The sequence below is a fragment of the Odoribacter laneus YIT 12061 genome (genome assembly GCF_000243215.1).
In the GTDB taxonomy this organism is placed as follows: domain Bacteria; phylum Bacteroidota; class Bacteroidia; order Bacteroidales; family Marinifilaceae; genus Culturomica; species Culturomica lanea.
In genome coordinates this window covers 180,255-237,925 of record NZ_JH594597.1, presented here as the reverse complement: position 1 = coordinate 237,925, position 57,671 = coordinate 180,255, and the positions used below count along the sequence as shown (strand labels likewise).

40 protein-coding genes and 1 pseudogene (1 of these 41 only partly in view) are annotated in these 57,671 nt (G+C 39.6%); 22 read left to right on the top strand and 19 right to left on the bottom strand.

All coding sequences use genetic code 11. The annotated features are described in order from the left end of the window. The 5 genes from HMPREF9449_RS13265 to HMPREF9449_RS13245 form a co-directional block, all read right to left on the bottom strand. Positions 1-1,142, bottom strand: partial view of an ROK family transcriptional regulator gene (locus HMPREF9449_RS13265; RefSeq protein WP_009137775.1) — the 5' portion only. Its footprint begins 94 nt before the window's first position; only the first 1,142 of its 1,236 coding nucleotides appear in the window; it begins with the start codon at positions 1,140-1,142; its stop codon lies beyond the left edge, outside the window. Between the two features lie 224 nt (positions 1,143-1,366). Continuing rightward, positions 1,367-2,302 carry a hypothetical protein gene (locus tag HMPREF9449_RS13260; protein ID WP_009137774.1) on the bottom strand — a complete coding sequence of 312 codons (936 nt, stop codon included), beginning with the start codon at positions 2,300-2,302 and terminating at the stop codon, positions 1,367-1,369. 27 nt (positions 2,303-2,329) lie between these two features. Beyond that, the gene (locus tag HMPREF9449_RS13255) at positions 2,330-4,000 is read right to left on the bottom strand and encodes a SusD/RagB family nutrient-binding outer membrane lipoprotein (protein WP_009137773.1); all 1,671 of its coding nucleotides are present in this window, start codon (positions 3,998-4,000) and stop codon (positions 2,330-2,332) included. A gap of 12 nt (positions 4,001-4,012) precedes the next feature. Next, the gene (locus HMPREF9449_RS13250; RefSeq protein ID WP_040611956.1) at positions 4,013-7,192 is read right to left on the bottom strand and encodes a SusC/RagA family TonB-linked outer membrane protein; all 3,180 of its coding nucleotides are present in this window, start codon (positions 7,190-7,192) and stop codon (positions 4,013-4,015) included. A 987-nt stretch (positions 7,193-8,179) separates the two neighbouring features. Next, a complete protein-coding gene (locus HMPREF9449_RS13245) occupies positions 8,180-8,410 on the bottom strand; it encodes a hypothetical protein (RefSeq protein WP_040611954.1) in 231 nt (76 codons plus the stop codon). 360 nt (positions 8,411-8,770) lie between these two features. Here HMPREF9449_RS13245 and HMPREF9449_RS13235 point away from each other — a divergent pair, with 360 nt between their 5' ends. Together HMPREF9449_RS13235 and HMPREF9449_RS13230 are read left to right on the top strand one after the other, a co-directional pair. After that, the gene (locus HMPREF9449_RS13235) at positions 8,771-11,224 is read left to right on the top strand and encodes a subtilase family N-terminal domain-containing protein (RefSeq protein WP_009137771.1); all 2,454 of its coding nucleotides are present in this window, start codon (positions 8,771-8,773) and stop codon (positions 11,222-11,224) included. Between the two features lie 5 nt (positions 11,225-11,229). Beyond that, complete coding sequence (locus tag HMPREF9449_RS13230; RefSeq protein WP_009137770.1) at positions 11,230-12,216, top strand: PorV/PorQ family protein; 987 nt, start codon at positions 11,230-11,232, stop codon at positions 12,214-12,216. A 294-nt stretch (positions 12,217-12,510) separates the two neighbouring features. On the opposite strand, the gene trxA is transcribed toward HMPREF9449_RS13230, so the two are convergent. From trxA to purN, 3 genes are all read right to left on the bottom strand, one after another. Next, a complete protein-coding gene (gene trxA / locus HMPREF9449_RS13225; protein ID WP_009137769.1) occupies positions 12,511-12,828 on the bottom strand; it encodes a thioredoxin in 318 nt (105 codons plus the stop codon). Between the two features lie 141 nt (positions 12,829-12,969). Next, positions 12,970-16,656 carry a DNA polymerase III subunit alpha gene (gene dnaE, locus HMPREF9449_RS13220; protein ID WP_009137768.1) on the bottom strand — a complete coding sequence of 1,229 codons (3,687 nt, stop codon included), beginning with the start codon at positions 16,654-16,656 and terminating at the stop codon, positions 12,970-12,972. A 65-nt stretch (positions 16,657-16,721) separates the two neighbouring features. Next, the gene (gene purN, locus HMPREF9449_RS13215) at positions 16,722-17,297 is read right to left on the bottom strand and encodes a phosphoribosylglycinamide formyltransferase (RefSeq protein WP_009137767.1); all 576 of its coding nucleotides are present in this window, start codon (positions 17,295-17,297) and stop codon (positions 16,722-16,724) included. A gap of 170 nt (positions 17,298-17,467) precedes the next feature. Between purN and HMPREF9449_RS13210 the strand changes: the two genes are divergently transcribed. Genes HMPREF9449_RS13210 through rnc form a run of 3 tightly spaced genes read left to right on the top strand, consistent with a single transcriptional unit; the run spans position 17,468 to position 19,732 of the window. Beyond that, complete coding sequence (locus HMPREF9449_RS13210; protein ID WP_009137766.1) at positions 17,468-17,704, top strand: acyl carrier protein; 237 nt, start codon at positions 17,468-17,470, stop codon at positions 17,702-17,704. An 18-nt stretch (positions 17,705-17,722) separates the two neighbouring features. After that, the gene (fabF, locus tag HMPREF9449_RS13205; protein ID WP_009137765.1) at positions 17,723-18,967 is read left to right on the top strand and encodes a beta-ketoacyl-ACP synthase II; all 1,245 of its coding nucleotides are present in this window, start codon (positions 17,723-17,725) and stop codon (positions 18,965-18,967) included. 21 nt (positions 18,968-18,988) lie between these two features. Continuing rightward, positions 18,989-19,732, top strand: a complete 744-nt coding sequence (gene rnc, locus HMPREF9449_RS13200; RefSeq protein ID WP_009137764.1) for a ribonuclease III — start codon at positions 18,989-18,991, stop codon at positions 19,730-19,732. 75 nt (positions 19,733-19,807) lie between these two features. On the opposite strand, the gene efp is transcribed toward rnc, so the two are convergent. The 4 genes from efp to HMPREF9449_RS13180 all read right to left on the bottom strand — a co-directional run bounded on the left by efp (position 19,808) and on the right by HMPREF9449_RS13180 (position 23,115). Then, the gene (efp, locus tag HMPREF9449_RS13195; RefSeq protein WP_009137763.1) at positions 19,808-20,374 is read right to left on the bottom strand and encodes an elongation factor P; all 567 of its coding nucleotides are present in this window, start codon (positions 20,372-20,374) and stop codon (positions 19,808-19,810) included. Between the two features lie 334 nt (positions 20,375-20,708). Continuing rightward, entirely contained in the window at positions 20,709-21,395 is a 687-nt protein-coding gene (gene tsaB, locus HMPREF9449_RS13190; protein ID WP_009137762.1) for a tRNA (adenosine(37)-N6)-threonylcarbamoyltransferase complex dimerization subunit type 1 TsaB, read from the bottom strand. 46 nt (positions 21,396-21,441) lie between these two features. Further along, positions 21,442-22,014, bottom strand: a complete 573-nt coding sequence (locus tag HMPREF9449_RS13185; protein WP_009137761.1) for an L-threonylcarbamoyladenylate synthase — start codon at positions 22,012-22,014, stop codon at positions 21,442-21,444. Between the two features lie 204 nt (positions 22,015-22,218). Further along, positions 22,219-23,115: a diaminopimelate dehydrogenase gene (locus HMPREF9449_RS13180; protein ID WP_009137760.1), complete on the bottom strand. Its 897-nt coding sequence runs from the start codon at positions 23,113-23,115 to the stop codon at positions 22,219-22,221. 205 nt (positions 23,116-23,320) lie between these two features. Here HMPREF9449_RS13180 and HMPREF9449_RS13175 point away from each other — a divergent pair, with 205 nt between their 5' ends. From HMPREF9449_RS13175 to HMPREF9449_RS13170, 3 genes are all read left to right on the top strand, one after another. Further along, positions 23,321-24,916: a YfcC family protein gene (locus tag HMPREF9449_RS13175; RefSeq protein ID WP_040612011.1), complete on the top strand. Its 1,596-nt coding sequence runs from the start codon at positions 23,321-23,323 to the stop codon at positions 24,914-24,916. A gap of 178 nt (positions 24,917-25,094) precedes the next feature. Then, on the top strand, positions 25,095-25,247 hold the full coding sequence (locus HMPREF9449_RS17055) for an ATP-binding protein (RefSeq protein ID WP_147640212.1): 153 nt from the start codon (positions 25,095-25,097) through the stop codon (positions 25,245-25,247). A gap of 5 nt (positions 25,248-25,252) precedes the next feature. Beyond that, the gene (locus tag HMPREF9449_RS13170; RefSeq protein WP_009137758.1) at positions 25,253-25,744 is read left to right on the top strand and encodes an exonuclease domain-containing protein; all 492 of its coding nucleotides are present in this window, start codon (positions 25,253-25,255) and stop codon (positions 25,742-25,744) included. 156 nt (positions 25,745-25,900) lie between these two features. Here HMPREF9449_RS13170 and HMPREF9449_RS13165 read toward each other — a convergent pair whose 3' ends face one another. Then, a complete protein-coding gene (locus tag HMPREF9449_RS13165; protein ID WP_009137757.1) occupies positions 25,901-27,016 on the bottom strand; it encodes a hypothetical protein in 1,116 nt (371 codons plus the stop codon). A gap of 267 nt (positions 27,017-27,283) precedes the next feature. Here HMPREF9449_RS13165 and HMPREF9449_RS16870 point away from each other — a divergent pair, with 267 nt between their 5' ends. Continuing rightward, positions 27,284-28,060: an HAD family hydrolase gene (locus HMPREF9449_RS16870; protein ID WP_147640197.1), complete on the top strand. Its 777-nt coding sequence runs from the start codon at positions 27,284-27,286 to the stop codon at positions 28,058-28,060. Between the two features lie 32 nt (positions 28,061-28,092). Here the strand turns inward: HMPREF9449_RS16870 and HMPREF9449_RS16300 are convergent. Then, a pseudogene (locus tag HMPREF9449_RS16300) lies at positions 28,093-29,055 on the bottom strand (DUF3810 domain-containing protein); the annotation flags it as partial. A gap of 215 nt (positions 29,056-29,270) precedes the next feature. On the opposite strand from HMPREF9449_RS16300, the gene HMPREF9449_RS13155 reads away from it, so the two are divergent. Together HMPREF9449_RS13155 and HMPREF9449_RS13150 are read left to right on the top strand one after the other, a co-directional pair. Further along, on the top strand, positions 29,271-30,098 hold the full coding sequence (locus tag HMPREF9449_RS13155; RefSeq protein ID WP_009137754.1) for a PepSY-like domain-containing protein: 828 nt from the start codon (positions 29,271-29,273) through the stop codon (positions 30,096-30,098). A 126-nt stretch (positions 30,099-30,224) separates the two neighbouring features. After that, positions 30,225-31,067, top strand: coding sequence for a BRO family protein (locus HMPREF9449_RS13150; RefSeq protein ID WP_009137753.1), 843 nt, complete (start codon positions 30,225-30,227; stop codon positions 31,065-31,067). A gap of 243 nt (positions 31,068-31,310) precedes the next feature. Here the strand turns inward: HMPREF9449_RS13150 and HMPREF9449_RS13145 are convergent, their stop codons facing one another. Beyond that, positions 31,311-31,943: a cytidylate kinase-like family protein gene (locus HMPREF9449_RS13145; RefSeq protein WP_009137752.1), complete on the bottom strand. Its 633-nt coding sequence runs from the start codon at positions 31,941-31,943 to the stop codon at positions 31,311-31,313. A 216-nt stretch (positions 31,944-32,159) separates the two neighbouring features. Here HMPREF9449_RS13145 and HMPREF9449_RS13140 point away from each other — a divergent pair, with 216 nt between their 5' ends. The 3 genes from HMPREF9449_RS13140 to HMPREF9449_RS13125 all read left to right on the top strand — a co-directional run bounded on the left by HMPREF9449_RS13140 (position 32,160) and on the right by HMPREF9449_RS13125 (position 41,976). Beyond that, positions 32,160-32,906 (top strand): Fic family protein, encoded by a 747-nt coding sequence (locus HMPREF9449_RS13140; protein WP_009137751.1) that lies wholly within the window; start codon positions 32,160-32,162, stop codon positions 32,904-32,906. A 437-nt stretch (positions 32,907-33,343) separates the two neighbouring features. Next, entirely contained in the window at positions 33,344-40,087 is a 6,744-nt protein-coding gene (locus tag HMPREF9449_RS13135; protein WP_009137750.1) for an aminotransferase class I/II-fold pyridoxal phosphate-dependent enzyme, read from the top strand. A gap of 524 nt (positions 40,088-40,611) precedes the next feature. After that, entirely contained in the window at positions 40,612-41,976 is a 1,365-nt protein-coding gene (locus HMPREF9449_RS13125) for a TIGR00341 family protein (RefSeq protein ID WP_009137749.1), read from the top strand. A gap of 850 nt (positions 41,977-42,826) precedes the next feature. Here HMPREF9449_RS13125 and HMPREF9449_RS13120 read toward each other — a convergent pair. Together HMPREF9449_RS13120 and HMPREF9449_RS13115 are read right to left on the bottom strand one after the other, a co-directional pair. Beyond that, a complete protein-coding gene (locus tag HMPREF9449_RS13120; RefSeq protein WP_009137748.1) occupies positions 42,827-43,534 on the bottom strand; it encodes a response regulator transcription factor in 708 nt (235 codons plus the stop codon). Then, positions 43,531-45,000, bottom strand: a complete 1,470-nt coding sequence (locus tag HMPREF9449_RS13115) for a sensor histidine kinase (RefSeq protein WP_232211438.1) — start codon at positions 44,998-45,000, stop codon at positions 43,531-43,533. The genes HMPREF9449_RS13120 and HMPREF9449_RS13115 overlap by 4 nt, the downstream gene beginning before the upstream one ends. 147 nt (positions 45,001-45,147) lie before the next feature. Between HMPREF9449_RS13115 and HMPREF9449_RS13110 the strand changes: the two genes are divergently transcribed. The 7 genes from HMPREF9449_RS13110 to HMPREF9449_RS13080 all read left to right on the top strand — a co-directional run bounded on the left by HMPREF9449_RS13110 (position 45,148) and on the right by HMPREF9449_RS13080 (position 54,651). Continuing rightward, positions 45,148-46,038 carry a GLPGLI family protein gene (locus HMPREF9449_RS13110; RefSeq protein ID WP_009137746.1) on the top strand — a complete coding sequence of 297 codons (891 nt, stop codon included), beginning with the start codon at positions 45,148-45,150 and terminating at the stop codon, positions 46,036-46,038. Positions 46,039-46,051: 13 nt separating this feature from the next. Continuing rightward, positions 46,052-48,640: a peptidase associated domain and porin domain-containing protein gene (locus HMPREF9449_RS13105; protein ID WP_009137745.1), complete on the top strand. Its 2,589-nt coding sequence runs from the start codon at positions 46,052-46,054 to the stop codon at positions 48,638-48,640. A gap of 349 nt (positions 48,641-48,989) precedes the next feature. Further along, positions 48,990-51,194: a peptidase domain-containing ABC transporter gene (locus HMPREF9449_RS13100; protein WP_009137744.1), complete on the top strand. Its 2,205-nt coding sequence runs from the start codon at positions 48,990-48,992 to the stop codon at positions 51,192-51,194. Positions 51,195-51,212: 18 nt separating this feature from the next. Further along, positions 51,213-52,538 carry an HlyD family secretion protein gene (locus tag HMPREF9449_RS13095; protein WP_009137743.1) on the top strand — a complete coding sequence of 442 codons (1,326 nt, stop codon included), beginning with the start codon at positions 51,213-51,215 and terminating at the stop codon, positions 52,536-52,538. Between the two features lie 300 nt (positions 52,539-52,838). Next, on the top strand, positions 52,839-53,429 hold the full coding sequence (locus HMPREF9449_RS13090) for a LemA family protein (protein ID WP_009137742.1): 591 nt from the start codon (positions 52,839-52,841) through the stop codon (positions 53,427-53,429). A gap of 11 nt (positions 53,430-53,440) precedes the next feature. After that, on the top strand, positions 53,441-53,881 hold the full coding sequence (locus HMPREF9449_RS13085; RefSeq protein ID WP_009137741.1) for a TPM domain-containing protein: 441 nt from the start codon (positions 53,441-53,443) through the stop codon (positions 53,879-53,881). Between the two features lie 8 nt (positions 53,882-53,889). Beyond that, a complete protein-coding gene (locus HMPREF9449_RS13080; protein WP_009137740.1) occupies positions 53,890-54,651 on the top strand; it encodes a TPM domain-containing protein in 762 nt (253 codons plus the stop codon). A 7-nt stretch (positions 54,652-54,658) separates the two neighbouring features. On the opposite strand, the gene HMPREF9449_RS13075 is transcribed toward HMPREF9449_RS13080, so the two are convergent. Further along, the gene (locus HMPREF9449_RS13075) at positions 54,659-55,405 is read right to left on the bottom strand and encodes a CDGSH iron-sulfur domain-containing protein (protein WP_009137739.1); all 747 of its coding nucleotides are present in this window, start codon (positions 55,403-55,405) and stop codon (positions 54,659-54,661) included. A gap of 144 nt (positions 55,406-55,549) precedes the next feature. After that, positions 55,550-56,503 carry a calcium/sodium antiporter gene (locus HMPREF9449_RS13070; RefSeq protein WP_009137738.1) on the bottom strand — a complete coding sequence of 318 codons (954 nt, stop codon included), beginning with the start codon at positions 56,501-56,503 and terminating at the stop codon, positions 55,550-55,552. A gap of 195 nt (positions 56,504-56,698) precedes the next feature. On the opposite strand from HMPREF9449_RS13070, the gene HMPREF9449_RS13065 reads away from it, so the two are divergent. Then, complete coding sequence (locus HMPREF9449_RS13065; RefSeq protein WP_009137737.1) at positions 56,699-57,316, top strand: LysE family translocator; 618 nt, start codon at positions 56,699-56,701, stop codon at positions 57,314-57,316. Positions 57,317-57,671: the final 355 nt, after the last annotated feature.

Below are 57,671 nucleotides of genomic sequence, written 5' to 3'. Positions count from 1 at the left end.
CTCAATTTAATTTCACATTGATTTTTTAGACGAGTAAGCGTATATTTGTTCAATATCTGTTGGATCGGTGCGATGATAAGGTCTCCGGAATCGGCCATTTCTCCTCCGATTACCAGTACTTGGGGATTGAATAAATGAATCAGGGTAGAGATTCCTTCTCCGATTTTTTCTCCCGCTTTTTGAAGTAAGTCGATGGCAAAGATATCGTCTTGTTTGGCTGCTTTAATAATCATACCTAAGGTGATTTCTTCGTCTTTGGCAAGCGTCTGAATAGCTGTTTTGGTACCTTTTTGTATAGCTTCCCTGGCGTTTCTGACGATAGCTCTTCCGGAAGCTACTGTTTCCAGGCAACCTACTTTCCCGCAATAACACTGTCCGTTTAATCCGGATATCCGGATATGGCCGAATTCCCCGGCCATTCCTTTATAACCGGTATAAGGCTGTGAATTTAAAATCATCCCTAATCCGATACATTCATTTACGCTAATACATAAGGCATCGGAAATACCCTTTGCTACGCCGAAAGTATGTTCGGCCAAGGCCATCACTTTGGAATCATTGTCAATGAATACGGGGATACCCAGCATCTTTTCCAGTACTTTTTTAATATTGGTATCTTCGTATACAAAATAAGTAAATGAATTACCATCGCTATCAATGAGTCCGGGTATGGCAAATCCTGCCACTTTTATTTTTTTATAGGAGATATTGAGCTCGGAAAGAGTCTGGTTAATTTTATCCTGAATATATTGTAAGTTTTCTTCGTTTGTTTTTTCGTCTTCCAGTACGGAACGGTATATTTTTATTTCGCCGATAATTTCTTTCCGGAGGTTGAAAATAGCAATTTTTAAATGTTCCCGTCCCACATCTACACCCATGATATAGGCAGCATCCGGATTTAATGAAAAAATGTGAGGTCGTTTACCTCCGATAGACATTCCCTGTCCCTGATCAGTTACCCAACCTTCTTCAATTAGTTCGTCGATCATTCTGCTAATTGTCGGAGTCGTCATATTTGTTAGGCGGCATATTTCAGGCTTGGACAATTCTCCCATTTTGTAAAGAAAGCCGATGATATCTTTTTTTTGTTGGTATCTTTTTTCTTTTAAACCGGGTAATGAATTTTTGTTTGTCGATAGCATTTTCTTTTGTTTAGGAAAATAATTGATTACAAAAGTAACAAAACTTACTAAAAAAATTATTAAAGAAATGAATTATTTTAGAAGCATTTAATAATTTTTGCATAAAACGATGGGTGGGTAAAGAGATGGCGGGGAAAGTAGAAAAAGAAGGAAAAGAAAAATGTGAATTAAAAAACTCATAGCAAGGATAAACCCTGCTATGAGTGAGGAAAAGGATTCGTTATTTATTCACCCGTGACAGTAATAAGATAAGATACGTCTCCGAATCCTCCTCCGGCGTCCGGCACATCAGCACTTAGCGTAAATGAAAGTGCATTATCGCAGGTGGAAGCTTGAGCATTCGTGGCAGGGGTATAATAACCCAGCCAGAAATCCAGTCCCTGATACCAACCGGCACATACCATCTGTGCGGGGATAATGAGGGAATAGTCTACTTTGTTGATCCACACTTTTAGCGTTCCTCCTGTATCCCAGATATCGGTAATCAATACTCCGAACAAATCGCTTTCAGATATCCCTTCCGGAAGGGATTCCGGTAAATCGCCGTCCGCTAAAGCCGTTACGTTTACGGGATATTCTGTTCCGTCTTCATTACATATGGCCGGACCAATAAAATTTTCTTCTATAAAAGGACAGAAAGCGGTATAACTTACCCGGTAGGAATATGTGCGGCTGCCGATCTGCCAGCCGGTAAATAATTTATTGTTATACCCCATTTCTGAAGTCCAGCCCGGCACGACAAAGCCATTGTTTAAAACAACATTGGCAGTAAAGCTCATATTATCACCTAATTCCGGACTTGCTATGCCGAGTTGTTGACAGATTTTTTCCATATTCAGGGTAATTTCCACCGGAAAAGTAGTGATCTGATCTTCTACGATGACCGTTTTTATTTCTTTAGCGGCGTTGGTGTATACACACATCAGCTCTGCATTTTTCATATAACTGTAATCTCCCTGTTGAGAAGGAATTTGCAGCTTAATTTTGTAATTCCCTTCAGTTGTACCTGCATTTAGTACGCCATCCGTGCCTTCTACGCGAGTGACATCGATAGCGACTCCTCTTTTAACATCGTCCAGTGGATAAGGAAGATCCCTGTCGCAACTGCTAAAAGCGATGGCAAACAAACCTATTATGAATATTGTTTTTATATGTTTCATATCTCTGGTATTTAATATTATTAAAAGCTATTTATCCCAAAATACATTTGAACTAGAGACATTTCGTCCGGTATTTTTAATATTGGAATTCCGGCTGATTTCACTATTTGGATACCACATAATTCTCTGGAAGGCGTTTAAGCCTTTTAAAGGTACTATTTGTGGACCTACAGTGGGCGTTTTGTCTTTCAAATAAGGAGAAATGGCTTCTCCGTTTTCCGGAGCAAATAATTTGGGATAACCGGTCCGGCGGATGTCATTGTAAGCTTCTACGCTGTTGAAGAAATTAGCAATCCACTTTTGCGTCATTACAATTTCCATTTTGCCTTCTGCTGAGGCAGCGTCGTATTTTTTCATGATGTTTTCCAGAAAGGTCGTTAACGTTTCACCGCCTATTGTCGGTACAGTTGCGTTGCTGGCTACCGAAACACTGTTTACATGGTAAACGGATTTCTCTATTCCTTCCTGTAAATAGGCTTTGGCATCTCCGGCAATTTCTCCGGCAAGAACCAGTTCTGCTAACATAAAAGGCACGGAATAAGCTTGGATCATTTTTTCCGGAGCAATCCCATTCCCTACACTCTGGTCGCATTTTCCGCCTTGCCCGTCGTCATATTTCCCGCCACAGGGATAAATACCGATAAAAGTAGAGGTGGCTCTTTGGTCATTACCTGCCGCAGAGGAGTTAGAGGCCATAAGTATGGAAATAAAAGCTCCGTCACGGTAATCTGTTTCGTTCTGAGCTTCATCTGTCGCCCTTTTCTGATTTACCCAGTAATAAGGAATTCGGGGATCCGTGATACCGGCAAACGGATTTTCTTTCGCATTATAGGTTTTGCCAGACATAATTTCGTAAAACCAGGGGTTGATATAATAGGTGCTTTGTCCGCCTAAATATTCATCCACATACGCTTGATTTCGTTCATCCGGATTATCTTGTGCCGAATGTTTTAATTCGAAATCTTCTCCATTTTGCAGGAAATTGTTTTCGTTCAGTAAAGCCGTCAATTTAGCGGACCAATCGGTAATTTCCCCTTTTGCTTTCCGGGATTGAACTAACAGTCTCAGTTCAAGGGTGTTGGCCATGCGGATCCATTTTTCGACGTCACCTTTATAGATAATATCCGCATCTTTGGGTTTTAATAAATTGGCTGCTTCTGTGTCGTTCAGGTTCGCTTTGGCTTCTTCAATCAGACTGATGAGGTTGTTGTAAATATCCTGACTGGCATCTGCTTTGGGGGCTGTAATTGCTTCTACGTTAAATTCACTATAAGGGATATCTCCCCACAGATCAACCAAACCGGCAAACACATAAGCTTTGATTAATTTACCGATTCCTGCATAAATCATATTCTCTTCCGCTTCGGCTGACATAATTACGGCATCGGCATTTTTTAGCGTGGATACATATGCTTGCAACCAGGTGTTGCCTAGGTTTGCAGCAGTGGCTGAGATTCCGTAATTATCCACTTCCCGGGAAGTCAGGTGGTGAACGTAAGAAGGAAGTATAGAACCCATATAATATCCCGGAGCAAACGTCATGCCGGCGTTGTATTCTACGTTCGTGAGCAATTTCGGCAACTCTGCCGTGGTCGGCAGATTCGGGTCGGTGTTAATATCCAGAAAATCTTTCTGACAACTTGTGGCAAGCAATATTAACGTTCCCGTAAATATTTTGGTAAAATATCTTATTTTCATATCGTCTCGTATTTAGAATGTCAACTTCAGGTTAAACCCATAACGTTTGGCTGAAGGTGCTGAGGTATAATCGATACCCTGTACATTTCCTCCGCCATAACTACCCGCTGTCGGATCGTAATTGGTATGTTTCGGTACATTCGGTGCATAGAACCACAGGTTGCGGGCGACAAAAGAGAGGCTGGCACTTCCTAAAAAGGTTTTTTTCAGCCATCTTTTAGGAAAATCATAACTGAGGGATAATTCTCTCAAACGAAGTACTGTCGCATCGTAGGTAGCAACTTCGTCTACACCGTTGATAGCAAAGGTGGAAACCGAGGAACTGCTTACAAAGTATAAATCACTTTCCGTCATTTGTACATAATTCGGAATCTTTTGGCCCTGGGAATTCAATAAAGGTTTTTTGGTCGTCGGATCTCCTAATACTCCCGGAAGAATACGGGTGCCCAACCGGTCTTCTGTGTCCTTGGTAACCCCTCTTCCCAATAGGTCGGTCACATAAGTACTGTACATACAACCGCCATATTGTAAATCAAACATGATATTAAATGAAAATCCCCTATAAGAAAAAGTGTTGCTTAAACTGGCTTTAAAATCGGGATTCGGATCGCCTATAATGCCTTCTTCATCCGCTATCAAATAAGCTCCTGAATTCGGGTCTACCAGCAAATTTCCTTCTTCATCTCTGGCTAATTTAGTCCCTTTTAAAATTCCGTAAGGCTCTCCTACCTTCAATACCGGTTTGGGAGTGGAAAAAGCTCCGCCGACAGTAATTTCTTCTACTCCGTTGATTAATTCTTTGACTTCACTCCAGTTTTTAGAGAAGGTTCCGTATAAATTCCATTTAAAGCCACCTGCTATGACAGGAGTAGCATCCAATCCGATTTCCAGCCCGTGATTGTTCATCTTACCGAAATTGGTGTAATAACTGGTATAACCTGTAGAATAAGGCAGACTTAAAGGTGCAATCTGGTCGGTACTGTTGCGGTTATAATAAGAAAAATCCAGGTTCAGCCGGCTGTTAAACATTTGCAGATCCAGTCCGACTTCTACTTCCGATGTAAACTCCGGTTTTAATTTCGGGTCGAATCTTACATCGCGTAGTGCCATTTGAGCTTGTCCCAGATAAGGTTGTCCTAACAGATAAGTGCCATTATTGTAATAAGGACTGGCATCATTTCCTACTTTAGCCCAACTTGCCCGAATTTTACCAAAATTCAATGCATTGCTATTGATATGGAAAGCATCCGTAAATACAAAAGAGGCTGTTACGGCAGGATAGAAATAACTTCTGTGGTCTTTGGGCAGGGTAGAGGACCAGTCGTTGCGGGCACTTACTCCCAAGAACAGATAGTTTTTGAAGTCGAATGTTATATCAGCAAAAAGGGCCCATAAACTTCTGCGGGAATAGTATTCCTCGGCTGTTTGAGATTCTGTATTTTCCAGATTATATACCCCCGGGGACATAATATTCAGACCGCTTATTTTTCTTTGGGTTTCGGTTAATTGATTGACATTATTCCCGAGGGTGGCTTTAAAGCCGATATCTTCGGTGATGTCTTTATTAATATTGATCAACAAAGTAGATTCGATTTCCTGTGTAGTATATTCATCTGTCAGGATACGGCCTTTTCCTCCTAATGCCCGGGATCCCAGATTTAAAACTTCTTTACGGTCCATTTTGTAATCGTTGATACCCAAAGTGTAATCTACAGATAGCCAGCTTAAAAAATCATATCCCAGATTTATCTTAGCAACGGTACGGTCCATCGTGGTTTCAATTTTGTTATTTTTCCAGGACCATAAAGGATTATCGGCTTGATCTCCTACGAAAAACAGAGAGCCGCCGGAAGGAGTTTCATAAGGGAGTGACATATCCCAGCTGCGTCCGAGAATGAGGGCGCGGGCGAAAGAGGAAGCTCCGATACCGCTGGACTGGTTATTTCCGTACATCGGACCGTGTTGAATAGTCCGGGAATAAGATAAATTACCGCCTACACGTAATCCGTTTGATAATTCGTAGTTCCCTCCTACGCCGATAGAATATCTTTCGAAATCGGCATGTGGAATATAACTATCTTGTTTCATTCGGGAAATAGTAGTGTTGAAATTGCCCTTTTCTCCTACTTGGGAAATATTCAAAGATCCTTCGTAAATACCTCCGATACGGAATAAATCTTTTACGTTGTTCTTATAGGCTTTATAAGGAACCATTTCCGGTAAATCCGGATAATTGGCTCTGTAAATGCCTCCTCCGTATATATCCAAAGGTACTTCTGTTACCTCTGCAAAATCTGCTCCCCAAGATCCGTTGGCACCTCCTGGAATAAAATTATTACCTGTTCCGTACTTGTTTTGATAATCCGGTAACTTACCTATGGTTTCAATAGTGTAAGAGCCTGTAAGCGTCACTTCAAGACCTTTTTGTGCATTGGTTTTTTTGGAACCGGATTTAGTCGTAATTAATACTACCCCATTCGCAGCACGCGATCCGTACAGAGCAGAAGCTGCCGCTCCTTTTAAAACACTCATGCTTTCAATATCATTCGGGTCCAGCGTAGAAAGTCCGCTTCCGTATGCACCTCCGGCCTCACTGGCCTGATTTGAGGATGTCGTTTCATTATTACTATAGGGAATTCCGTCTACGACATAAAGAGGTTGGTTATTTCCTAAAAAAGAAGAATTTCCTCTTATTGTAATTCGAGTGGCACTCCCTGCCGCTCCCGAAGGAGCATTGATGACAACTCCTGGAATTTTTCCATCCAAAGCCCGTAAAATATCCGGTTCTGCTTTCTGTACTCCTTCGTCGGCATCCACTTTTGCAACGCTATATCCCAACCCCCTTTCTGCTCTTCTCAATCCCATGGCGGTTACCAAGACTTCGTCCATACGCATGCTTTCGTTTTCCAGTTTTACGTCAATCACCTTTTTTGTCCCAATAGCAATCTCCTGAGATTTCATGCCGACGAAAGAAAATACTAACACTACATCTCCCGGAACATTTAAAGCATAATGACCATCGATGTCAGTCGATGTGCCTGTGCTTGTTCCCTTGATAACGATAGTTACTCCAGGGAGCGGCGTACCATCAGAGGCATCTGTAACCGTACCGGTTACCTGCCTCTCCTGGGCCATACTAAGCTGTATTCCCAACATCATCAGGAATACACATAGTCCGATTAATTTTCTCATACATTGTAATTTTAAGTTAGACATCATTTAGGCGGTTTGTTTTTAAGATTAAATCATATTGTGTATATTAAATTTAACAAATGGAAATATTTTTTAATGCATACTTGCTTAGTAAGCAGGTGACAAATTCAAAAGTAGTTGATTATATGCTACTTAGTTGTTAGTATACTATTGTCGTTATGTAAAGAAAGACTTTTTAAGAAAATATTAATTCAATATATATACAACAATACAAATATATGTAAAATATTATCAGTTCCAACATTTTTGCTGAAAATTTTCCATATTTGAATAATTATGTAATTTATTTAGGCTGGATAAGCCTTGTATTTTTTATAAAATAGGTTTTTTTGATAAAATTAAATTGTTTCATTTTTATTGAATAATAAATCTAAATATAGATAAATTATTTTTCTTTTAAGATGTTGTTTTAATAGGAGATTTATTACAAAAAAATAGTTCTATAAATGACTGTAAATAGTATATTTACTGGATTTCATTTGTGATATTGTTTGATAATTTAATTCATTTTAATTATTATATATTACAAATTTATGTAAATAATTAATTAACTATAAATTGTAATTATAATGATTTTATAATTATCATATTAATTCATATTGTACAATTAAATTGAAAATGAATATTTATTTTCAAATTTGAAATAAATAATGATGAATTTCCCCTAACTATTATCTCTTAAAATTCTAAAATTCATATTGTAATAGGATTTTTTTGAATTTGTCACCTGCTTACTAAGCAGCTTATCTTTTTCAGTAAATCCTCAAAATATTGTATTTATTTAATATATTTTATAATAAATATACATATATGTTTTTTGTTTACTGTTCTTTTTTTATTTTCTGCACCCCTGCTTACTGGACAAAAATCGATTAATACTCTTAAACGGATAAAATATGAAAATGAAATTGATATATTTTTATTTTTCCTTGCCTTTCTATTCTCTGCTTGTGAGGATGATTTCGATTATTTATATTCCGGCCCGTATAATGAGAGGGAAGAGTGGGTGCCCTTAGATAGGACAATAGCGCCGTATTTACCATCCGGACCTCTAATACAACCGCCGATATCCCGGGAAAGAGGTTGTTTACCGATGCCGGTACTTTTGGGGATTTTGCCGTTGCAGTGAATAATGATCTCAATACAATGTTTATTTAAGAATATATAGGGTGTTTTGTATCCTTCCGGGTCCGTCATTTTGTTGCGGGTTTGCTTATCAAAAGGTAGAGTCCTAAGGAGTTTATCCGGTGAGCATTTTTTATGGGTGAAAACAGAGTGACCCTGGATTTCTGAGAAAGGGTATAAATACAAAAAGTATTTACACCATTTTTAATAAATGAATAGGTGAATATTCTTTCAAGGCTTTTTTTCTGGAAAAAGTTTGTACTTTATTTTTCGGTTTAGCTTTATAAACGTTTTCGTAAAAAATTGTTTCAGGTCCTTTTATCCGATTTTTCTTTTTTAAAAAATTGGATGGTTTTAGTATATTTTCGATAATAATTGTGTATAATTGCGAATTAAAAAATAACAAACTTAAACCAATATTAATACTAAAGTATGAAATTTAAATTATTTGCCGTATTTATTCTTATTTTCCTGTTTTCGTGTCAGGACGATGAGTTTAGGGAAAACGATCTGCAAAAGGAACCAGGAGAAGTGGTTTTGAATGAAGATGCTTACCTGAAGGGTTGTATAAGAATCCGTTTGAAAACCAGTGCAGAACCGAATATACAATTGTCTTCGGTGGATGGTAAAGCACAAACCGGAATTGGGCGTCTGGATGAAATTGCGGCCCAATTAGGGGCTTCTAGGATTGAACGATTATTTCCTGATGCGGGAAAATTTGAAGCCAGAACTAGGAAAGCGGGTTTACATTTATGGTATAATGTTTATTATGATGAAGAGATACCCACAACGCGTGCAGTATCGGATTTTTCCGATATTCCTGAAATCGATTACGTAGAACCGATTCGCAAGATTGTACAGATAGGAAATACGAATAAAATTGTGCCGGCAGAAACGTATAAGGCGATGGTGGCGAATTCATCTTTGCCGATGAACGATCCGCTTTTACAAGATCAATGGCATTATCAAAACGATGGAACTTTGGCTTATTCCAAGAAAGGAGCGGATATCAATTTATTTAAAGCGTGGGAGATAACGCATGGTTCTCCGGATGTGATTGTGGCGATTGTAGACGGAGGTATTGATATAAATCACGAAGATTTAGCGGCTAACATATGGGTAAACACGGCCGAAAAGAATGGGACGTCCGGGAAAGATGACGATGGCAATGGATATAAAGATGATGTTTATGGATGGAATTTTGTCGATAATAGCGCGACCATTGTCCCTCATTCGCATGGTACCCATGTTGCCGGAACGGTTGCTGCTGTGAATAATAATGGCAAGGGAGTATGTGGGGTTGCAGGTGGAAGTGGCCATGGGGATGGGGTACGTTTGATGAGTTGCCAGATTTTCAAACCAAATCCTTCGAATCCGGAGAAAGATTTGGGTTCAAGTTTGCTACCTGCTGCTATAAAATACGGAGCGGATAACGGTGCCGTTATTTCTCAGAACAGCTGGGGATTTCAATATCCGGATAGAAACCATACCAGCATGGACGGAGCTACCCGGGCAGCTATTGATTATTTCATTAATTATGCGGGTATAGACGAAAACGGAAATCAGGTAGGTCCTATGAAAGGAGGAATTGTTATTTTTGCTGCGGGAAATGAAGATGACGATTATCTGGCTTATCCGGCTTCTTACCAGAAAGTACTTTCTGTAGCTTCTATTGCTCCGGATTATGTAAAAGCTTGGTATTCAAATTATGCCGATTGGGTAGATGTTACAGCTCCTGGAGGGACACAGGGATTAGGATATAAATATACGGATAAATGTATGGTATTGAGTACTCTTCCGGATAATGGTTATGGGTATATGCAAGGAACTTCCATGGCTTGTCCTCATGTTTCCGGGATTGCAGCTCTGGTGGTTTCTAAAAAAGGAGGGCCTGGTTTTACTCCTGATGCTTTGAGGAAGATGTTAGTAGAAGGAGTGAAAGATATTGATTCTTATAATCCTGTTTATCAAGGCAAAATGGGCTCTGGCTATATCGATGCGGCTTTGGTTTTAGGGGGAGGGGCCGGGATTCCTCCTCAGCAAGTGGGAAATTTGCAGGTAGCTTGGCGAGCTACTTCTGCTGATTTAACTTGGACTGTGCCGGAAGATGAAGACGATGGCAAACCATCTGGTTTTGAAATTTATTGGAGTACCACTTCTTTGTCTGGAGTGAATTTAAATACGCTTCCGTCAGAACAGAGAAAAACGGTGGATATCGAAGATCGAAATGTAGGGGATAAGGTAGAAGCTACGGTCACTGATTTGAAGGTGGGAAATACTTATTATATGGCGGTTGTTGCCGTGGATGCTTGGGGAAATGTTTCCGAGGCTGCTTATATAAGTGGAACTACGGTGAATAATCCTCCTCAGCTTATAAAAGAATTCAGTAATTTGTATTTTGGAAAATTAGGTTCCCGTCAAGAAATCACATTGGCTGAATATTTCGAAGATAAAGACGGAGAGAGGTTAAGCTATGAAGTGAGTATGGATAAGAGCGGAGTTGTTAAAGCGGAAGTCAGTGAGGAAGGAATATTGACGATTACTGCTTTAAAATACGGAACCGTAAAAATTACGGTATCGGCTAAAGACTCTCAAACAGCTTGTACTTCAAGTTTTATGTTGACTTCTCGCGATGACTCCAAAGAAATAGAATTTTATCCGAATCCGGTAGCAGATAAATTGAATATCCGGATGGGTAAAAATGTAGAAGGAGCGATAAAGGTTAATATTTATAATGCTGCCGGTGTAGCAGTGGTGAAAGAAAATACCGCTATTAATCCTTATGCCCCGGTAGCTGTTGATATGAGTAAATTGAGTGGCGGTTCCTATTTGGTCGTTGTTAATTATGGAGGAAAAGAGTATAAAAATAATGTAATTAAATTGTAAAAATTATGTGGTGTAAATTTCTATATATTAGTTTATGTATTTTTGTTTTTTCCGTTTTAAAGGTATCTGCCCAGCAAAATGATTCGGGAGCTGTATCTTTTCTGAAAATTACTCCGGATGCACGTTCGGGAGGGATGGGAGAAATAGGGGTTGCTCTGCCGACAAATGCTTTTGCTTTTTATCATAATGCGGCAGCTGTTGTGTTTGCTCGTGAAAAGGCTGCTATTGCCTATTCTTATATTCCTTGGATGAGGGATAAAGTATCGGGTTATGATTTCCATACAGGAGGTGGATTTTTTAAGATTGGAGAAAAACAAGGGATTGTAGCCGGATTTCGTTATCTAACGTATCCTTCGATAGAGACTATAGATGAGGATGGAAATTCGGCAGGTAAGGCAGAGCCCAATGAATGGGCAGTAGATCTGGGATACTCCAGAGTTATCGTTAAAAATTTTGCTCTAGCTCTTACTGCACATTATATTCATTCGGATATGGGTATGGCGGATGCAGCTTCTGCTGTGGCTTTTGATTTGGGTTTGTATTACCATCGTAAAACTTCTTTATTAGAAGGGGCTGTGTGGACAGTTGGTTTGCAGGTAGCCAATATTGGAACGAAAATAAAATATGCCGATACGAAATATGATTTACCAGGGGTAGCCAAATTAGGCGGTTCTCTCTCTCTTCCGTTTTCAAAGAGTCATCAGTTGTTATGTGGAGTCGATCTGAATTATCAGCTTATTCCTTCCGGCAGCGAATTATTTAGTGGGGGAGTAGGAGCTGAGTATACTTTTAAACAATTGGTATCCGTGAGAGGAGGTTATCATTTTGCCGATGAAGATAAAGGTGGAGAAAATTATGCGACTGTAGGTTGCGGATTGAATATTTGCAATATTACGGGAGATTTTTCTTGGTTGTCGGCTGATTCCGACAGTGCACTGAAAAATACTTACCGGTTGACTGTAGGATATCGTTTCGGGGCTAAGCGGAAGTAAATAAATTGGTGGAGAGAAACATCCTTCTACGAAAGGATCTGAAAGAAAAAGTGGATTTAGGAATAAATTTCTAAATCCACTTTTTTATTGAGAAATCGTGAAATGACTCTGGCGTATTTTGAAGATTAGCGTTCTTTGCTGGAGCCGGATCCGTTCGATGCAGATTGGCAAAACAAATAGCCTTAATTTATAGTTGTGTAACAGAGCCGAGTTTGCCCCTCGAAAGACTGAAAAATTTTGCTACTGAGGTTGGAGGAACGCTAACTTATACAAAAAATCCTTTTACACAGGTTCTTATAAGATTGCTTTTATTCTTTCTACCAAGGCTGTTTTAGGAGTAGCACCTACTTGTTTTTCTACTACTTCTCCGTTTTTAAAAAAAAGAATAGTCGGAATATGACGTATGCCGAAGCGTGCTGCTGTACCGGGACTACTGGCTGTGTCGACTTTTGCAACAACAAGTTTACCGGCGTATTCGGTAGCAATTTCTTCTACGATAGGCATCATCATTTTACAAGGGCCGCACCATTCTGCCCAGAAATCTACTAAAACCGGTAGTTCCGATTGCAATACTACTTCTTCAAAGTTAGAATCATTAACAATTATAGCCATAATAATTATTTTAAAAGTTCATATTTGTCTTAATATATAATGGGAAATGAGCTTTGGGGTCATTTCCCAGCTGAATGGTATTTTATGGTTCGTTTTGTCTTGTTATTTATTTACAAGATCTGACGGTTTTGCCCTGCGAAATTAATTAATTTTCATTTTAATAGCATCATTATTTTCAAAATATTCGTATAATTCTCTCGAACGTTCTATTTTGCAACTTCTTGAGAACATTTTTACATTATACCCGTTTTGATCGTAAAGTATAAAATTTAAAGGAACAGCGTCCGTGTTTTTATCGGTAGCATGTTTCCGGATAAATTGATTGTTTATTTCATTCAGCGTTTCTAAATTTAGCTGACTGATATCCACCATTAACGTAATGGATTTAATCAGTTTTTCTCCAATGACATTTAATAAATCGATACTATTGATATTAAAAGTAAGCTCGTTCGGATCATTGCTCCATTTTTTGGCTTGAACCTTTCCTTTGATGTATATAGCGGTTTCCAGAATAAAATAGTTGCGATATTTAATATAATCTTCTCCAAAAAATGGTAATTCGTAGGTTCCACTAAAATCTTCTATTGTCAGAATGCCGAAATCATTTCCTTTTCGGGTTTTGCCTTCCCGCTTATTAATGATGATTCCGGCTATTGTGATCTCTTTTTCCCGATAAACATTTAGATTGCTGCTGAGTTCCTCCAAAGGGGTACACAGTGCTTTTATTTCCAGTTTAAAGGGGTCTAAAGGATGTGATGTTAAATAAATCCCGATTAATTCCTTTTCTTTTTTCGATTTCTCCAGCTCTGTCCAGGGTTCGCAATGCGGAATATTCGGGCGGGCTACTTCATAGCCTTCCATTCCCCCAAAAAGGGATACCTGCAGATTCAGACTGTCTTTCTGGTTTTTCTGTCCGAAATTAATCAGAGTATCCAATACCGTCGTCGTAGCGTCTACTTGCTGGAAATATTGAGCCCGGTGGTAACCAAAACTGTCCAGTCCTCCTGCTACAACTAAATTCTCCAGTGTCTTCCGGTTTACGCTTTTGTAATCAATCCGCTCGAAGAAATCAAATACGTCTTTATAAGGACCGTTTTTAGTCCTCTCTTCGATGATTTTATCTACTGCTCCTTCTCCTACTCCTTTAATGGCTGCCATACCGAAGCGGATATCTCCTTTACTATTCACCATAAAATCGTTAAAGGATTCGTTCACATCCGGTGCCAATACCTTCAAACCCATCCTTTTGCATTCGTCCATGAATACCGTAACTTTTTCAATCTGGGAAAGGTTATTACTCAAGTTGGCCGCCATAAATTCTGCCGGGTAATGTGCTTTTAGGTAACCGGTTTGATAAGCGATATAAGCGTAACATACCGAATGTGATTTATTAAAAGCATAAGAGGCAAAGGCCTCCCAATCCCCCCAGATTTTGTTTACTAAAGTATCTACATCTTTCTCTTTCTCCTGGCAACCTTTGACAAATTCCGGATTATTTCGGCAACCTTGAATAAACTGGTCTTTCAGCTTATTCATCGTATCGATTTGTTTTTTACCCATGGCTTTTCGTAAGGTATCCGACATACCCCTGGTAAAATTACCCAAAGCCCGGGATTGCAGCATGACTTGTTCCTGATAGACCGTGATCCCATAAGTGTCTTTCAGATAAGGTTCCATCATGGGATGGTCGTAAACAATCGGTTCTTCCCCATGTTTCCGCTTTATAAACTGGGGTATATATTCCATCGGCCCCGGACGGTAAAGAGCATTCATGGCGACTAAATCCTCAAAACGGTTGGGTTGTAACGCTTTGAGGTGCTTTTTCATACCCGGCGACTCAAACTGGAACAGTCCGGTCGTTTCTCCCCGGGAGAAAAGTTCGAAGGTGGCTTTATCGTCCAGCGGAATTTGATTTTCGTCTATTTCTAAATGCTTGGAAGCTTTAATATTTTCCAAACAAGTCTTGATAATAGAAAGGGTTCTTAAACCCAGGAAGTCCATCTTGATTAAGCCGATCGGTTCCACAAAATGTCCGTCGTATTGGGTAGTCATTAAACTCTCTCCTTCAGTAGGCATAATCGGAATATGTTCTGTGAGAGGGTCTCTACTGATCAGTATACCGCAAGCATGTACTCCTGTTTGACGTACAGAACCTTCCAGGATTTCTGCCAACTGAATGGTTTTAGCAATAAGGGGATTCGGTGAGTTTTTTTCTTTTTCTAAATCCGGATTTTCCTTATAGGCTTTTTTTAAGGTCATTTTAGGTGCTTCGGGAACCATTTTTGCCAGCCGATTGGCTTCTGAGAGGTCCAGTTTCAATACGCGGGCTACGTCTTTAATAGCCATTTTGGCGGCCATACTGCCGAAGGTAACAATGTGGGCGACTTTGTCTGCTCCGTATTTTTGGGTTACCCATTCCAATACACGCTGGCGACCGTCATCGTCGAAATCTACGTCAATATCCGGTAGTGAAATACGGTCCGGATTCAGAAAGCGTTCAAATAGTAAATCGTATTTTACCGGGTCTATGCTGGTGATCCCCAGACAATAGGCTACAGCACTGCCGGCTGCTGATCCCCGGCCAGGGCCTACGATTACCCCCATATCGCGGGCTGCCTGAATAAAATCTTGAACGATTAAAAAATAGCCTGGAAAGCCCATCGTTTTCATGATGTGAAGTTCAAAAGTCAAACGTTCCCGTAATTCCGGCGACAGCTCTTCCCCATAACGTTTAACGGCTCCTTTCATCGTTAAAGCTTTTAAATAGTCCGCTTCCAGCTTGATTCGATAAAGCTTTTCATAGCCGCCTAATTTTTTTATTTTCTTAGCCGCTTCTTCTTCAGACATCACGACTTCTCCTTTTTCATTCCGGGTAAATTCCTGGAATAAATCTTCCGTCGAGAATTTCTTCCGGTATTCTTCTTCTGTACCGAATTCCAGTGGAATGGGAAAAACCGGCATAATGGGATCAGAATCGAGTTGATACTCTTCAACCTTATCGGCGACCTCCTGAGTGTTTTCAATAACCTCAGGCATATCTTTGAATAATTCTACCATCTCGCTTGTCGTTTTAAACCATTCCTGGCGGGTATAACGCATGCGATTGGGGTCATCGACATCTTTTCGGGTATTCAGGCAGATCAGCATGTCGTGCGCTTCTGCATCCTCTTCGTTGAGAAAATGTACGTCGTTGGTGGCAATGACTTTAATACCCAGTTTTTCACCAATTTGAAGAATATGCTTGATGCAAAGTTCCTGATTTTCGTATACTTCAGTTCTTAATTTGGGATCCGTTGCCGGATGGCGCATCACTTCCAGATAATAATCTTCTCCGAACAGATCTTTGTACCATTTTGCAGCGGCTTCTGCTCCGGCGATATTTCCGGCCATAATCTTTTGGGATATTTCACCTCCCAGACAGGCGGAAGAGACGATCAGTCCTTCGTGATGTTTTTCCAGTAAGGCCTTGTCTATACGGGGACGATAATAAAAACCGTCAATAAAAGCAACGGAACAAAGTTGAACCAGATTGGTATACCCCTGTTGGTTTTTGGCTAGTAAAATAAGGTGTTCTCCAGAGCGGTCGATGGGTTTTTCCTTATGATATAAAGATTCCCGGGCCACATAAGCTTCGCACCCCAATATGGGTTTAATCCCTTTTTTACGGCAAGTATCGTAAAAGAGCTTAATTCCGAACATATTGCCATGATCGGTCAGGGATAAAGCCGTCATACCGTCGGCTGTCGCTTTTTCAATCAAACCGGGTATACTGGCGGCTCCGTCGAGAATGGAATATTGGGAGTGGACGTGAAAATGCGTAAATTTCATACAGATGAATTTAGAAAATAGAAGCCGGTAAATTTAATGACTTCCCTTTGTTTTTAATGCTGTTTTCAGCTTTTTAAATTTTGGAGGATTTCCTCTATTACCCGGGGAAAATGTGCGTATTCCAATGCATGTACTTTTTTCGCCAGGCTTTCGGGGGTTTCTCCGGCTTCAACCGGGCAGCGGGCTTGAAAAATCGGATCCCCTTTGTCGTATTGATTATTAATATAATGAATGGTAATACCGCTTTCTTTTTCTCCGGCAGCAATAACAGCTTCGTGTACTTTCATGCCATACATGCCTTTTCCGCCATGATGGGGGAGTAAAGCCGGATGAATATTAATGATTCTGTTGGGAAAAGCGGATACGATAAAAGAAGGCATCAGCCATAAAAAGCCGGCTAATACGATAAAATCAATTTGGCGTTCCTGTAAAATTTGCAATACTTTTTCTTGATTTTTCAAATCTTCCCGGTTGAATAAGAAAGTAGGTATATTGTATTTTTCAGCTCTTTTCAAAACGTAAGCCTCCGCTACATTACAAAAGACCGAATCCACGGATATTTCAGGCTTAGAAAGGAAATATTGGATGATATTTTCGGCGTTAGAACCTGATCCAGAGGCAAATATTGCTATTTTTTTCATCTTGTAAAACGTTAAAAATCAATTGCATAAAGGTAATAAAACTTATATTCCTGTCAAAAAATTTTTTAGAAAAAAAATAAACTCTAACTTTGCGACGAGTTTTGATAAATATGCGTATGGAAAAATACGTGTGAGAGTAAAAATTAAATGTCTAATTAAAATTTAAAGTTATGTCTGACATTACAAGTAGAGTTAAGGCTATCATCGTTGACAAATTAGGAGTGGATGAAACAGAGGTTACTCCGGAAGCTACATTTACAAATGATTTGGGAGCTGACTCTTTGGATACAGTAGAATTGATTATGGAATTGGAAAAAGAATTCAATATTACGATTCCGGATGATCAAGCTGAAAAAATCACTACTGTAGGTGATGCTATCTCTTATGTAGAAGCTAACGCAAAGTAAAAAACCAATAACAATTCTATGAATTTGAAACGAGTAGTAATTACAGGTCTTGGAACAATCAACCCTCTTGGTCATAACGTACCGGAGTTTTGGGGCAATTTAATAAAAGGTGTCAGTGGCGCCGGTCCTATTACTCGTTTTGATGCATCAAAATTTCGTACACAATTTGCCTGTGAAGTAAAAGATTACGATCCGATTTCTTACTTTGATAAAAAAGAAGTTCGTAAAATGGATCTTTATACGCAATTCGGGTTAATTGCAGCCCGGGAGGCGCTTCAGGATTCAGGTCTGGATAAAGAACAGGAAAATGTTAAGAGAATTGGTGTAATTTGGGGGGCTGGAATTGGCGGTTTACAAACATTTTTTGAGGAATGTCGAGATTTCGCAACAGGAGATGGGACGCCAAGATTCAACCCTTTTTTTATACCTAAGATGATTGCCAATATGGCGGGTGGTATGATTGCTATAGAGCATGGATTTAAAGGTCCTAACTATACAACTGTATCTGCTTGCGCCTCGTCGGCTCATGCCTTGGTTGATGCATTAGACCTTATACGTTTAGGAAAAGCTGATGTTATTGTCGCCGGTGGTTCCGAAGCTGCTATTACAGTTCCGGGCGTGGGTGGTTTTAGTGCTATGAAAGCGATTTCTACGCGTAATGATGATCCGAAGACTGCTTCTCGTCCTTTTGATGCGGACAGAGACGGATTTGTTATCGGAGAAGGTGGTGCTTGCCTTATCATTGAAGAATACGAACATGCCGTAAAGAGAGGAGCTAAAATTTATGCGGAATTAGCCGGAGGCAGTGCAAATTGTGATGCCTATCATATGACAGCTCCCGATCCCACAGGTGAAGGGGCTTGTGACGTAATGCTCAATGCTCTTGAAAATGCCGGTCTCAAGTCTGAGGATGTAGATTATATTAATGTTCATGGTACTTCCACCGGTTTGGGAGATGTAGCCGAACCCAAAGCCATTCAGAAGGCATTTGGAGAACATGCTTACAATTTGAATATTAGTTCTACGAAATCAATGACAGGTCACCTCTTGGGGGCAGCCGGAGCAATAGAAGCTATTGCTTGTGTCTTGGCTGTGAAAAATGATGTGATTCCTCCCACCATTAACTTCCAGAACCTCGATCCTGAGCTGGATCCTAAATTGAATTTCACATTCAATAAAGCTCAACAACGAACAGTTAATGTGGCCATGAGTAATACTTTTGGTTTTGGTGGACACAATGCCTGTGTCGTTATTAAGAAATAATCACTTCTAATTTTTTGGGCAGTGGTTAGGAAAATCATTCAATCCATAAGACTTTATCTTCACAGGAACGATAAGTTTTATGGATTGTCTATTTCTCAAATTGGTTTTGTTCCGGGCAATCGGAATTTGTATAAATTGGCTTTGCTTCACAAGTCCGCTTCCCGGTATACGAAAAACGGTACCGTTTTGAATTACGAGCGGCTTGAGTTTTTGGGAGATGCTGTATTGGGCGCTATTATCGCTGAATTACTTTATAAGTTTTTTCCGATTAAGGACGAAGGTTTCCTGACCCGCGTCCGTTCGAAAGTGGTGAGTCGGGAATCTTTAAACGAACTGGCTATCAATATTGGCTTGGATAAGGCTGTGGTCGCAAAATCCGACATCTCTAAAAATAAACACGTGTACGGAGATGTATTCGAGGCTTTTATCGGTGCTATGTTTTTGGATCAGGGATTTGTCAATACTAAGAAATTTATTGAGAAATTTATTTTTCCGAATTTTTTTAATATCCGGGAATTGGTGACAGTCGACCGGAATTATAAAAGTCGTTTAATCGAATGGGGACAAAAAAACAGAAAGGAACTGTCCTTTGATGTTCGTGAGAACCTGAAAAGTCATAAAAATCGTTTCGAATGTGCCATTTCGATCGGTGGAACGGTCATGGGGAATGGAAATGGAGCTTCTAAAAAAGAAGCAGAACAAAATGCTGCAGAACGAGTAATTGAAAAGCTTACCGAAGAAGCAGAGGGGGAACTGGAAATATAATCCTGAATTTTAAGTAAAGAATAAAATAATTATAGCTGAGAACGACGGGTCGATCTCAACTATAAAAGTTGCTCTTTATCTTACTCTTTCTACATAGGTTCCTTCAGCCGTATTGATGCGGATTTTTTCTCCCATTTCGATAAAAAGAGGTACCATCACTTTCGCTCCTGTCTCTACTTCTGCCGGTTTTAAAGCTGTAGAAGAAGCTGTATCACCTTTTAAGCCCGGTTCGGTATAAGTGACTTCCAATACAACAGAAGGCAATAATTCTACATACAGGGGTGTTTCCGTATCTGCATGAACCACCATTTCTACGGCATCTCCTTCTTTTAAAAACTGGGGTGCATTGATTAATTCTTCCGGAATATTGACCTGATCGTAGGTCTCGGTATGCATCATTACATAATCCTCTCCGTCTTTGTATAAGAATTGATACGGACGGCGTTCGATACGGGCTGTATCCACTTTAATTCCCGAAGTAAATGTGTTTTCCAGCATTCTGCCGGTTTTTACATTTCTGAGTTTTGTTCTTACAAAAGCAGGACCTTTACCGGGTTTTACATGTTGGAACTGGACAATTGTGTATAAATCGTCTTTGAATACGATACATAATCCATTTTTGAAATCAGCTGTTGTTGCCATGTATTTGATTTTATTTTGATTAATTTTTTTCCTGTCGGCAAAAATAATAAAACTTTCTGTATTTTGTTCGTATAAAATCAGTTCAAGTGTATAAAATGGGAATACATTTCTATTTTCTGAATTGTTTAAATATAATTGTATAAATATTCAGCGAATTCAGCAACGAAGAGGATCCCTATTGCATCTTCTTTGATAAATAAATATCCGCTTTGTCTGTCAAAGGCCTGGGAGGCCATCGGGATCAATAGTATCTTTCGGTTTTTTTCGGAGAAATGTTTCTTTCCCTGAAAATATTCGTCAATTCATCTAAAATAAGCCTTTTAGGTTTAGAACACTATACAATTTTATGTTTGGGCGTGGTAGCGATAAAATCTTTTAGATAAAAAGGTTCGAAATAAGCAACGCTTTCAAATTGCTGCGCTGCGAATTTTTGTTCTGCTATTTCCACCAGATGGGCAGCGGAAGCCGCTTTATCGTTTAAGTAACAGGCATGAGGAGAAACCAACGTATTTTTTACTTTTTCGCTTCCGTCACCAAAAAAGTAAACTTTATGGGTGGCTAAAATATCGGAAAAAGAATGTTCGTCGATAATTTCAGCTTTTGTATCCAGCATGGTCCGGTTGTGGGAATCGAAAAAAGCTGTATAGACTTCCATTCTGCGGGCGTCAATCATCGGGCAATACCAGACATCTTCTTTTAATTGTTCGGAGACAGAACGGGCAAGTGCCTGAAGCGTGTTGATAGCGATAAGGGGTTTGGATGCACCAAAACAAAGTCCTTTCGCCATAGAGACCCCTATTCGTAAGCCGGTATAGGATCCAGGCCCCATGCTAACAGCAACGGCATCCAGATCATGTGCCGTTAGAGCACATTCTTCGAACAATGCTTGGATAAATGTACCTAATAAAAGGGAATGATTCAAACCTTCTGTGTTTTCTTTTATTCCCAGTATTTTTCCTTCTTTAGCCAGAGCTACAGAACAAACGGAAGTTGCTGTTTCTATGTTGAGAATGAGTGCCATGTTTATATGAAATGATTCTGTTTATTTTCCTTTCCGGCATCCGGATTTATTTTCGGAGTATTTGTATACTTCCGTCCATTCCTAGTTTAATAATGCTGGAAGGACTGCAAGGTCGGGTTTCTTGCCGGCGGAAATCCACTATATAATCCACAGCATTTTTAATTTCTTCACTAATATCGGCAAAACAAGCGGGAGAAGGCTGCCCACTGATATTGGCAGACGTGGAAACCAAGGGTTTACGGAACCGGAATAAGAGAGCTTTACTGAATGCCTCCTCCGTAATCCGGATCCCGATTGTCTGATCGGCATTGATGAGATTCGCAGCTAGATTTCGGGCATTCGGATAAATGATCGTAGTGGGTTTATTGCTGACTTCGATCAGTTGTAGTGCTATTTCCGGGACATCGGCATAAGAGGCAATCTTTCCGGCATCATCCAGTAAAACTAACATAGATTTATTATCTTCTCTTTGCTTCAGCTCATAAATCCGTTGTACGGCTTTGGCATCTGTTGCGTCGCATCCGATACCCCAGATTGTGTCGGTAGGATACAGAATAATCCCTCCTTTTTTGAGGATTTCAGTGGCTTTAAAAACTTCTTCTTTTAACTTGATTTCCATAGACTGGTTATAAACCATTCCCGGATAAAATCTCCGGATAATATTCGTACTCCTGTTTTGCGAAAGTACTAAAGTTTCTCAGATAATAAAAATGTTCTGAAAAGAATCCGAGCCTATTTCTGAAAAAGTAACCTGGAGGTTTATAGTCCCTAATTCCAGTCAGCCAACACGGCTGGGGAATTAGGGATAAGGGGTGAGTTTTGATTACACCAGGTGCTTTATTAATTCGCTGCGTTCGCCATAAAGCATATCGATGACGGGAATTTCGATGAGCGTATAGCATCCTGGTTGTTGGCGCATGGCCGCCCGGGCTGTCGAAACCAGAATCTGGCCGGTAAGCGCCGGGTTATTGATTTTCATATCGAATTCAAACAATTGATTTTGAGTTTTTCCGGAAACGCCTTTACGCGTCAGATTTACACCGTGTCCCATGTCTAGCAAAGCATCCACACATTCTACCTGCAGTACATGGGTTTCGTCGTTTACAAAATAGGGATCTGTTTTAACTTTTTGGGCAATCTCTTCGAAAGAATGGCCTTTTTCTATTTCTACATATACCATGCGCCTATGTATTCCTGTTCCCGTCGGAATCGTCATAGACAGGGCAGCTTTTACTCCTTCAATGGCTTTTACAGCAACGGTATGCCCCATGCTCATGCCCGGTCCGAAATTGGTGTAAGTAATACCTTTGGGTGCACAGGCTTCCAATAAAGCACGTACGACAGAATCACTACCCGGATCCCAGCCTGCAGAAATAATAGATACGGTATTGTATTTTTGGGCCACTTCATTTAAATAGCGGTGTAAATCCGGGATTTGGGTGTGAATATCAAAACTGTCTACGGTACGAATACCTTGTGCTAATATTTCTGCAGCGTAAGTTTTTATACTGCGGGTAGGGGTACACAGAATAGCGACGTCTACTTTGTTTAATTTCCGGATATCGGAAACGACCTCGAAATCTTTCAATTCTTCCGGTATATCCTGCGCGTTGCGGCGTACAATTCCAGCTACTTCAAAATCCGGCGCTACGAGAAGCGCTTCCAATACATATTTCCCGATATTGCCATATCCTACAATGGCAGCTCTGATTTTTTCCATATTGTCAGTGTTTTATTTAGAATACAAATTTGCGAATATTTCATTATATGACAAAATCCCTCTTCCGGATTGTTAAACTTAAAACCAATTCCGGAAACAATGTTTAAAATTTGGATGAGAAGAAAAAGTACATTTGCAGTCTTTTCCCGTTTTTTGGCTTTTTTTAATATCTTGCAGCCTCATTTAAATGACCTGTGTTATGGCGTTGTTAAAAAAAATTCCGCATACCTATACCATTATTGCTGTCCTTATTCTTGTTTGTGCAGTTCTTTCCTGGATTATTCCGGCCGGCGAATATGAACGGCATGTAATAGAGGTGGAAGGGGTAAAGCGAACCGTTATTGTGGATCATTCTTTTCATCGGGTAGAGCAGTCTCCTCAAACCTGGCAGGTTTTTGGAGCTTTATTGCAAGGTTTTGAAAAGCAAGCCGGCATTATCGCTTTTCTGTTAATTATTGGAGGGGCCTTTCAGATTTTGAATAGCGGAAAAGCGGTGGATGTAGGTATTCTTTCTTTTTTACGTTTTACTCAAGGACTGGAGCGGTATCGTTTTATGAAACGGATAGGGGTGAATAATATCATTCTGTCTTTCATTATTATTTTGTTTAGTCTTTTTGGGTCAGTGTTTGGTATGAGTGAGGAGACGCTGGCTTTTGTAATTATTATTGTTCCGTTGGCTATTCGGATGGGATACGATTCGATAACGGGACTTTGTATGGTATATGTAGCAGCTCATGTCGGTTTTTCCGGAGCAGTGCTCAATCCTTTTACGATCGGAATTGCGCAAGGATTATCGGATTTACCGTTATTTTCGGGTTTTGCTTACCGGTTGTTGTGTTGGGGGATACTTACGGCCGTATTGATTGCAGGGGTTTTGCTATATGCCCGTCGGGTGAAACGAAATCCGGCCTGTTCTCCTATGTATGAGGCGGACAATTATTGGCGGAGCAGAAGCGTGGAAGAAGGAGAAAGGTTCACCTATGTGACTCCTCTTTCTGCCCGGGTGGTATATTTTTTAATTCTGGGAGCTTCGATCTTATTTTCCGTATATTATCCGGTGATGACTTTGCGCATAGGGGGTGCTGGGGTGACGACGTATGCCGTGCCGCTCCTGACGGGTTTATATGCTTTTATAGGATGGTTGGGGTTACGAAAGTCCTTCCATTTTTTTGTATTGACTATTTTGGGATTTACGATTATCTTTTTAGTTGTGGGAGTGATGGGCTATGGTTGGTATTTGACGGAAATTTCGGCTTTATTTCTGGCCATGGGAATTATGTCGGGATTTGCTATGGGAAAAAATGCGAATGAATTAATTCAATCTTTCCTGGAGGGGGCCAAGGATATTTTATCTGCGGCAATTGTCGTCGGATTGGCAGGGGGAATTATTCAAATCCTTCAGGATGGCCGGATTATCGATCCCATTCTGCATGGTTTGGCATCTTTTATGAATGATGCCGGAAAAGTAACCGCTATCGGTGGAATGTATTTGATCCAGACCTTTATAAATATCGTTATCCCTTCGGGTTCGGCTAAAGCGGCCTTGACAATGCCGATAATGGCTCCTTTTTCGGATGTAATCGGTATCTCCCGTCAGGCCACGGTGATGGCTTTTCAGTTCGGAGATGGATTTACCAATATGATTACTCCTACTTCCGCCGTATTGATCGGAGCGTTGGGGATAGCGCGTATCCCTTATGAAATTTGGGTGAAATGGTTTTTCCGTTTTTTGGTTGTTTTCATTCTCTTGGGTTTTATTTTACTTATTCCTACGGTAATTTTTCCGTTGGACGGGTTTTAAGGAAAAGAGATTTCCAGGCTTCGGCAGATTTTGCTACATTTATTGTCCAATGTATTAAAATTTACGAAAAAGGGACGTATGACTTTAGGGGATAAATACAGAGGGGATTTTTATGTGACGGGTACAGGATACGGGATAGAGGAAACGAACAGGCAAATATTTTCGCCGTTTTGTAAAAATAAATAACTTTGCTCAAAGATCCGGATTAGGGCTTCCGCTCTGCGAGAGTATTGTCAAAAATCTGGGAGGGCAAATAGGACTTGTTTCGGCTTTGGGAAAAGGGACCACTTGGGGGTTTACCTTACCGACGGGAAAAAATATATCATCTTGAAAAAAATGGACAAATTTGCAGCGATTGATTTTGAAACGGCTAACTGGCAGAGAACCAGTGTTTGTTCTGTAGGGGTGGTGGTGGTAGAAAAAGGGGAGATTGTAGATAAATTTTATAGTTTGATTCATCCCCGGCCTGATTTTTATTCCCGTCGGAATACTCAGATTCACGGTTTGACGCGTGCCGATACGGAAGAAGCTCCGGAATTTCCTACTGTATGGCGGGAGGTCATTCCGATGATAAAAGGAATGCCTCTGGTAGCTCATAATAGTCTTTTTGACGAAGGGTGTTTAAAAGCCGTGTATGCTCTTCATGAAATGTCTTATCCGGATTATAAATTTCTCTGTACTTACCGGCAGGCCCGGAAAAAAATAAAAGGATTGGCGAACTATCAGCTTCAGACAGTTGCTGCCAGTTGTGGTTACAAGCTGTTGAATCACCACCATGCTTTAGCGGATGCCGAAGCATGCGCCTGGATTGCAAGGGAGATTCTGTAATCCTTCGCCTCGTTTCGAGAGAATATTTAAAGATATACAAAACCGAACTAACTTGTAATAAGCTAGTTCGGTTAAGTTTGGCTTGGGGAAAATATTCCTGTTCATTTACATTTTCCGAACCATAAATGCCGGTGATTATTCCTGGTAAAGGACTTTTTAATTACCTGCAGATTGACTTTTAACTTGCATGCCGGAACCTTCATATACGGGCGTACCGTTATTATATCCGATGATGCGTCTTCGTCCTTTTCCAGAAAGAGCACCTCCCACAGAATCGTCAACTTTCCCAAAAAACATGACAGCAACCATTGCTATGACGGATGGTAGAATAATATAAATTAACCAGCTTGCCAGAATTACCGCCGATACGATCAATACTCCTATTGCTATTTTTGCCGGATAATAAATGATTAACCAAAGTGTTCTGTATTTTATAATCATTTCAAATAACATGGCTATGCCCATGATGATCCATAATCCGCCAATAAACGGTAGCATTTTTACGATTAACGGATATTCGGACCAATGGGCAAAGAAATCCGGGTTAAATCGCAAAGCATAGGTGAGTGGTTTACTAAAATCGATAAAAAAATACATCAAACCGACTAATACAGATGAAAGGTAATAGAAAGGGACGGTCTTTGCTTTGGAATATTGCCAGAAACAAATCTCTTTCCTGATTTTTTTTACGATTATCCAATAAATCAGTTTCCATACAAGATATAAAACGATAATCCCTAAAGCAATGATTATGAAGCTGAGGATATTCTCCATCCGTTCCGTGGAATCGCTTGAAAAAATACTTGTCCAAGTGGTGTAAGGTAATGCCATCTGGCTAATGTGAAACCAATTCCAGCCATCTGCGACAGTCTTTCCATTCCTGATGAGGCGGACCTGTATAAAATCACAGTCTTTCCCATTTTTCAGGATTTCTCTGTGAAATCCGCCCAAAATCTGTAATGTATCCCCCTGTCGAACTCTTGCTCCCCTGTAATCATCAACGGCCATTTCAAAATCCTTGATTCCTTTGTAAGTGATTTTTTCTTTTTTCCCACTGAATTTTGATTTCGCTTGTGTATTGATGTAAAAACTATCGGTAGCTACGACTAGATAACCCGGTTTCAGACCATAGTAATAATAAAGCAAAGCAGAATCTTTAGCAGGTCCGTTTTTCATATCTTGTATGGCTTCTAAATTTATTCCCCGTTGGCAGGAAGAAAGGGAAAATAGAGCACAAACACAGATAAAAGTGGTTTTTAATAATGTTTTCATACTTACTTTTTATGGTGAATAGATTTTATGCTGTTCCATTTTTTGTTATGGATTCTTCTTCTTATCCATGCTGTTCCGTTTAATAACTATAAATGTTGGAATAGAAAACAAATAATTTAGCGTACTAATATATAACTTATTTTGATGATTTGAAACATTTTTACATATTTGTAGAGGGTGGAAAAAGTCTTGCGCTTACAGGCAACCGGGAAAGTAATGCTTTCGTTAAACCGTAAATAAGTGAATAATCTGATGATAAATATAAGGATGGATATAAGAGAAAGTATACGTCAATTTTTAGTTTCCAGTGGTTATGGCAGAATTCGGCTGAAAGCGGTATTATTCGATATGGACGGCGTGTTATTCGATTCCATGAAAAATCATACGTTGGCTTGGCAGAAAGCAATGGCAGCAAGAGGAATTTCTGCAGATAGGAATGAATTTTATCTGTATGAAGGGTGTACGGGAAAGGGGACGATCGATCAATTTTTCCGGCGAATTTATGGAAGGGAGGCGGATGAAAAGGAGGTAGAGCAGATTTATCAGGCAAAAAGTCGTTTTTTCAATGAAATGCCTACGGTTGAAATTATGCCTGGTATCCGGGATATACTGTTTGATTTAAAGAAATACGGCTTAAAGGCTATTTTGGTGACGGGATCGGCTCAGCATTCCTTATTAGATCGTTTGGAAAAAGAGTTTCCCGGTGTATTCTTGCCGGCATATCGGGTGACGGCTGCCGATGTAAAACAGGGTAAACCTTCTCCCGAACCTTATTTAAGGGGATTGGCAAAAGCAGGTGTACGGGCGGATGAAGCCCTTGTTATCGAAAATGCCCCAATGGGAGTCCAGGCTGCCGTGGCTGCCGGAATTTTCACCATAGCTGTAAACACAGGACCTATACCTCCTCAAAAGCTTTATGAAGCCGGAGCCGATATTTTGTTTCCGGATATGCTTTCTTTAGCGGCAGTTTTTGGAGAAATCGTCGGCTTATTTAAAGAAGAATACCTTTGCCAGGAGAGGAGGAGTCCCACCACTTCGGAATAATTTTTCAATCCCGAAGAGATCCGGTTGCTTTTTAAAAAAAGATTGTAAATATAGTTTTGTATTTTACCTATGCCCGGACTGTATTTTTGTTGCCAGTATTCTTGACGGGATTTGTATTGTTCCAGAATTTCGGGACGGATTGTGGAAAGGAAATATCGGTATTCTTCTGGGGGCAGGAGACGGGATGCATTGCCTAAAATATGTCCCATTACCATAAAATTACCACTGTGCCGGATTTGGGGAATTTCCGACTGGGTACATATCAGCCAGGCATAAAAGTTTGCCTCGGCCTCGCTGGAAACCCCCAGACGATGCGCTGCTTCGTGAGCGAATACGGAAGGGTATTCTTCTGGCCGTAGTTCTCTGTTTAAGTTGAATTCTGTAAAAAAAGGTCCCATATAGCCGGAAACTCCTACTTTCGAAAACAGAGAGCTAAAAAGCATTGTTTTAGGTTTCAAGACAGAAGGTGGGGTAGTTAATTTGAAGGTGTCTTTCCAATTCGTATATCCTTTTCGGATTTCCTCTGAAACAACAGAAGGCGGAAGAAATTGTGCTGGTTCGTAACCGGCATTTAAGCGGGTAATGTAATCGGCCAAGAACCGTTTGAAATCTTCAGCCGTATAAGTTGCAGGAGATATAGTTGTCCGGGCGTAATAATTTTCCCGGAAATAATTCAACCCCCAGGCAAAGTAAAACCACACATAAATCCAGCCTAAAAATAAGGCGATATTTCCCAACCGCCTTTTTCTCTTTCCCTTTTTCCACAATGTCTTTATAAAATACCCTAGAATACCTGCGGAGGCTATGAATAGAAAGCAGTCTCCGATAGAAAAAGGAAAGAGAGAAGAAAAAGCGGAGAGAAAAGAAGCAATGAGGGGATAAATATGCTGTGCATAAAATTCACCGGCAGCCGGAAAGTGCCGTATAAATTGGATGAGCAGGATACACAAAAGGAGTACAGTGAGTTCTATAATTTTCCGTTGCTTTTTGTTCATCTTTCTGTCGCTAGAGAAAAACAATAATACGATAAATTTCAGAGAGTCGCAACAAGGAGAAGGATTTGGGAACCGGATTTATTTCCAATAATTGTAAAGGAATTTTTAAGATTGAAAATCTGGCATTTACTTTTCCTTTTTGATGGAACATTGCAGAGGCCAAGCCGTATAATTGACAGAATGGAAATAGGTAAAAACAATAAAATTAAAATGTGATGAAAACAAAGGTAATTATCTTTATGTTATTCGGGATTGCGGGCCTGATATTGACTGGATGTAATAACAAAAAGCAATATAGACCTGATGCGAATATTGTTTCAGCTATGAATGCCAAATATCCCAAGGCTACAAAAATAGAATGGGAAAAAAAGCACAATTACGAGGTGGCTGAATATTATGAAAATGGAGTTAGCTCCAAGGCTTGGTTTGATAAAAACGGTAAATGGGTAATGACGGACAGCGACTTAAAATATAGCGGGCTGCCTGGTGCTATCCGGAATACTTTTGAAAAAAGCATGTATGGCAACTGGAAAAAAGGCGATGTAGACAAAATCGAACGGTATGGAATGCAGCCCGTTTATGTCATTGAAGTGGAGAAAGAAGGGCAAGATGTGGATCTCTATTATACGGCCAATGGTATGTTGGTGAAAACGGTAAAAGATGGAGACCGGGGGCATGACAGTGATTTTATGCCTTTGGAACCGGCTGTGAGAGATAATATTATGCGTAAATATCCCGATGCTTCTGTTATTGAAATGACGGATAAAAGGGGGAAAAGATATGTGGATATCTTGGATAACGGACGTGTGAAAGAAGTGGTTTTTGATAATGATAATTGGGTTTCTACTTCCTGGAATGTAGATAAGGCAGATGTGCCTTCAGCTGTAATGACCGCATTGAGAGGATCGGAGTATAAAAATTATACGATTGATGATATAACATTCTATGAATCGGCTGATCATTCTTATTATCAGATAAAGATGAATGAAGGGAGCAAAGAGAAAAAAATAAATGTAGATGCTTCCGGGAAAATTGTCAGTTAAAGACAGAAATCTTACGATAAGGCCGGATAAATCGTCCGGATAGATTTTAAAATTATTCAAGAAATAAAAAGGAAACGGTAGGGAAAATGCCTATCGTTTCCTTCTTTGTAAAAAGAAATAAAGCGAATGAAAAAGAAAACGGAGGAGTATATTGTAGAATTTTTTGAACAGGAGATTCGTTCTTTTTGGGAAGAAGAAGAGGGGAAACGATATTTTGCTTTGGTTGATGTCTGCGAAAAATTAGCGGATACATCAGATCCGAAAGGATATTGGAGAGATATCAAGAGAAGATGGCGAAAGAAAGAGCAATCGTTTTTGGAGCGACTCCGTCGTATAAAAATTCTTTCAAAAGACGGTAAGCAAAGGTATACCGATATGGCTGATTTGGAGACCGTTTTCAGGTGTATACAAAGAATTCCTTCTGATAAGGCAGAATTTTTCCGAATTTGGTTGGCCACGACAGGACAAGAACGGATTCGGGAAATAAAGGATCCGGAAAGAGGGTTGGACCGGGCTTTAGAAAATTGGCGAAAAATGGGAAGAAATGAGAAATGGATTTTACAACGCATGATGAGCCAGGAAACCCGGCATCGGTTGACGGAATATTGGGGATCCCACGGAATAACCGAAGGAGAAGAATATCGGACACTGACGAACGCTGTACATGAGGCTTGGAGTAATATGACGGTACAGGAACATAAAGATTTGAAAGGTTTAAAAAGTCAGAATCTGCGGGATCATATGACGGAAGCAGAGTTAATTTTTATGGCTTTGGCTGAAATGGCTGTAAGGCAGATTGCTGAAGGCCGGGAGAGCAATGGTTACGAAGCCAATATCGCTTCTGCAGAATGTGGAGGTAAGATTGCTCGTAATGCCCGCAAGGAACTGGAAGAAAAAACAGGTAAAAATATATTGTCAAAAAAAAATTTTCTCTCTCCTTCACCTGCTAAAAAAGAGAATAAAAAGTAGAGAGAAATAAGTTAAAATACCCTGATGTGTAAAAGTATAAGAGGTTATACTCTTTTGTACCGGGTAAATTCCCGTTTTCTGATTCACTGAGGAACGTATGCTCAGTGTTGGTTGAGCATGAATCCAGAGACATTTGCTTCTGGGATCAGCAAGATTGAGTCGGCTTTCCTAGGATAGCTTTGTTTTTTAATGAATAATAAAATCTTTAGACTCCTGCTTTTATTTCCTGTTTCGTAAAGAAGGCTATTGTTCAGGACAGGAATTTAATCGTTTACATATAAAAGTATGGATAATTTCAACGGTTTCATCTGCACCTAAAATAGAGGAATCAATGCAGAGATGATAGGACATTGCTGCACCCCAGGTTTTGTCTGTATAGTAATTGTAATAACTGGCTCTTGTCTTATCCGTTTTGCGGATAAGTTCCAAAGCTTCTTTTTCAGATATAGACATAGAATCCTGAATCCGCCGTATGCGGTCAGAGAGGCAGGAATGTATAAAAATATTTGTACAGTTTTTTTCATCCTGCAAAATATAATCTGCACATCGGCCTACGATAACGCAAGATTTTTCTGTACCTAATTTCCGGATGACATCCGACTGTACTTGGAAAAGAGTGGCATCTGTAAAATAATCGTTTGGCTGGTAAATCGCTCCGTTCATCGAAAATCCCATAGCCAAGGCTTGCAAAAAACTTCCGGATGTTTTTTCATCCGCTTTTTCGAATAGTTCCGAGCATAATCCGCTTTCTTTGGCTGCCAATTGCAATAATTCTTTATCGTAATAGGAAATTCCAAATTTTTCAGCTAATTTTTTCCCGATCTCCCGTCCTCCGCTTCCAAATTGCCGACCGATGGTAATGATAATTTTTTCCATAATATCTTGTTTATCTACTGCAATAATAACAAAAAAAGAGATAAAGAGGGCTATCGGAAGGATCTAAAAATAGAATAAATTTTGGAAAAAATTCTTCAGCAGAAAAAATGAATATTGAAAGCGATTCAGAAGAGTAGATTTTCTTAGGCTCCGAAAGGGATTAAGTTTTTTTATAAATCTTTAGAAAGTAAACTGCCGTAATAGACAGAAAAAACGATGTGGCAGGAGTTAAGTGATTTGAGGGCTTCCTACAGGCAGAAACGAGAGATAAACCCTGATTTCTACGAGAATCGGGAAATGCTGGTATTTTTATATGAAGTTTTGAAGCTCACTGGTACGGCGATACAGAAGCAAACTTTTATCGATATTACTTCTACGGGCAGACGCCCTTTGGGAAGATTGGGAACGAAGGCTTACGATTTGTGGCAAGCTTATCTTTATGTGTGTCAGAATGCCGGGACAAAAAAAGAACTGGATTTATCCTTTGTACAGACTACGGCAGCCAAAGTAATGAAACATACGGGGGGAGAAACCAATACCACTATCGGTAGTTATGACACTTCTTTGGGAGATTTTCGTTTGGGGGAAGATTATGATGAAATTTATCCCTTGTCGGATTTCCGTAAAATTCCGGATCGGCTTCAAGCTTTATGTCAGGATATAAATGTCCGGATCAATAAAGTCAAGGGAGTCCAGACGATCCATTTAGCCGCTGATTTTATGTATGAATTTGCACATATTAAACCTTTTGGGGCAGGTAATCTGGAAATTGGATTGTTGTTGATGAATTATATTCAGCTTTATCATCAGGAACCGTTGATTATCCTTTTTGCCGAGGACCGCTCTCAACTATTGAATGCTTTAAAACGGGGTGAAATCAATCAAACGCCTGCTGTTTTTGAAAATTTTGTAGCTTCTCAGCAGATAAAATTGCTGACACATCCCTCTTTTTTTAGTTTATAAAATTTTTTCAGGGCTATAAAAGCAGAGTGGTTTGGGGAATCACCCAGAATCATTCGTTTTGTATTTTTTCCTTCTGTCTTTTCTTATTTGTTTTCTTACAAAGAGGTGGCCTGTTGTAAATTTAACGGATGAATAAATATTCGTTTTTTCAAACGTTTCCACAGGATAAAACAGTTGTTCTTTTACAATTCCTTTTTTATTAAAGCATTAATTCTTAATATTGTGCTGCTAAAGGAATTGGATATTATGGTAAATAATAGAAAGTTTATGTATGATGTGATGAAACGCGGGATCGCGTTGCGGGCTTCTATTATCTTACCGAAAAGATCAGACAGGAATGGAAAAGCTCGCTGAAAGGCGGGCTTTTTTTTTGCAGAAGGCGCTTTAGGAGGACTGCTATTCGGAATATTAAGCTATAATTTGTAACCAGAACGATAATGTACATAAAAGGAGAACCCAAGGCATTTTTGAGTAACGAAGCTCAACAATTATTAAATCTTTATGAATTGCTCGGGGAAAGGGCGGAAATCTTTTTACCGAGACATATATATGATAACCTGACCAGTTTTGTAAAATTGTGTTTTGAAGAGCCGGACGATCCGGTTGCCCAGCAGGCGGAGATTAACCGTTATTTGCTGAAATTCAGAGAAGATATACCGGGCTATACGGATGTATCATTGATGCTATGTCCGCATACCTCTTCCAAAGCTTTTGAACTCAGTGGGCGTCGCAGGGAATTTATCAAAAAGTTGAACAATTTTCTGGATACCGAGACCGTATCTCCCGATTACAAGTTTTTGTTGGGTAATATTAAAGATACTCATGATTTTTCTGTGGGGACGCCTCCGGTAAAAAGTAGTCATATCGATTTTATTTCTCAGGTACAGTTAGGCGGGCAGGTTAGTGAATTGCGTAAATACAGGGACGTAATCGGAGTAACGGGAGATCTGAACGAGGGGCATTGGAACTATCTGATGGATACCTTGGAGCAGATGATCAGTCAAAGCACCCATTATACGACTAAGGCAGAGGTGGCTGATTTTATTAACCGGACCCGTTGGACGGTGAATTTTAAAGGTTTGAATGGTATGATCCGGACGGTTGTTTCCGGAAATGCAGATAAAGCTGTCAGTTTAATCCGGGGAGATGTATTCAGTAAAGCCAGTGTACAGGTTTTGGAAAATCCTGCTGCGGAAGATCTGTATGAGCAAATGTGTGTGGATACCACTTCTATTTTTGCGGTGAAAGTAAAGCATATGCGGGTAAATTTATACTCCGGTGAGAGGTGGTTTCCTTTATTGACCCGCTTGGTGATTGTGGATGATTCTAAAGAATCCCGTAGTTCCAATACTTCCTTGGTATTTTGTTTTCATAATGGAATCATCAATACCCTGAACAAGGTTCATACGAAAAAATTGGGTTCTCCTGCAAATACCCAATTGAATTTGCGTTTGATATTGGAAAATGTCAATCCCTTATATCTGACGGAATTCCGGGAAAAAATAGAAAGACAGATCCGGGTGTACGAAAAAGAAATCAGTAAGATATTAGAAGAACAGCTAGGCACGGCTGAAGATGCTGTAAAACGTCTTCAAGTATTCAAATTGGATATGTTTTCCCGTAAGATTATACAGGATAAATACTCACTCGAAAAATTGCGTGATTTTATTTATTTTCTCGAAAATTGTCATAAAGAGGAAAAACGCCAGGTACAGACGCAGGAATTAATAGAGGAATTTGAAACCCGGATTCGTCAATACTTTTATTCCGGCAATACGCATATTGAAGTATTAAGTGTTCTGGAAGGAGGAGGACGAAACCAGATTCGCACCTATGGGCAATATTTGTTACAGAAACCCTTTATTCATTTGAGTGAACAGGTTCGGGAAGCTTGTCGTTTGATTCTGGATATTATTCCCAGTAATTATGAACGAACTTTAAAAAACCATTTTCATAAAAATTTCGGTATCAACCTGTTTTTAGAAAAATACCAGGCTTATATCACCAAAGTCGATAACGAGTCCAATAATAAAGGACGTTTTGACAATTTCTTGATTGATTTAGGAATTCGGGAAAAATACGATAGCTTGAATAAAAAGGAACAGGATATTGTCAAAAATTTTCTTTCAGCTCTGGGTAATTTAGAGCAGACCTCTGTTTCCGATTCTGTACAGATGATTATCCGGGATTTGTTGTTTAACCCGGGTGGACGGCCTAAGCCTTATATCATCTATAATGCCATTCAGGCCTGGGAATATAAAGATTTATTACCGGATGATATTTTTGATATCAACCCTTTTGATATTGAGATCGAAAATTTGGAAGACGGGCGATTGGCCTACGAACGGCTGACAGATAAATTATTACGGATAAAATCTACGTTGGCTTTATTTGACGATAGCGGTAGCTTATGGGATTTGTTTTGTGAAAATACGACCATCTTGATCAATGATCCCAATAACCCTACTGGTTATACGGATTTCAATACGGAAGCATTGAATAATTTTTTGCGGCTGTTGAATACTTCTAAGATTACTTTGTTTTTGGATGAGGCTTATGCGGACAGTGTGAAAGTTGCAGATCAACAAATGCCGAAATGGCGGACCCTTTCCCGTTATATTCTGAATAATATTACGGCTCAGGCAAATATCCGGGCGGTATCTTCCCTGTCTACGACAAAAAATTTGTCGGCTACGGGCGACCGTTTAGGGGCTTTGGCCGTGACCCCTCAAGCTCATGCCGTGGCGGCTTTTGTGCGGCAGCATAATTCCAGTTCCCATGGAAATAACAACTCGCTTTTGATGTTGAATAATCTTTTGGAAGTAGCCCAGGTCGCTAAAAAAATTAAAGATACCCTGGAAAGCGAACTGCCAAAAAATGCTTCCCGCTATAAGATTAAAGAGACCTTAGTCCGTTTTATAAATGAACAGATCGGACGTACAGAAAAGATGAATCAGAATAGCAGAACGAATCGGCAATTGCATAAAACTGCCGGCTTTGAAGGAAGTCCTCTCTATCTGTTTTTGTTGGATGAGCTGGTTTCTTTGGATAAACTGGATATATTGGCTTTACCGGATGATTTCAAATACAAAGAAGAACCGTTTTTTGTCTATTACCAAAACCGTTTGGTCAAGAATCTGAATCGCTTCCGGGTAAATAAAAATTTTCGGACCGAGTCTTTAGAGCGGATGAAGTGGGCTAAAGAGGCAGCAGAACGGGCTTTGGCGAAATTCCCGGAAAGTGGCATAACGTATCTGCCTTCCGACGGTTCCTATTTATTTAATTTCCGGGTACAGGGGCATTTTTCCTATGCAGATGTGCTTTGTTTTTGCCGGTATCTGGCTCAGAACCGGGGAATAGCGGCGGTTCCTTATTCTACAGGCGTTGTCCGGTTTGCTTTAGGTGGATTTTTATCCGATACGGAAGAGAGTAGGCGTGTCTTTCAGTGTGAGTTGGAAGATGGATTTACCATTTTTCTGAAATATTGGTTGTTATTTGCCGCAAAACGTGATAATCCCGCTTATAAGGAAGTGGAAAGCCAGGTGATAATAGAGGAAATTTTTGCTTATAAGAAAGATAAAGAGTTGATAGAGAAGATTATTGCTGATTATTCTCTTTCCGCTCCCTATAAAAAAGATAAGGCTCCTTCTTTACAAATACGGGATATTCGGACCTTATATCATGCTTCTCCGGAAAAAAGCGGTATAACGATTACCACAATCGACCGTTCGGTAAATTCTGTCATTGAGTTACAGGGAGATAGGATCGGTACTTGCCGGGATGTTTTGGAATTTATCCGGAGTGCGGCATTTACGAAAGTATATGAAAATCTCCTGGCTCAGATTTATAAGAAAGTACCGGATATTGCCGATCTGGATTTCAATACGGTCAGTTCGAAATACAGTAAAGCCGTTATTTTGAAATACATTACCAACAAGCGGACCTTTCAGCCCCATCACAACGTTTTGGACGACCCTATGGAAAAGAATATTATGCGGGAGATATTGATAGAAATGGAACATATTCTTTTCTCAGACAGTAAAGTAAAAATATTGACGGTGGAAGCGACGGGAACTCCTGAATTAGATAAGTCGAAGTTGGAAGGAATAAACAGCATTCTCAAAAAATACATTCGGGAAATTTTGCTTCATTTTAATTTGCCTTTTGAAAAAGAGAGCCTGGAGCCCAGCCGAAGTGAAATTATTAAAGTCGCTGGGGAGACTTTTGAAGAGATAACCGGTATTCAGCTAAAGGATTTGAATCTGAACATCTGGATTGACGAATTTGTAGGACGCTTGCGGGAATTGTCGGAATTCAAGGAAATTACTTTATCGCAAAAATCGATAGGCTATATTATGGATGCGATTTCTGCCGGGATTAACGATGCGAATACGAGTATTACGGATAAAATTCTCTACCTCTATCTTTTGCGCAATGACGATTCGTTTTATGAATTGGTCATTCGTAAACTAAAATATTTTAGCGAAAAGATTGAAAATTGTGAAGATAATGAACTCCGGATGTTTCGGGAGGAATTTATCAATGAAATCATGCCTTCGCAGTTGAATGAGATCAACGAATATATCATGCGTAAAAAAGATATCAAGGTGGCGGAAAGCGAGATTCACCGTGTAAGCCGCCGGGTTGTCTTGTTTTATATCAGCCTGGTTAAGCGAACCAAAGGAACGGATTATTACAAGCGGTATACCCATATTATGGTGCGCTTGGTAGAGACTGCTTTCCGGAAACAGAATTCCAGTGTAAATGAAATGGTTCAGCATGGGATTTCTATTTACAAAGATTTTGAGATGGAAAATAAAGTGCTGGAGACCTATCAAGGAGGAAAGCTTAGCTGGGTGAACGAATTAATGCAAAAATGCGGAGTAATTTCTTCTGAACAACCTGTACAGGAGCACACCCGTATTGTGACAGACGCGAAAAAGCGCGAATATCCCTTTCATAAAATCGATCGGCTGGAATCGAAAGGAAAGAATTTTACTGAGGAAGCCGGGGCGAATGATTATTTGAAATTATTGGACCTGCGACCGGATTCTTCTTTTTTTGCCGATCGGTTGGCCCGGTTTATTGCCAATATGGATTCTGACGATTACCGTTGTAAAATAGTGAAACATGGGATGGTAAAAGAGCTGGTAATTTTTCAGAAGGGGTATATGAAATACCTGACGGATAATTATCGGTTGAATTATACCGAGGATATAGCTTTGTCGGATATTCAGTGTTTCGTACCGGATGTAATCAGTTTTCTGGGAGCTCCGGAAAAGCTGATCTCTTTTCCTCAAATTGGATATTTTGACATTAAAGGGCCCTCTGGAAACATCAAGACTATTGTGACGCCTTTAAAGCAGAAAGTGGATTATTTCGGAGATGTCAAGAAACCTCGTTTGACTGTTATCAATGAGAAAATCAAAGAAATCGGAGGGAATCCCCGGCACGGTTCTTTATTTGCTGTGGAGGAAAATGACGGTAGTATATTTGTGATAGAGATCAATGGAGACAGTGGCGTCGGGAAATCGGAGATGATTGCTGCTTTTATATTGAAGTGGCTGCGGAATAATTTACAGGGGGTACGTTCGGTAAAATTGATTGCCGGGGATATGTTTCATGAATTTCAGGATGCTCAGGGAAATTTATATGGTATCGGAACGGAAGTAGGTGATTTTTCGCGTACGACGGATTTCGATCCCGATTATATCAAGTATTACAAATACCTGTTTGAAAGTAGTGCCGACAGTAATGTGGAAGATTTGAATTCCCGGAGTACCGTCAGTGGAATGTGTGATATTACGATGCCTTATAAGATTGATATCATGTTGAGTGCCAGCAATTATTCCAAAGAAGAGGCCGGCATTATCCGGGTCGATAATCCGGAAAATTTTCTGCTGTATATGGATTCTCACGGGGAACGGAAAGAAAAAGCTACCAGCCAGGACGGACCGAATTTCCAGCGTACCTTAAAGCGATATACGGCCGATAAAAACATCGTAACTGTAATGGCTCGGCATGGAAACTATCTGGATGATATCTTGGATTGGGATTACAGCACGACAGAAAAGCAATATTATTTGGCTTCTTCTTATAAATTGCTGGATAAAATTGATATTACCGAAGTCGTGAATCTGATTTTTGCCGGTAAACAATTCAGGCGGGAGGAAGTGCTATATACTATAAATACGGTGACTTTTGATATGATCCGGAACCGTTTTGCTGCCCGGGTATCTGTGAGGGAAGGGGAAACGCAGGAAATGTGGATCGACCGGAAAATGTTCAGTTCCATATTCGATTCGTTGGCCAGTACTCCTGGAGGCCAGCCTTTTATTGCGGAAGAGGGGCAATTGGTTGCTGTGCAAAACCTGATTCGGATTATGCGTGGAGGAGAGGACAGAAAGGGCGGGGCCCGGAACATCCAATGTGGTATACTTTCCACAGAAATCGGGAAAAAAGGACGGGAAATCACAGGGCCTCAAAAAGCTGCCATGGAATTGAAAAAATTGATTCAGGAAGTTCGCGTCACCCGTCCTGAAATCAATGAGGGAAAGATAAAGGTAAAACGCTTATTGAATGAGAAGTATCAGCATATCTTTCAAGGAGAAATGAACAGTTCGGAATTATGGCGTTATAATTTCTTCATATACCAATTGGAAAATATGCGGAAAGCAGATTATCGTCGTATGGACGATATTACCCGAAAAGTCGATATGAGTAATTTGGTCCATTTTGTTCCGGTAGATCCGAAAAAGGAATTTAGCCCCTTATTAGTCAATCCTAATCTGAACATAGAACTGACTAGTTTCAGTGAGACTTTTGAAGAATTGATGAGTTTACCGAATTATGGGGATTTTGCCCGGGAATTTGCTGAAAAAGTGGAGCAGTTGTATCAGGTGGAAGGGTATAGTGAGGAAACCAATATCAACAATATGATTGTTCAGTTGCTGTTGATGGAAGGGTATATTACAACGGCGGATGTCGCTCGGGGAAGTGTTATTCAGAAAGTAAACCGGGAGACGATAGCCGCTGCTAAATATGCTGTCGTCCAATATCTGAATACTTTGCGAAAAAGCGATTCTTCACAACCTTTTGCAGAAGAGCAGAAAACATCTTCTTCCTTAAAAGAAAATTCTTCCGGGAGGAAAAGGCAGACGGGAACAAAAGGGAGAAAATAACTTTTATTTTATTCGCCCCCCCTCAAAATAAAGTGAAACACAGAATTTTGAGGGGGATTTTTGATTTCGGGAATGATTCTTTTTTCGAAAAGAATAGGAATTCACAGAAGGAATAAAGACGTTATATTCTTTTACACAATGGATCACGGCTCCGTATACGCGGGCTCCGCTTTCGTAATAAATATAATTTGCCTTAAAATACAAACGATATGCCTTCCCGAAGGACTCTCCGGTCAGAAAAGATAAGTTGTATTAAATCCTGATCGTCATAGGCCGTAATAAAAGTGCTACTTATCCGCGTCCAAACCGATCCTTTGTTTTGATGAAAAACACATCAAAAAGATGTTATTTGTATATATAAAAATGAAAAGGATGATAAGAGGCTAAAACATTTTAATATATTTTTCTGAAATTTATCGATAGAGCGTACTTATCGATGATTTTCCCGAAAAAAAACCGTTATTTTGCAGTTTCTAGGTGTAAGAGGTATATTTTAAAATTTGTGTATTAAAACAAAAAGGGATATGAATTTTTCAGAATTATTTCTTCAGTTTCAAAATTACCTGAAGGGGATTTTCGATCCTTCGGAAGATCGGGAGAGCGAGGTCGAAACCATTGAAAATATTTGTAAAGGGATCAATTTCCGGGGAAGTAATTTGTGGGTATTGATTTTTGCTATATTCATTGCTTCTTTGGGATTAAATGTTAATTCTACGGCTGTCATTATCGGTGCCATGTTGATTTCTCCTCTGATGGGGCCTATTATGGGAATCGGATTAGGTTTGGGAATCAACGATTTCGAATTGATTAAAAAAGCTTTTCGGAATTTAGCTATTGCTACGGTATTCGGTATTCTGACCTCTACCTTTTATTTTTTAATTTCTCCTTTAAATGAAGCCCGTTCGGAATTATTAGCCCGGACAACCCCCACCATATACGATGTCCTCATTGCTTTTTTTGGTGGTATGGCGGGTATTGTGGCTTCCAGTACGCGTTTAAAAGGAAACGTAATTCCGGGAGTGGCCATTGCTACGGCTTTAATGCCTCCATTGTGTACGGCGGGATTTGGAATTGCCAGTGGAAATTTTTCCTATTTTTTCGGAGCCTTTTACCTGTATATGATTAATTCTGTCTTTATTGCTTTTGCTACGACCCTTGGGGTAAAATTAATGCATTTTTCCAAAAAAACTTTTGTAGATAAGGCCCGGGGCAAAAGAGTACAGCAATTGGTGTATACCATCCTTTTTTTAACCATTGTACCGAGTGTATACATCACTTATAATATGATCCGGAAAAATATCTTTCAAACAAGTGCGGATCGTTTCATTGTCAATGAAATTAACTTCCCCAACACTTTTGTGGTGAATAAATATATAGATGCGGAAGCACCTGATCGTAAAATCTCAGTATCATTAGTAGGGAAAGAAGTACCGGAGGAATCGATTATCATGTTGCGACAAAAAATGGAACAATACGGTTTAGAAAATGTGCGGTTGGACATTTCTCAGGGGTTTGGTAAGAAAGAAGAAGATGCTGGGAGAGAGGGGTTAAATAACTTGGTATTGCAGGATTTTTATCGTCGCAATCAGGAAAAAATGAAGCAGCAAGTTCAGGAAATCAATTATTTGAAATCCCGTTTGGAGAAATATACCGTATATGATTCTGTAGCACTTTCTATTTCTCCGGAATTGAAAATATTATTCCCTTATATCCGCTCCATTGCTGTATCCCGTTTAGTACGTACAGAAGTTGAATTGCAGCGTAGCGATACCTTAACCGTTGCTTTCTTATCCTATCAGAAAGCGCCGGTAGCGCTGGAGGAAGAACGTTTCAAATCCTGGTTAGCGACCCGTCTAAAGGTTCCCAACGTTGAAATAATCCGCTACTGACAGCCAGCAATAAACCCGAATGCAGATTTATTCAAAAGACATTCAACTGTGCAAAAGTTCGGAAAAGCCACGAGTAGAGTAAACTTTCTCTGCCGCGAAATACTCCTAACCATTTTGAACATTTGAATGTTAAAAAACATTTTAGATTCACCTTTCCTCCTCAAAATCCAAAAATCGACAGATTGTCATAGAGACTTCATGGTTTTGTTACATTTTTGTAACAACCTTCCGTTAGTTTTGCAACGAAGAAATTCAAATCGTTTTTTCATAGGTTTTGGTTAGACAGACTAAAGTTCCCGATTTCTCTATCGGGAACTTTTTACACATTAGGGACGTGCCCTTTTGTGTAATTTTTAAACTTTTCTCCTTTTCCCTTTCTGTTTTTCCAGATGTTTGCTGCTTTCAATTCATTTTCCACCTTTCATTTGGATTTTCAGTATCCCGGATATATACTTTAACAATACTACTTATTTCTCTTCATTCTGAGATTCCGGAAAAAACGAGGAATATTGTCAATTAGATTCTGGTGGGCCTTTACAATTGATTTTTCTAAGAAACAGAAATAAAAGCTCCCCGGGTATTTTCGTGAATTTAAAACTCTATTTTTATGATAAAAAGATCCCTACCGACCTTTTCAGGGGGTATGATACTTTTTTAACTCTTTAGTTGGATCCGGTACAGAAAGGCAATTTTATTCCCTTACTTTATCTGGATCAGTCCGAGTTCCCGCAACGACGAGATTACCTGACAAATAAAGAAAAACCCCTACTCAGAGAAAACAAAGCTATAGAACTGAAAAATAAAATGTTCGGTTGGCTTCATTTTAATATTTTTATTCGTATTAATCAGATTAAATTTTGGCTAATCCAGCATAGTATCCCTTCACTTTCAATACATATCCCTTTTTCTTTAGTGAAATAATGGATATCAATTGATCTTCTTCGAGAATGCGCCGGAGATAAGTAATTTGAACATTCAGGGCCAAAGAGTTTGCATGACTATCATCCCCCCAAATTGTCTTGAGGATATATTCTCGTTCTACCATAGTTCCTATCTTCTGTGACAACAATAGAAGAATGTCGGTCTGTCTTGCAGTTAAGGTACGCGAAATCCCGTTATGTGTAACAGAGGATAGATTACTGTCAAATAATGTTTTACCAATGACAAATTCATGTTGTGCTTCTACGGTCCTATGCTCGAAACGTTCCTTTATTTTAGCAATAAGTTCTTCCGGGTAAAACGGCTTGGGGATGTAATCGTTACCCTTTAGGCTAAAACCTTTCAGTCTGTCATCTTTTTCCGTACGGTCTGTAAGGAAGAAAATCAACACTTTCCGATTGACTTCACGAATCTTCTTTGCGAGTTCGAATCCATTCATTTCGGGCATATTTATGTCCAGCAGGATAAGATCCGGATGTGTTGTTTGGAAAAGTTCCCAACCGACGCAACCATTGTTGGCGTAGGTCACACCATATCCTTCTACCTCCAAAAACCTCTTCAGTAGCATGGAGTTCTTCAAATCGTCATCCACTAACAATATGCTTATCTTATCTCTCATTGCGGTAACTTAATCGTGAAGACAGTGCCGAGACCTTTTTCGCTTTCTACTTCAATGGAACCTTTGTGTGCCAAAACTAATAATTTGACATACGCCAATCCCAGTCCCATGCCTAATATGTTCTTATCAACAATTGTCTGACTACGGAAAAATTTGTCGAATACATATCTGCACTCTGATTTAGGGATACCGAATCCATTGTCCTTGACAGATATAATTATAGATTCCCCATTGCTTTCGCAGTAGCTAATTTCGACTCGGACTTTATTCTTAGAGTATTTCAATGCATTCTCCAAAAGATTACTGAGCATATTAATAAGATGCATTCTGTCGGCTGTAATCATGATATCCGCATGGGAAACGACATCGATTGTCGCCGACTTACCGCTTGGGATGGTAAGTTTTTCAATACATTCTTCAATTGCATCCTGGAGGTTAAATGCTGATAATGTAAGCGGAATTTCTGTTACGTCATTGAAGGTAAGGTCACGCAATTTCGAGAAATAAGAGGAAAGGTTATCCAGTTCATGATAAGAGTCGGAAATGATGGCCTCTTTGCTTTCCTTATCTTGCATTAACTTATCGTTACGCATAAACGACACGCACATTTTCAAAGTTGAGATAGGTCGTTTCAGTTCGTGTATCATTATATGAATAAAATCCTGACGCAGTTTTTCCAATTTGCGCTGTTTACGGATTGTCGCAATCTGTACAATAAGGCAGGTAATCAGCAGGACAGACAGTACAAGTGAAATCAACAGTGTATCCAGCATTTTCATTATGACAGGAGACATTCCAACAGCTACTGTGACATTCACCACCTCTCCTTCGAAAATGTCATACGGATAGGATACCGTTATTTCCGGGTGCCATTTTGAGGGATGATCTGTTCGTGATACAGACCACACCATTGAATCGGCCTGTTCAACTGTAATAGCTTTTGCTTCTACGTCTCTTTTGTTCAATAGAGAGTCTATCTTGGCTGCATTAAACGGACTACGCACATCTACTTGGAAACGTTCCAGCGCATCGTAAGCATCCCGTTCATTAGGTGGATTATCCACTTCAAAACTGTATTTGGTTATCCCTTCCGGTTTTTCTTGCTCATAAATACGGGTTATATTATTCATGTCTGTGGTGTCGTTGATAGTGTACGTATTCCTATCCACAACATAGACCTCAAATGTCATTGTCAGGAAGCCTGCTTGATCAGCATTAGAGGAAACTTTCATCTTTGAACTGGTCAAAATGCTGATATCGGGTGTTTGTGTTGCACGCCGAATTTTATAATCCTCATGCATTACCTCTAAAACAGTATCATATAAATTGTTTTCGTAACCGTTCCGGGCATCTTTAAAGCGGTTATACAGCCAATAACATTGTATTGTGCAAAATGCAATGATTGTGGCGATGGTAAGTCCGTATAATGCTTTCATTCTTTTCCCCATATTGCAAAAGTAATCCATTTATCCTATCAGCGAACTTCTATAGGGACAAAGTATATCTTCAGTAATAATTTAGTAATAATCGCTAATCGTTGGGTAATAATTATTTTTTCGCTTAAGGCTCCTTACCTGTACTTTTGGAAAAAGTTAAACTAAATTATGGGGAGTATGAAAAAAATGTCATTTGTCTTGGTATTTGTCTTTGGTTCCATTATGGCAGGCAATTCTCAAAACAATCAGATTATTAGCATCAAAGTAGGCGAGCAGATGTCAGTGAATTCCGGTATGCCTGTAGAGCATAAAGAAATCGGTACTGCAGTTATGGAGTTTATGTACGACTATCGTTATCTGCGCGATACGGCGGATATAAATTCAGCCGTAACAGACCGTATGGTGCTTCAAGTAGGTTACGGTTTGTCGAAGTTCACAAGCTATCGTGTTATGCTGATTGATTCTCTTATCAGCGTGTCTACCCCGGATCAGATAAAGGCAAATCCGGGCCGTTATGTCGGTGGAGAAACATTCTCCCTTTATAAGAATTATCCGACAGGTAAATTTACCACTACAGATAAGATTGCAACAGATTGGTTCCTCATAGAAGAACTTATCCCCACTCAAGAGTGGTCTATGACAGAGGGTACGAAAGAGATACTTGGCTATAAATGCCGTCGTGCCACATGTAATTTCAGAGGTAGGGATTATATCGCCTATTATACAGATGAAATACCCGTTGCTGACGGTCCGTGGAAATTCGGCGGCCTCCCTGGTTTTATAATGGAAGTGCGGGATATCCATGATCATTATTCGTTTGTGTGTGTGGGAATCAATTCTAAAGCGAATCGTCAGATTACAATGCCGGAAGTCGAGTATAACAAAACTTCACGGGAAAAATTTTATCGGACTAAGTATAGATACGACATCAATCCGATGGGATATTTGGAAACGGTAAGCGGAGTAAAAGTCCATATAATTACACCTGAGGGGAAATCTCGCCCGGATTTGGCGCAGCCCCGCAAATTGACCTATGATTACATCGAAACCGATTGGAAGAATTACTAGATAGATTTGTTTTATGAGAACCATTACCACGATCATTATGATATTGCTGGGGCTGGCCATTGCCTATGGACAGGATGCAGAGGTGAGTGGTGTGGTCCTTGATAAGGAGGATAATTCTCCTATCGCAGGAGTAATAGTACGGATCAAAGACTCTTCCGATGCAACGATTCAGTATGCTATCACCGATGATAAAGGAGTATTCAATATAAAGTATAAAACTCAAAATTCGGATTTTATCTTGAGTTTCCAATGTATGAGTTATCGTCCTTACAAATTAGCATTGAATAAGGTTATTTCTCCAGTAATTGTCCATCTTATTCTTCAGCCGACCCAATTAAAGGATGTCATTGTCAATGCTCCGGGTATTGAGCAACGTAGTGATACTCTGACTTATTATACGAGCAAATATGCGAGGGTTCAGGACAAGAATATTGCCGATGTACTCAAGCGATTGCCAGGTATAAAGGTGGAGGAGAATGGAGAGATAAAGTACAATGGAGAGCCTATTAACAAATTCTACATAGACGGGGTTGATTTTATGGATGGACGCTATGGATTAGCGACGGAGAATATAGCTCCTTCGGATGTCGCAAGTGTGGAAATACTGGAAAACCATCAGCCTATACAGGTCTTGAGGGGGGTAGAATTCTCCCAACAGGCTGGACTGAATATAAAACTAAAGGAGGAGGCCAGACATAAGTGGGTAGGCATCTTTAAGGGGGGAGGAGGCTTTTCTCCTTTATTATACGATGCTTCACTGTTTGCAATGCGTATGGCCGGTAATTGGCAAAACATGGAAACAGTCCGTGTAAATAACGACGGTTGGAATCCAGCATCCCAGAGTCAGAGACAGCTGGAGGATAGAATTTTCAGTGTCGGTTATACTGATAATTTAGGAGAAGATCACATTTCTGTGAGGCCACCCTCTTCTCCGATTGATGAGCGGCGTACGCGTGATAATTTCTCCGTTCTTGCAAATACATCAAACTCATGGCGTGTGGGAAAAAGTAAAGATATTAAATTCAATCTTATGTATGAAAGCGACAGGCTGGATTACAGGACAGGATACGAAACGGACTACTTTGATGCAAGTATAGCATCCTTTACAGAAAGCAACATTATGCGGACGCAAGCCCATCATTTGGGCAGTCTGTGGGCATATCAACTCAATCGTCCGACACTCTTTCTGAAAGATAATTTTTATATCGATGTCCACTGGAATAAGACAGTATCAGACATAGGGGGTACTCTTTCTCTTTCACAGAGGGCTAAAACACCTTCTTTCGGTGCTACGAACGATTTACAATTCGTAAAGCGTATTGATAATAATTTGGTTACGGTTTCTTCACGCAACAGGTACATTTATAAGCCACATTCATTGGATATCATTACCGGCAAACCAATTTTACAAGGCATTACGACAGATGATTTCCGCTCGGTAACAGAGGCACGCTATGGTTGGTTTATCAACCGATGGAACATTTATGCCCGGGCCGGAATAGATTTCAACTACTATAGCATCCATAGTAATTTACAAGGGTTGGAAATATCATACCCGACACAAAACGATATGCATTTCTCCTTGGTGAATACTTATATTTCGCCTGAAGCATCCTATACCTCGCAAAAATGGCTACTTACTTTGTCAGCTCCTGTATACTATCATCTGTACGATGTGAGAGACAAGTTCGCAGGTGAAAATCTGACAAAGAACTATATAGCCCTCTCTCCCTCCTTTTATCTTCTTTATCACATTAATGCAAAGCTGGATTTTGCAGCGCGGCTCAAATATTCGCTGACACCTCCGGAGGCCGATATGTATATGCAGAATATCTTTATGACGAATTTCCGGAACTTGTATAGGCCCCAGCTTGTTTCTGCATACAAGGAAGAACGGTCTGCAACCGTTAATTTGAGGTATAGGAATCCCCTCACTTCACTCTTCTTCAACCTAACCGGAGAATTCGAATGGAATCATAACCCATGTATGCAAAACCAATTATTTATTGACGATTATATCCTTACCACCTTTTCACCAGTGGATAATGATAGCAAAACTTTTGCTATTTATGGAAGCAGTAGCAAAGGTTTAATGTCTGGAAAAATCACATTCAGTCTGGATGCTGCTTATCAACAAGTCTGGACTACATCAATGAGGCGGAATGTAGAATTACCCTATATCTTGAAGATGATTTCTGTGCAGCCTTGTCTTAAAGGATATTTCACCAATTGGTTTTCTGTAGATTATCGACTGCTGTATGTAAATAATGCATTGAATATTGACCAAGTTGAGAAAAGTAATTATACTGTATTGAAACAAAACCTGACTTTTACCTTCGTCCCGAATAATGATTGGCAGATAGCCGCAGGTGGTGAGCATTATTATACCCAGTTCAGTTCGGGAAACTCTGTCCACCTGATACTACTTGATGCCTCTGTCCGATGGACGGTATCAAAACGGGCGGACCTTAGCTTAGTCGCCATGAATCTCTTAAACAAACGCGAATATCGGTATGCCAGTTATGGTATGTTGAATGAAACAAACTATAGGTATGGGATACGGGGCCGCAGCGTATTAGCAAGTATACAAATTCGGTTATAAAATGTAGGACTTTCCGGCAAGCATATATCCCTGTTTATTTACATTAAAATCTATGCTGCCCTGAAAAAAGATGGAAACTTTATAAAAAAGGGAAGGCCCTCTGTAGCATGCCCAATAAACCATCCTTCCTCCTTTCTTTTGAAGTAAAGATAACTTTTGTGAATCTGGATATTGACTGAGACAGGTTTACAATAGAAAAATCTCCCTTCTTTTTTAAGATTCGAGAGGAACCATCATCTGTGCATAATAATATTTTGAATTAATAAATGTGTTTTTTAATTAACAATGAAAATTTCTTATTAAATGAAAAAGAAAAACTATATTTGTAAATATTGAATAAACAAAGTGTATGTGGCATTATCCTGTATATACCCAATTAGACAGAATGGACTGTGGTCCGACCTGTTTGAGGATGATTGCGAAATATTACGGTCGGGTGTATAGTTTACAAACCTTGAGGGATAAAGCTTTTATTTCTCGTTCGGGGGTTTCTTTGTTGGGTATTAGTGAGGCAGCGGAGTCAATCGGGTTTCGTACGACGGGGGTAAAAATTACTTTTGAGCAATTGGTGGATGATTTTCCGCTTCCTTGTATTCTGCATTGGAATCAACAGCATTTTGTCGTTTGCTATCGGATTCGAAAACGTCGTAATAAATATAAGATTCTGATTGGGGATCCTGCAGGTACTCAAACGGTGACTTACAATGAAGAAGAATTCAAACGTTGTTGGATCAGTTCGCGGGAGAAGGGGCAGGATACGGGTGTTGCTTTGGTACTAGAGCCTACGCCGGATTTTTACTCCATGGAGGAGGACCGGAAGGAGGCCAAAAAGAAATTAAATTTTTTCTTCCGTTATCTTTCTCCTCATAAAAAGGCGCTTGTCCAACTTGTTTTGGGAATGGTAATCGGGAGTATATTGCAGCTCATTGTTCCTTTTCTTACACAGTCGTTGGTAGACGTTGGTATTCGGGACAACAACCTGAATTTTATCACTCTTATTTTGGTGGCCCAACTGATTATTTTCATTGCCCGGCTTTCTGTAGATTTTATCCGGAGTTGGTTGTTATTGCATATGAATATCCGGATCAATATTTCTCTTATTTCTGATTTTTTGGTAAAACTAATGCGATTGCCTTTGCATTTTTTCGATACCAAAATGATTGGGGACATTATGCAGCGTATTGGAGATCATAGCCGGATTGAGTCTTTTTTAACGGGTTCTTCTATTTCCACGCTTTTTTCATTTGTCAATTTTATTGTGTTTGGGTTCGTATTGGCTTATTATGATTTATCTATTTTCGGACTTTTCCTGTTAGGCAATTTATTATATGTAATTTGGGTATTGTCCTTTATGAAGTACAGAAGGGAATTGGATTTGCGTCGTTTTTCACAAGCATCGACAGAACAGAGTACTCTCTATCAGATTATTACGGGTATGCAGGAGATCAAACTGAATAATTGTGAAACACAGAAAAGATGGAAATGGGAGCGTATACAGGTAAAACTATTTAAGATAAGCGTAAAAGGTTTGGCTTTACAGCAATATCAGCAAGTCGGGTCTGTGTTTTTTAATCAGACTACCAATATCTTGATTTCTTATATTGCAGCCCGGGCTGTGGTGGAGGGGAATATGACCTTGGGTATGATGATGTCGCTCACTTATATTATCGGGCAACTGAACTCCCCCATTGAGCAATTTATCGGTTTTGCCCGTTCGTTTCAGGATGCCAAAATCAGTTTAGAGCGTTTAAATGAAATTCATCAGAAGGAAGATGAGGAAGAAACGGCTGTCGATAAAGTTTCTTTTTTACCTCAGGATCATACTTTTACTATTGAAAACCTGTGTTTTAGTTACGATGGTTCTCCTGATTATGTACTCAACAATGTGAATTTAACTATTCCCCGGAATAAGATAACGGCTATTGTAGGAGCCAGTGGGAGTGGAAAAACCACTTTAATCAAATTATTATTGGGTTTTTATACCCCTAATAAGGGAAATATAAAAGTAGGGGATGTTTATTTAAAAAATATAAATCCTCATTTATGGCGCAGTGTGACGGGGTCCGTGATGCAGGATGGGTTTATTTTTTCGGAGACGATAGCGGAAAATATAGCAATAGGGGAAGAGGTGATAGACAAGGAACGTTTATTGAAAGCTGCCCAGATTGCCAATATCGATCAATTTATCGATTCCTTGCCTTTGGGGTATAATACCAAAATCGGTATGGAAGGAAGCGGAATCAGTCAAGGGCAACGTCAGCGCATACTCATTGCCCGGGCCGTCTATAAAAATCCGGATTTTCTTTTCTTTGATGAGGCTACAAATGCTTTGGATGCTAATAACGAAAGGGAAATTATGGAGCATTTGAATGAGTTTTATAGAGGAAAAACAGTTGTTATTGTGGCCCATCGGCTTTCGACCGTACAGAATGCGGATAAGATTGTCGTATTGGATAAAGGGGGGATCGTCGAAGAGGGCACTCATCAGGAGCTGACTTGTTTGAAGGGGATCTATTACCGGCTAGTAAAAAATCAGTTGGAATTGGGAAAATAACGATTAATTGTATTTTTTATGCCAGAGAAAGATATCGAATTACGAAGTGAAGAAGTACAGGAAGTGATGGGACATATGCCCAGTTGGATACTACGCTGGGGCATCACCTTATTTTTTGTCATTATTCTCACTCTTCTGATAGGAAGTTTCTTTTTTCGTTATCCGGATACGATTACTGCTACGATGACATTGACAAGTGACAATCCTGCCGTGCAAATAATTGCCCGGGCGAATGGACGCCTGACAAGTTTATATATAGAAGATAAACAAAAAGTAGGGAGTGGGGATTACTTGGCTGTTATTGAAAATACAGCGGTTACAGAAGATATTTTGCAATTGCGGAATACTTTGATACCTATAGTAAACGAGCCAGACACTGCCCTTTTGCTTTTTAATGCTGAAAGAGAGTTAAAATTGGGAAATGCGCAATCCTTGTATACTAATTTTTTGCGGAGTTTATATGATTTTAAAAATTATAAAGTTTTAAATTATTATCCTCAGAAAATAAATTCTTTGAGAAAGCAGATTGGTAAATACGAAGTTTATCATCGCAATTTAATTGGGCAATTGCAAATACAGCAGGAACAGTATGAAATTGGTAAAAAGCAGTACGATAGGGATTCCATACTATTTGAAGAGGGAATTCTGGCAGCAGCGGATTTGGAAGTGACCCGTACTCAATTATTGCAAAAGCGAACAGTTTACGAGCAACTCAAGGCTTCTATTGATAATTTACAAATTCAAATCGGAGATTTAGAAGCGGATATTTTGGATTATGAATTACAGCAAGCGGAAAAAGAAAAGGTTTTATATCAGAACTATTCGGTCGCTGCCGAGCAGTTATTGAATGAAATCAACAATTGGGAATTGAATTATGTGTTGAAAGCTTCTGTTTCGGGGATTGTCTCTTTTACACAAATCCGGTATGTCAATCAATATGTGACGGCGAATGAAATTGTTTTTAATATTGTTCCCGGGGAGAAAGAGCAATTGATTGGAAAAGCCATGTTGCCAGCTCAGCGTTCCGGAAAAGTGAAAGTAGGTCAGCGGGTAATTATTCGGTTTACAAGTTATCCGGATCAGGAATTTGGTATTGTCAAGGGGCAGGTTTCTTCTATTTCCTTAGTTCCCAACCAGAATAACTATATGATTGAAATTCTGCTTCCGGACGGGCTTCATACCAATTATAAAAAAGAATTACCTTTTAGTCCGGAAATGGAAGCACAGGCCGATATTATAACGGATGATTTACGTTTAATAGAACGTTTTTTTATGCCGCTGAAAAAAATCTTTAAGGAAGGTTTCGAGTCTCAACCGGAAAAAATTGCGGACAATCTGTTATGATGCGTTACTTCTCTCGGAAAATTGTATTATGAAGTTCAAAACTGTGGAAAATGGAATAATGTGGAGAAAAATTAAAAAGAAGGAATCATATTGTTCTATTGGAAAGCTTTGCAGGCCTGATGCTGCCATTTTGGCAAATTCTTTTATTTTTTTGAGGTAAGAAATAAACTTAGGTTTTTATAAATCGTTATAATACAATATATTCTCTAAGAATTTTTTTTTAGTAGAATAAATGGAACGAATGGTATTAAAATTGCTGAATAAGTTATGATAATTATATTATAAAGTAAAATTTCCTATATGAAAAAAGGGTATATTGTATTAATTGTAATTGGGGTTATTATTCTGGCTATTTTTTTGTGGTTCCGGGGTAGTTACAACGGGATGGTAAAAATGAGCGAAACGGTTGCCGCACAATGGTCGAATGTAGAAAACCAGTATCAACGTCGTTTGGATTTGATTCCGAATTTGGTAAATACTGTAAAAGGTTATGCTGCACATGAGCAGCAGACGTTGACAGATGTGGTAAATGCCCGGGCAAAAGCCACTCAGACGCAAATTAATTTTGAACAGCTGGATGAAGCGAGTATGCAGAGATTAAACCGGACACAGGGGGAATTATCTTCTGCTCTTTCCCGGTTAATGGCTATTTCTGAAAGTTATCCTGATTTAAAGGCAAATCAGAATTTTTTGGAATTGCAGGCTCAATTGGAGGGTACGGAGAATCGGATTGCTGTCGAGAGACGTAAATTTAACGATACCGTACGTACGTATAACGCTTATATTCGTCAATTTCCTAAGAATATAATTGCAGGTATGTTTGGATTTACCCCCAAGCCTTATTTTGAAGCGAATGCCGGGGCAGAAAACGCTCCTAAAGTTGAATTTTAAATATTGATTCTATGTTATCTCCGGAAAAACATTTTACCTTGGAGCAGAAAGAGGCTATGGTCGTTGCCATTCAGGAAGCAGAGAGAAATACTTCGGGGGAAATCCGTATTCATTTTGAAAATTATTGTAAAAAGGATGTATTGGATTGTGCAGCACAGGTATTTGCTCAATTGAGAATGCATAAAACGGCTTTGCGCAATGGGGTATTGGTCTATGTAGCCTTAGAAGATAAAAAGATGGCGATTTTGGGAGATGCTGGTATCAATGCTAAAGTACCCTTTGACTTTTGGGATGAAATTAAAAACCGGATGATAGATAGATTTCGGCAGGGATTGATTTGTGAAGGGGTTTGTGAAGCGGTAAGGGGGATCGGCATACAATTAAAGAAATATTTTCCTTGTCAACCGGGAGATATCAACGAACTTTCGGATGAGATATCATTTAAAAAATAAAAAAGTTTATGAGACGTTTTTTTGTATTGGGGGTTTTGTTAGTGTTGGTTATGAGTATTCAGGCACAGGATTTTCCAGAGCCTATGCGTCCGAAACGTATTGTGAATGATTTTACGCAACTCTTTACTCCGCAGCAGCAGGCTGCCTTAGAAAAGAAATTGCGGAATTTTAATGATACTTCTTCCACCCAGATTGCTATCGCCACGGTTCCCACGCTCAATGGGTACGCGCCTAATGATTATGCCCAACGTCTGGCTGAAAAATGGGGCGTCGGACAAAAAGGAAAAGATAATGGAATCTTGATTTTGATAAAACCTAAAAAGGGAAATGAAAAGGGACAGGTTGCTATTGCCGTAGGATATGGTTTGGAAGGAGTAGTGCCGGATGCCATTGCCTCCCGTATCATTCGCAATGAGGTGATTCCGGAATTTCAAAAGGGACGTTATTATGCGGGGGTAGATAAAGCTACGAATGTATTGATGGACTTAACGGGAGGTGAGTATACAGCAGACGAATATGCAAAGCGAACAGGAGAGGGGGGACTCGCCTGGCTATGGATTCCTTTGGGTATACTATTTCTAATACCTTTATTTGTCAAGCGTCGGAAAGGGTATACGACGGGAGGGCATGATAAGGACGGATTTCCTCCTATCTTTTTTGGAGGATTCGGGGGAGGAAGCAGCTTTGGTTCCTTTCGGGGAGGAAGCGGTTCTTTCGGAGGATTCGGCGGAGGGAGTTTTGGGGGAGGAGGAGCTAGCGGAAGCTGGTAAATACAGTTTAACTTGTCAAGCCGGGTTGGCCATCACTGAATTGCGTCCTCATATGAGAACCGTCGCAATAAGGTTTATTGTGGGAATTACCACAGCGGCATAAAGTAACCCGATTCCGTATCTCATAAGGTGTGCATTCGCTGTCTTCCATCGGAATACCTCCTTTTACCCAAATCGGGCCACTGCAATTTTTCTGGGGATCTTCAATCAAACTGAGAGAAGGTTCCAAGCGGGGTTCTAAAAATTCATCTTTTTTTTTATCCCTGAGTTTCAAACGACCTGAAGGACAATGAAATGTTTCCCGGATTGTTAACTCCTGGGCTTCCGGACGATTGGATTGTTCCACTAAATGCCATACTGTGCCTTTGGCCATACAAAAACGGGCATGCACACAATAAGTTTTATTATCCAATAGTTGCAATTCTTCTCCTTCCGAGATTTCAACATTGTCTAGCAATGGTTTACGGTCGGCAGAAAGGGTAGGATCCCAGTCTATTTGAGTATGTGAACCGTCGCAAAACGGTTTTGTCTGAGAATGTCCGCATCTGCATAGGACCATGGGTTCATGATCTACTTTATAAGTAATTCCCGTTTTGTATTCCCAAGCTTCGCCTTCGGCATTTGGAACAATGAATTCTTGTCGTAAAGTAGGTTTCCCATATACAAAATAGGGACCTTTGGTATCTATAATGATTGAATATCCCTTATTAAACATAGGTGCTCCTGGTTCAATGTGAAAATTTTCCCGTTCCATAACTATTTCTTTTTTATAGGATAGTATACTCCAAAAAGAAAGAAAAAGTTGTGGAAATGTTTCTCGAAAAGTTTGCTAAACTATTAATAATCAAAAAATACTTCAAAAACAAATCTCGTTTTTGTTCAGGCTATCCGGACATTTTTATCCCAAAATCAGCCAAATTATATAGGAAATATAGAGAAATAGAAAAATAGATCCTTCCCATCTTTCAATTTGGCGGCCTCTTCCTGTAAAAATGAAAACGAATAAGAGGAGAGCAGAGAGCAGATTCATACCGATATCGGGTAAATTTGCCATGGACATGTGGATAGGGGAGATTAATGCAGATACTCCTAATATCAGAAAAGTATTGAAAATATTAGAACCTACTACATTTCCGATGGCCATATCGACATTTTTTTTCCGGGCCGCTACGAGGGAGGTGGCTAATTCCGGAAGAGAGGTTCCGATTGAAACAATAGTGATGGCGATGATTCGTTGAGAAATGCCGAGGCTTTCTGCTATTTGAACAGCTCCTTTTACCAATAAGCGTCCTCCGATGATGAGTCCGACTAATCCGATAAGGATCCAGAATAGGGATTTTCCTATAGTATAATTTTTAATTTTAATTTCTTCTGCCTCTCCTTTCTTGGCTAACATTAACGTATAGGCGATAAAAAGGACAAAGAAACAAAGTAATACAATTCCTTCCGTCCGGCTGATAATGTAGGGGGTGGGGGTAGGCCAATGATTGTCTCCAAACATAATTAAAATTAGAAAGGCTGCCAATAAGGCCAGGGGGACCTCTACCCAGGTGGTGGCTTTTTTTACTGCGATGGGAGAAATCAGGGCTGTGATTCCCAGAATCCCTAGTATATTAAAAATATTACTCCCTAGGACATTTCCTAACGCTAATTCCGATTGTTTTTCGGCGGAAGAGAATAGATTTACGACCAGCTCTGGAGTAGAAGTACCAAAAGCCACCACTGTTAATCCGATAACGATATTCGGAATATTCAAGCGAAAAGCAAGAGCTGCTCCCCCATCTACCAATTTATTGGCTCCATAGATTAAAATGATAAAACCCAGAATAAGCCAGATAAAGTTTAATAACATAGTATTGTTTTGTTTTAGAATAAGCTATTTACGCACTTTCCCCGCCTTAGGTTTTGCACCTTTGCAAAGATAGCTTTTTAAAACTTGCCTTCCTCTTTTTAACCTGGCTTTCCGAGTGGTGATGTTTTTAAAATTTATCTTTATTTTTGTCTGGGATTTTGAAAAACGCACTGGGATCCGGAAAAATTGATTGAAATGGATTTTATGAATGTATGGGGTTTTTTAATTGCTGCCATATTCTTGACACTTATGCCTGGTCCGGATATTTTGTTTGTGATTACACAGAGCATTAACCGAGGGAAAAAGGCTGGAATCGTATTTGCTTCCGGACTTTGTACAGGACTTATTTTTCATGTAACTGCTGTAACGCTGGGATTATCTGCTCTGTTAGCCGGTTCTGCTTTTGCTTTTACTGTGTTAAAAATAGCAGGGGGAATCTATTTGCTTTATTTGGGAGGGAAGGCGTTTTTTTGCCGGAATAAAGTTTCATTGCGTTTTTCTTCAGAAAATATTCCGGTATATCGTTTATTTCGTAGGGGGATATGGATGAATTTACTCAATCCGAAGGTTATATTATTTTTTTTAGCTTTCTTCCCGCAATTTATTACTATGGAAAAGGGAAATGCGGTGTTTCAGATGCTTTTTTTAGGACTTTTATTTATCCTTCAGGCGTTATGTGTATTCTCTGCTGTGGCTCTGGTAGCAGATAAACTTTCTGCGGGTGTTATGAAAAGGCCCCGGTTTGCTTATTGGATGAATATAGCGGAGGCTTTTATCTATGTCTGTATAGGGATCAGCATTTTTTTTGTCTGACCTATTAAAAATGAGGCTTAAAGCAAATTGCTCAAAAATGAATTTATTTATTACTTGCCGTCTCCGAAGTATCTTTTATGTCTGGAAAAAATAGATTTAAATAGATCAGCTTTCGTGATAAGCGCACTGCTGATGAATAATCCTCGGGATCTAGTCGGCGGAACTTGGTTCCCGATAAAAAAATCGACAGCAGATTTCATCCGAACCCAAGGTTCGTTTGTTAGTTCCTTAAGTGCACCTATCAACGAAATGCTGATCAGAGAACGAAAAAGAGTGTTTATCGTTTTCTAACAAAGCTGAAAAAACTTACTTTAATTATTATTTGTAGAGTTTAATTTAGCTAAAATTTACGTTC

What these genes read in the sequence shown, in the direction of transcription:
- HMPREF9449_RS13260 (WP_009137774.1), bottom strand. Translation starts at nt 2,302, where the DNA reads ATGAAACATATAAAAACAATATTCATAATAGGTTTGTTTGCCATCGCT.
- HMPREF9449_RS13255 (WP_009137773.1), bottom strand. Translation starts at nt 4,000, where the DNA reads ATGAAAATAAGATATTTTACCAAAATATTTACGGGAACGTTAATATTG.
- HMPREF9449_RS13250 (WP_040611956.1), bottom strand. Translation starts at nt 7,192, where the DNA reads ATGAGAAAATTAATCGGACTATGTGTATTCCTGATGATGTTGGGAATA.
- HMPREF9449_RS13245 (WP_040611954.1), bottom strand. Translation starts at nt 8,410, where the DNA reads ATGACGGACCCGGAAGGATACAAAACACCCTATATATTCTTAAATAAA.
- HMPREF9449_RS13235 (WP_009137771.1), top strand. Translation starts at nt 8,771, where the DNA reads ATGAAATTTAAATTATTTGCCGTATTTATTCTTATTTTCCTGTTTTCG.
- HMPREF9449_RS13230 (WP_009137770.1), top strand. Translation starts at nt 11,230, where the DNA reads ATGTGGTGTAAATTTCTATATATTAGTTTATGTATTTTTGTTTTTTCC.
- trxA (WP_009137769.1), bottom strand. Translation starts at nt 12,828, where the DNA reads ATGGCTATAATTGTTAATGATTCTAACTTTGAAGAAGTAGTATTGCAA.
- dnaE (WP_009137768.1), bottom strand. Translation starts at nt 16,656, where the DNA reads ATGAAATTTACGCATTTTCACGTCCACTCCCAATATTCCATTCTCGAC.
- purN (WP_009137767.1), bottom strand. Translation starts at nt 17,297, where the DNA reads ATGAAAAAAATAGCAATATTTGCCTCTGGATCAGGTTCTAACGCCGAA.
- HMPREF9449_RS13210 (WP_009137766.1), top strand. Translation starts at nt 17,468, where the DNA reads ATGTCTGACATTACAAGTAGAGTTAAGGCTATCATCGTTGACAAATTA.
- fabF (WP_009137765.1), top strand. Translation starts at nt 17,723, where the DNA reads ATGAATTTGAAACGAGTAGTAATTACAGGTCTTGGAACAATCAACCCT.
- efp (WP_009137763.1), bottom strand. Translation starts at nt 20,374, where the DNA reads ATGGCAACAACAGCTGATTTCAAAAATGGATTATGTATCGTATTCAAA.
- tsaB (WP_009137762.1), bottom strand. Translation starts at nt 21,395, where the DNA reads ATGGCACTCATTCTCAACATAGAAACAGCAACTTCCGTTTGTTCTGTA.
- HMPREF9449_RS13185 (WP_009137761.1), bottom strand. Translation starts at nt 22,014, where the DNA reads ATGGAAATCAAGTTAAAAGAAGAAGTTTTTAAAGCCACTGAAATCCTC.
- HMPREF9449_RS13180 (WP_009137760.1), bottom strand. Translation starts at nt 23,115, where the DNA reads ATGGAAAAAATCAGAGCTGCCATTGTAGGATATGGCAATATCGGGAAA.
- HMPREF9449_RS13170 (WP_009137758.1), top strand. Translation starts at nt 25,253, where the DNA reads ATGGACAAATTTGCAGCGATTGATTTTGAAACGGCTAACTGGCAGAGA.
- HMPREF9449_RS13165 (WP_009137757.1), bottom strand. Translation starts at nt 27,016, where the DNA reads ATGAAAACATTATTAAAAACCACTTTTATCTGTGTTTGTGCTCTATTT.
- HMPREF9449_RS16870 (WP_147640197.1), top strand. Translation starts at nt 27,284, where the DNA reads ATGGATATAAGAGAAAGTATACGTCAATTTTTAGTTTCCAGTGGTTAT.
- HMPREF9449_RS13155 (WP_009137754.1), top strand. Translation starts at nt 29,271, where the DNA reads ATGAAAACAAAGGTAATTATCTTTATGTTATTCGGGATTGCGGGCCTG.
- HMPREF9449_RS13150 (WP_009137753.1), top strand. Translation starts at nt 30,225, where the DNA reads ATGAAAAAGAAAACGGAGGAGTATATTGTAGAATTTTTTGAACAGGAG.
- HMPREF9449_RS13145 (WP_009137752.1), bottom strand. Translation starts at nt 31,943, where the DNA reads ATGGAAAAAATTATCATTACCATCGGTCGGCAATTTGGAAGCGGAGGA.
- HMPREF9449_RS13140 (WP_009137751.1), top strand. Translation starts at nt 32,160, where the DNA reads ATGTGGCAGGAGTTAAGTGATTTGAGGGCTTCCTACAGGCAGAAACGA.
- HMPREF9449_RS13135 (WP_009137750.1), top strand. Translation starts at nt 33,344, where the DNA reads ATGTACATAAAAGGAGAACCCAAGGCATTTTTGAGTAACGAAGCTCAA.
- HMPREF9449_RS13125 (WP_009137749.1), top strand. Translation starts at nt 40,612, where the DNA reads ATGAATTTTTCAGAATTATTTCTTCAGTTTCAAAATTACCTGAAGGGG.
- HMPREF9449_RS13120 (WP_009137748.1), bottom strand. Translation starts at nt 43,534, where the DNA reads ATGAGAGATAAGATAAGCATATTGTTAGTGGATGACGATTTGAAGAAC.
- HMPREF9449_RS13115 (WP_232211438.1), bottom strand. Translation starts at nt 45,000, where the DNA reads ATGGATTACTTTTGCAATATGGGGAAAAGAATGAAAGCATTATACGGA.
- HMPREF9449_RS13110 (WP_009137746.1), top strand. Translation starts at nt 45,148, where the DNA reads ATGAAAAAAATGTCATTTGTCTTGGTATTTGTCTTTGGTTCCATTATG.
- HMPREF9449_RS13105 (WP_009137745.1), top strand. Translation starts at nt 46,052, where the DNA reads ATGAGAACCATTACCACGATCATTATGATATTGCTGGGGCTGGCCATT.
- HMPREF9449_RS13100 (WP_009137744.1), top strand. Translation starts at nt 48,990, where the DNA reads ATGTGGCATTATCCTGTATATACCCAATTAGACAGAATGGACTGTGGT.
- HMPREF9449_RS13095 (WP_009137743.1), top strand. Translation starts at nt 51,213, where the DNA reads ATGCCAGAGAAAGATATCGAATTACGAAGTGAAGAAGTACAGGAAGTG.
- HMPREF9449_RS13090 (WP_009137742.1), top strand. Translation starts at nt 52,839, where the DNA reads ATGAAAAAAGGGTATATTGTATTAATTGTAATTGGGGTTATTATTCTG.
- HMPREF9449_RS13085 (WP_009137741.1), top strand. Translation starts at nt 53,441, where the DNA reads ATGTTATCTCCGGAAAAACATTTTACCTTGGAGCAGAAAGAGGCTATG.
- HMPREF9449_RS13080 (WP_009137740.1), top strand. Translation starts at nt 53,890, where the DNA reads ATGAGACGTTTTTTTGTATTGGGGGTTTTGTTAGTGTTGGTTATGAGT.
- HMPREF9449_RS13075 (WP_009137739.1), bottom strand. Translation starts at nt 55,405, where the DNA reads ATGGAACGGGAAAATTTTCACATTGAACCAGGAGCACCTATGTTTAAT.
- HMPREF9449_RS13070 (WP_009137738.1), bottom strand. Translation starts at nt 56,503, where the DNA reads ATGTTATTAAACTTTATCTGGCTTATTCTGGGTTTTATCATTTTAATC.
- HMPREF9449_RS13065 (WP_009137737.1), top strand. Translation starts at nt 56,699, where the DNA reads ATGGATTTTATGAATGTATGGGGTTTTTTAATTGCTGCCATATTCTTG.